Source organism: Pseudarthrobacter xylosi (genome assembly GCF_055412765.1).
The window spans coordinates 1-56,942 of the sequence record NZ_JBVAYT010000011.1; the positions used below are offsets into that span (position 1 = coordinate 1).

53 protein-coding genes (1 of these 53 running past the window's edge) are annotated in these 56,942 nt (G+C 65.5%); 29 read left to right on the top strand and 24 right to left on the bottom strand.

Features of this window, described 5'->3' with window-relative positions; genetic code table 11:
- The first annotated feature begins 260 nt into the window (after positions 1–260).
- From ACZY1F_RS19015 to ACZY1F_RS19075, 13 genes are all read left to right on the top strand, one after another.
- Positions 261–1,736 carry a polysaccharide deacetylase family protein gene (locus ACZY1F_RS19015; RefSeq protein WP_463944134.1) on the top strand — a complete coding sequence of 492 codons (1,476 nt, stop codon included), beginning with the start codon at positions 261–263 and terminating at the stop codon, positions 1,734–1,736.
- A 168-nt stretch (positions 1,737–1,904) separates the two neighbouring features.
- On the top strand, positions 1,905–2,630 hold the full coding sequence (locus ACZY1F_RS19020) for a FadR/GntR family transcriptional regulator (protein WP_463943942.1): 726 nt from the start codon (positions 1,905–1,907) through the stop codon (positions 2,628–2,630).
- Between the two features lie 169 nt (positions 2,631–2,799).
- On the top strand, positions 2,800–4,227 hold the full coding sequence (locus ACZY1F_RS19025; RefSeq protein ID WP_463943944.1) for an aspartate ammonia-lyase: 1,428 nt from the start codon (positions 2,800–2,802) through the stop codon (positions 4,225–4,227).
- A gap of 223 nt (positions 4,228–4,450) precedes the next feature.
- Positions 4,451–5,740, top strand: coding sequence for a dicarboxylate/amino acid:cation symporter (locus tag ACZY1F_RS19030; protein WP_463943946.1), 1,290 nt, complete (start codon positions 4,451–4,453; stop codon positions 5,738–5,740).
- Between the two features lie 26 nt (positions 5,741–5,766).
- Positions 5,767–6,033: a winged helix-turn-helix domain-containing protein gene (locus ACZY1F_RS19035; protein ID WP_463943948.1), complete on the top strand. Its 267-nt coding sequence runs from the start codon at positions 5,767–5,769 to the stop codon at positions 6,031–6,033.
- 132 nt (positions 6,034–6,165) lie between these two features.
- Positions 6,166–6,900, top strand: a complete 735-nt coding sequence (locus ACZY1F_RS19040) for a FadR/GntR family transcriptional regulator (protein ID WP_463943950.1) — start codon at positions 6,166–6,168, stop codon at positions 6,898–6,900.
- 13 nt (positions 6,901–6,913) lie between these two features.
- The gene (locus tag ACZY1F_RS19045; RefSeq protein ID WP_463943951.1) at positions 6,914–8,035 is read left to right on the top strand and encodes an asparaginase; all 1,122 of its coding nucleotides are present in this window, start codon (positions 6,914–6,916) and stop codon (positions 8,033–8,035) included.
- A 10-nt stretch (positions 8,036–8,045) separates the two neighbouring features.
- Positions 8,046–9,560 (top strand): amino acid permease, encoded by a 1,515-nt coding sequence (locus ACZY1F_RS19050; RefSeq protein WP_463943952.1) that lies wholly within the window; start codon positions 8,046–8,048, stop codon positions 9,558–9,560.
- Positions 9,561–9,737: 177 nt separating this feature from the next.
- Positions 9,738–9,986, top strand: a complete 249-nt coding sequence (locus ACZY1F_RS19055) for an SCO4226 family nickel-binding protein (protein ID WP_463943954.1) — start codon at positions 9,738–9,740, stop codon at positions 9,984–9,986.
- Positions 9,987–10,082: 96 nt separating this feature from the next.
- Entirely contained in the window at positions 10,083–10,571 is a 489-nt protein-coding gene (locus ACZY1F_RS19060; protein ID WP_463943956.1) for a universal stress protein, read from the top strand.
- 131 nt (positions 10,572–10,702) lie between these two features.
- Positions 10,703–12,019 (top strand): ATP-binding protein, encoded by a 1,317-nt coding sequence (locus ACZY1F_RS19065; protein ID WP_463918975.1) that lies wholly within the window; start codon positions 10,703–10,705, stop codon positions 12,017–12,019.
- Between the two features lie 184 nt (positions 12,020–12,203).
- Positions 12,204–13,820, top strand: coding sequence for an HNH endonuclease signature motif containing protein (locus ACZY1F_RS19070; protein WP_463943958.1), 1,617 nt, complete (start codon positions 12,204–12,206; stop codon positions 13,818–13,820).
- A 124-nt stretch (positions 13,821–13,944) separates the two neighbouring features.
- The gene (locus ACZY1F_RS19075) at positions 13,945–15,186 is read left to right on the top strand and encodes a low temperature requirement protein A (protein ID WP_463943960.1); all 1,242 of its coding nucleotides are present in this window, start codon (positions 13,945–13,947) and stop codon (positions 15,184–15,186) included.
- On the opposite strand, the gene ACZY1F_RS19080 is transcribed toward ACZY1F_RS19075, so the two are convergent.
- Complete coding sequence (locus ACZY1F_RS19080) at positions 15,183–15,869, bottom strand: HD domain-containing protein (protein ID WP_463943962.1); 687 nt, start codon at positions 15,867–15,869, stop codon at positions 15,183–15,185. The two genes, ACZY1F_RS19075 and ACZY1F_RS19080, sit on opposite strands and share 4 nt — an antisense overlap.
- Positions 15,870–15,914: 45 nt before the next feature.
- Positions 15,915–16,796, bottom strand: coding sequence for a tRNA glutamyl-Q(34) synthetase GluQRS (gene gluQRS / locus ACZY1F_RS19085; protein ID WP_463943964.1), 882 nt, complete (start codon positions 16,794–16,796; stop codon positions 15,915–15,917).
- Positions 16,797–17,121: 325 nt separating this feature from the next.
- Between gluQRS and ACZY1F_RS19090 the strand changes: the two genes are divergently transcribed.
- The 3 genes from ACZY1F_RS19090 to ACZY1F_RS19100 all read left to right on the top strand — a co-directional run bounded on the left by ACZY1F_RS19090 (position 17,122) and on the right by ACZY1F_RS19100 (position 19,819).
- Positions 17,122–17,580 carry an Lrp/AsnC family transcriptional regulator gene (locus ACZY1F_RS19090; protein ID WP_463943966.1) on the top strand — a complete coding sequence of 153 codons (459 nt, stop codon included), beginning with the start codon at positions 17,122–17,124 and terminating at the stop codon, positions 17,578–17,580.
- A 107-nt stretch (positions 17,581–17,687) separates the two neighbouring features.
- On the top strand, positions 17,688–19,175 hold the full coding sequence (locus tag ACZY1F_RS19095; RefSeq protein ID WP_463943967.1) for a WXG100 family type VII secretion target: 1,488 nt from the start codon (positions 17,688–17,690) through the stop codon (positions 19,173–19,175).
- A complete protein-coding gene (locus tag ACZY1F_RS19100; RefSeq protein ID WP_463943969.1) occupies positions 19,172–19,819 on the top strand; it encodes a hypothetical protein in 648 nt (215 codons plus the stop codon). The genes ACZY1F_RS19095 and ACZY1F_RS19100 overlap by 4 nt, the downstream gene beginning before the upstream one ends.
- Positions 19,820–19,860: 41 nt before the next feature.
- On the opposite strand, the gene ACZY1F_RS19105 is transcribed toward ACZY1F_RS19100, so the two are convergent.
- A complete protein-coding gene (locus ACZY1F_RS19105) occupies positions 19,861–20,316 on the bottom strand; it encodes an Lrp/AsnC family transcriptional regulator (protein ID WP_463918986.1) in 456 nt (151 codons plus the stop codon).
- 105 nt (positions 20,317–20,421) lie between these two features.
- On the opposite strand from ACZY1F_RS19105, the gene ACZY1F_RS19110 reads away from it, so the two are divergent.
- Positions 20,422–21,072: a LysE family translocator gene (locus ACZY1F_RS19110; protein WP_463943971.1), complete on the top strand. Its 651-nt coding sequence runs from the start codon at positions 20,422–20,424 to the stop codon at positions 21,070–21,072.
- On the opposite strand, the gene ACZY1F_RS19115 is transcribed toward ACZY1F_RS19110, so the two are convergent.
- From ACZY1F_RS19115 to ACZY1F_RS19140, 6 genes are all read right to left on the bottom strand, one after another.
- Entirely contained in the window at positions 21,069–21,446 is a 378-nt protein-coding gene (locus tag ACZY1F_RS19115; RefSeq protein WP_463943973.1) for a nuclear transport factor 2 family protein, read from the bottom strand. The two genes, ACZY1F_RS19110 and ACZY1F_RS19115, sit on opposite strands and share 4 nt — an antisense overlap.
- Positions 21,447–21,540: 94 nt before the next feature.
- Entirely contained in the window at positions 21,541–22,506 is a 966-nt protein-coding gene (locus ACZY1F_RS19120; RefSeq protein WP_463943975.1) for a hypothetical protein, read from the bottom strand.
- Positions 22,507–22,539: 33 nt separating this feature from the next.
- A complete protein-coding gene (locus ACZY1F_RS19125) occupies positions 22,540–23,040 on the bottom strand; it encodes a DUF456 domain-containing protein (protein WP_463943977.1) in 501 nt (166 codons plus the stop codon).
- 118 nt (positions 23,041–23,158) lie between these two features.
- A complete protein-coding gene (locus ACZY1F_RS19130; protein WP_463943978.1) occupies positions 23,159–24,358 on the bottom strand; it encodes an NAD(P)-dependent malic enzyme in 1,200 nt (399 codons plus the stop codon).
- 288 nt (positions 24,359–24,646) lie between these two features.
- Positions 24,647–25,255, bottom strand: a complete 609-nt coding sequence (locus ACZY1F_RS19135) for a TetR/AcrR family transcriptional regulator (protein WP_463943980.1) — start codon at positions 25,253–25,255, stop codon at positions 24,647–24,649.
- Between the two features lie 102 nt (positions 25,256–25,357).
- Positions 25,358–26,662 (bottom strand): MFS transporter, encoded by a 1,305-nt coding sequence (locus ACZY1F_RS19140; protein WP_463943982.1) that lies wholly within the window; start codon positions 26,660–26,662, stop codon positions 25,358–25,360.
- Between the two features lie 140 nt (positions 26,663–26,802).
- On the opposite strand from ACZY1F_RS19140, the gene rraA reads away from it, so the two are divergent.
- The 3 genes from rraA to ACZY1F_RS19155 all read left to right on the top strand — a co-directional run bounded on the left by rraA (position 26,803) and on the right by ACZY1F_RS19155 (position 30,805).
- Entirely contained in the window at positions 26,803–27,300 is a 498-nt protein-coding gene (gene rraA, locus ACZY1F_RS19145) for a ribonuclease E activity regulator RraA (RefSeq protein ID WP_463943984.1), read from the top strand.
- Between the two features lie 198 nt (positions 27,301–27,498).
- The gene (locus ACZY1F_RS19150; protein WP_463943986.1) at positions 27,499–29,160 is read left to right on the top strand and encodes an MDR family MFS transporter; all 1,662 of its coding nucleotides are present in this window, start codon (positions 27,499–27,501) and stop codon (positions 29,158–29,160) included.
- A 205-nt stretch (positions 29,161–29,365) separates the two neighbouring features.
- Positions 29,366–30,805, top strand: coding sequence for a sugar porter family MFS transporter (locus ACZY1F_RS19155; protein WP_463943988.1), 1,440 nt, complete (start codon positions 29,366–29,368; stop codon positions 30,803–30,805).
- Positions 30,806–30,815: 10 nt separating this feature from the next.
- Here ACZY1F_RS19155 and ACZY1F_RS19160 read toward each other — a convergent pair whose 3' ends face one another.
- The 4 genes from ACZY1F_RS19160 to ACZY1F_RS19175 all read right to left on the bottom strand — a co-directional run bounded on the left by ACZY1F_RS19160 (position 30,816) and on the right by ACZY1F_RS19175 (position 35,469).
- Positions 30,816–31,337, bottom strand: coding sequence for a GNAT family N-acetyltransferase (locus tag ACZY1F_RS19160; RefSeq protein WP_463943990.1), 522 nt, complete (start codon positions 31,335–31,337; stop codon positions 30,816–30,818).
- Between the two features lie 145 nt (positions 31,338–31,482).
- Positions 31,483–32,646, bottom strand: coding sequence for a mannitol-1-phosphate 5-dehydrogenase (locus tag ACZY1F_RS19165; protein WP_463943992.1), 1,164 nt, complete (start codon positions 32,644–32,646; stop codon positions 31,483–31,485).
- Positions 32,646–34,691, bottom strand: a complete 2,046-nt coding sequence (locus tag ACZY1F_RS19170; RefSeq protein WP_463943994.1) for a PTS mannitol transporter subunit IICBA — start codon at positions 34,689–34,691, stop codon at positions 32,646–32,648. The genes ACZY1F_RS19165 and ACZY1F_RS19170 overlap by 1 nt, the downstream gene beginning before the upstream one ends.
- 49 nt (positions 34,692–34,740) lie before the next feature.
- Positions 34,741–35,469, bottom strand: a complete 729-nt coding sequence (locus tag ACZY1F_RS19175; protein WP_463943996.1) for a TetR/AcrR family transcriptional regulator — start codon at positions 35,467–35,469, stop codon at positions 34,741–34,743.
- A gap of 161 nt (positions 35,470–35,630) precedes the next feature.
- On the opposite strand from ACZY1F_RS19175, the gene ptsP reads away from it, so the two are divergent.
- Both ptsP and ACZY1F_RS19185 read left to right on the top strand, forming a co-directional pair.
- On the top strand, positions 35,631–37,316 hold the full coding sequence (gene ptsP, locus ACZY1F_RS19180) for a phosphoenolpyruvate--protein phosphotransferase (protein WP_463943998.1): 1,686 nt from the start codon (positions 35,631–35,633) through the stop codon (positions 37,314–37,316).
- A 67-nt stretch (positions 37,317–37,383) separates the two neighbouring features.
- On the top strand, positions 37,384–37,662 hold the full coding sequence (locus ACZY1F_RS19185; protein WP_463944000.1) for an HPr family phosphocarrier protein: 279 nt from the start codon (positions 37,384–37,386) through the stop codon (positions 37,660–37,662).
- On the opposite strand, the gene ACZY1F_RS19190 is transcribed toward ACZY1F_RS19185, so the two are convergent.
- A complete protein-coding gene (locus tag ACZY1F_RS19190; protein WP_463944002.1) occupies positions 37,628–38,413 on the bottom strand; it encodes an alpha/beta fold hydrolase in 786 nt (261 codons plus the stop codon). The two genes, ACZY1F_RS19185 and ACZY1F_RS19190, sit on opposite strands and share 35 nt — an antisense overlap.
- Before the next feature lie 49 nt (positions 38,414–38,462).
- On the opposite strand from ACZY1F_RS19190, the gene ACZY1F_RS19195 reads away from it, so the two are divergent.
- Complete coding sequence (locus ACZY1F_RS19195) at positions 38,463–38,858, top strand: helix-turn-helix domain-containing protein (RefSeq protein ID WP_463944004.1); 396 nt, start codon at positions 38,463–38,465, stop codon at positions 38,856–38,858.
- Between the two features lie 60 nt (positions 38,859–38,918).
- On the opposite strand, the gene ACZY1F_RS19200 is transcribed toward ACZY1F_RS19195, so the two are convergent.
- On the bottom strand, positions 38,919–40,136 hold the full coding sequence (locus ACZY1F_RS19200; protein ID WP_463944006.1) for a PucR family transcriptional regulator: 1,218 nt from the start codon (positions 40,134–40,136) through the stop codon (positions 38,919–38,921).
- Positions 40,137–40,369: 233 nt separating this feature from the next.
- Between ACZY1F_RS19200 and ald the strand changes: the two genes are divergently transcribed.
- Positions 40,370–41,488, top strand: coding sequence for an alanine dehydrogenase (gene ald, locus ACZY1F_RS19205; protein ID WP_463944008.1), 1,119 nt, complete (start codon positions 40,370–40,372; stop codon positions 41,486–41,488).
- 103 nt (positions 41,489–41,591) lie between these two features.
- Here ald and ACZY1F_RS19210 read toward each other — a convergent pair whose 3' ends face one another.
- From ACZY1F_RS19210 to ACZY1F_RS19235, 6 genes are all read right to left on the bottom strand, one after another.
- The gene (locus ACZY1F_RS19210) at positions 41,592–42,662 is read right to left on the bottom strand and encodes a Gfo/Idh/MocA family protein (RefSeq protein ID WP_463944010.1); all 1,071 of its coding nucleotides are present in this window, start codon (positions 42,660–42,662) and stop codon (positions 41,592–41,594) included.
- A 140-nt stretch (positions 42,663–42,802) separates the two neighbouring features.
- Entirely contained in the window at positions 42,803–44,521 is a 1,719-nt protein-coding gene (locus tag ACZY1F_RS19215) for an ABC transporter family substrate-binding protein (protein ID WP_463944012.1), read from the bottom strand.
- Between the two features lie 49 nt (positions 44,522–44,570).
- Positions 44,571–46,802, bottom strand: coding sequence for an ABC transporter ATP-binding protein (locus ACZY1F_RS19220; protein ID WP_463944014.1), 2,232 nt, complete (start codon positions 46,800–46,802; stop codon positions 44,571–44,573).
- Positions 46,799–47,773 carry an ABC transporter permease gene (locus tag ACZY1F_RS19225; RefSeq protein WP_463944015.1) on the bottom strand — a complete coding sequence of 325 codons (975 nt, stop codon included), beginning with the start codon at positions 47,771–47,773 and terminating at the stop codon, positions 46,799–46,801. The genes ACZY1F_RS19220 and ACZY1F_RS19225 overlap by 4 nt, the downstream gene beginning before the upstream one ends.
- A gap of 2 nt (positions 47,774–47,775) precedes the next feature.
- Positions 47,776–48,759, bottom strand: coding sequence for an ABC transporter permease (locus ACZY1F_RS19230; protein ID WP_463944017.1), 984 nt, complete (start codon positions 48,757–48,759; stop codon positions 47,776–47,778).
- 361 nt (positions 48,760–49,120) lie between these two features.
- Positions 49,121–49,729 (bottom strand): TetR/AcrR family transcriptional regulator, encoded by a 609-nt coding sequence (locus ACZY1F_RS19235; protein ID WP_463944019.1) that lies wholly within the window; start codon positions 49,727–49,729, stop codon positions 49,121–49,123.
- A gap of 122 nt (positions 49,730–49,851) precedes the next feature.
- Between ACZY1F_RS19235 and ACZY1F_RS19240 the strand changes: the two genes are divergently transcribed.
- From ACZY1F_RS19240 to ACZY1F_RS19260, 5 genes are all read left to right on the top strand, one after another.
- Positions 49,852–50,409: an NAD(P)H-dependent oxidoreductase gene (locus ACZY1F_RS19240; protein ID WP_463944021.1), complete on the top strand. Its 558-nt coding sequence runs from the start codon at positions 49,852–49,854 to the stop codon at positions 50,407–50,409.
- Positions 50,410–50,623: 214 nt separating this feature from the next.
- Entirely contained in the window at positions 50,624–51,445 is an 822-nt protein-coding gene (locus tag ACZY1F_RS19245; RefSeq protein ID WP_463944023.1) for a GerMN domain-containing protein, read from the top strand.
- A gap of 56 nt (positions 51,446–51,501) precedes the next feature.
- Positions 51,502–52,806, top strand: coding sequence for an aminotransferase-like domain-containing protein (locus tag ACZY1F_RS19250; protein ID WP_463944025.1), 1,305 nt, complete (start codon positions 51,502–51,504; stop codon positions 52,804–52,806).
- Between the two features lie 53 nt (positions 52,807–52,859).
- The gene (locus tag ACZY1F_RS19255) at positions 52,860–53,288 is read left to right on the top strand and encodes a universal stress protein (protein WP_463944027.1); all 429 of its coding nucleotides are present in this window, start codon (positions 52,860–52,862) and stop codon (positions 53,286–53,288) included.
- Positions 53,289–53,444: 156 nt separating this feature from the next.
- Positions 53,445–53,792, top strand: a complete 348-nt coding sequence (locus ACZY1F_RS19260) for a hypothetical protein (RefSeq protein ID WP_463944029.1) — start codon at positions 53,445–53,447, stop codon at positions 53,790–53,792.
- A gap of 13 nt (positions 53,793–53,805) precedes the next feature.
- Here the strand turns inward: ACZY1F_RS19260 and ACZY1F_RS19265 are convergent, their stop codons facing one another.
- The 3 genes in view from ACZY1F_RS19265 to ACZY1F_RS19275 are tightly spaced (at most 60 nt apart) and all read right to left on the bottom strand, a layout consistent with a single transcriptional unit that may run on beyond the window.
- Entirely contained in the window at positions 53,806–54,414 is a 609-nt protein-coding gene (locus ACZY1F_RS19265) for a phosphatase PAP2 family protein (protein WP_463944031.1), read from the bottom strand.
- Positions 54,415–54,442: 28 nt separating this feature from the next.
- Positions 54,443–55,936 carry a dihydrolipoamide acetyltransferase family protein gene (locus ACZY1F_RS19270; protein ID WP_463944033.1) on the bottom strand — a complete coding sequence of 498 codons (1,494 nt, stop codon included), beginning with the start codon at positions 55,934–55,936 and terminating at the stop codon, positions 54,443–54,445.
- A gap of 60 nt (positions 55,937–55,996) precedes the next feature.
- Positions 55,997–56,942 carry the 3' portion of an alpha-ketoacid dehydrogenase subunit beta gene (locus tag ACZY1F_RS19275; RefSeq protein ID WP_463944035.1) on the bottom strand. Its footprint extends 35 nt past the window's final position, so only the last 946 of its 981 coding nucleotides appear in the window; its start codon lies off the right edge, out of view; its stop codon occupies positions 55,997–55,999.

Here is a 56,942-nt window from a genome sequence, read left to right on the forward strand (position 1 = left end):
TCACCATCAGCGGCAACCCGCCCGCAACCAGCGCCACCATCACCGGACTCACCAACGGCACCGCCTACACCTTCACCGTCACCGCCACCAACACCGTGGGCACCTCACCCGCCTCAGCAGCATCGGGCCCCGTCACCCCCGCCGCGGCCGCGACGGCACCCGCGGCACCGACCGCAGTCACCGCCACCGCAGGTAACGCCTCCGCAACCGTGAACTGGACCGCACCCAACAACGGCGGCTCACCCATCACCTCCTACACCGTGACCCCACGCACCGGCACCACCAACCTCACCCCCGTCACCATCANGGCGCTTGACGATGGGTGGGCCAGCCAGTACAATAATGCGCTGCCCGTCCTGAACAAGTACGGGGTTCCGGCCACGATGTACATCTACACGGAGGCGATCAATGACGTTCCGCTCTACATGACGCAGGCCCAAATCCAGGCCTTCGCCAACCGTGGCGACGAGATCGCGTCCCACACCATCACCCACACGGACCTGACCACACTCACCGCCACTCAACGCAATAACGAGCTTTCGCAGAGCAAGGCCACGCTGCAGCAGATGTTTGGTCCGTCAGCCGCGATCGATTTCGCTTCGCCCTACGGGGCGTACAACGCGACGACCACAACGGCGGTAAAGAATTACTACGCCACCCAGCGCAACACCGACGGCGGGTTCAACGCCCGGGCCGGCTTCGATCCGTACAACATCCGGGTGCAGAACGTTGTTTCCACCACCTCGAACGCAACGATCCAGGGTTGGATAAATTCCGCGAAGGCCAACAACACCTGGCTGGTGCTGGTCTACCACGAGGTGGGAGCGAATCTCGGCGGGGATATTTATCACACGGACACGGCCGTGTTCGACTCCCACCTGGCCGCGGTGAAAAACAGCGGGCTGGCCATGGTCACCGTCCGCCAGGGCGCCCAGGCGTTTGCCTCGACAACCACCACGGCACCGGCGGCACCGGCCGGGGTCACCGCCACCGCCGGGAACGCCTCCGCGACCCTGTCCTGGACCGCACCGAACAACGGCGGCTCACCCATCACCTCATACACCGTGACCCCACGCACCGGCACCACCAACCTCACCCCAGTCACCGTCACCGGCAACCCGCCCGCAACCAGCACCACCATCACCGGACTCACCAACGGCACCGCCTACACCTTCACCCTCACCGCCACCAACACCGTCGGCACCTCCCCAGCCTCCCCCGCATCCAACACCGTCACCCCCACCGCTACCGCCACAGGGACCTCAATCACCAACGGCGGATTCGAATCAGGCCTCACCGGCTGGACCACCGGCGGCGTCCGAGCCCCCGTAGCCTCCACCACCGCCCGCACCGGAACCGGCTCCGCCCTCCTGGGCCTGACCTCGGGCGCGGAGCCCCTCGGGGATAGCATCCTGTCCCAGACCATCGCCGTCCCGGCCACCGGGACCCCCACCCTGTCCTTCTGGTACAAGCCCCACACCACCGATGAACCCTGCACCGGAACCGCCTGCCGATACGACTGGATGGAAGGACAACTACGCTCCACCACCGGCACCGTCCTGCGAAGCCTCTTCAAGCGCGCCAGCAACTCCGCCACCTGGACCCTCATCACCGCGGACCTCAGCGCCTACCGAGGGCAGACCATCACCCTCTGGCTCAACGTCCACCTCGACGGAGCCGTCCCCGCAGACGACACCTGGATGTACGTCGACGACGCCACCCTCACCATCAATTAGCTTGCAGATGCACCGGCCCGGCGACGGCAGGAGCGGGGGTCAGACGGAGGCCCCTGATTGTGCCGGGAAGCCGCACGTCACGCGTCAACTTCGAATTGCACGGGCTCGAGCCCGTCGCCGGCCTCCGCGTCCTTGACACTGCATGATGACAGGTGCCATAGTCTTCATATGGACCTGTTGGACAGCTGGACAGCTAGACAAGATCGCATCGTCCGGGTGGGCGCCGCTGAAGCCGTCTTCGCCTCACTCCGGGGGGCCATCGAAGGCGGCAAGATTCCCGTCGGTACGCGCCTGGACTCGGAGACATCGCTAGCCAAGCAGTACGGCGTGAGCCGCACAATGGTCCGCGAAGCCCTGCGCTCATGCACCGCGCTCGGGCTCACCGCCACCCATACCGGAAAGGGCACGTTCGTCATCGCTGACCGGGTTGCCTCTGACCTCAAGCTTGGCAAGTACTCCGCGCGTGCCCTGGTAGAGGCGCGGCCGCACATCGAAGTTCCTGCAGCGGGCTTGGCCGCCGAGCGCCGCAGCAACGAAGACGTGGAGGCACTTCGGGAAATTCTCCAGGAGATGTCCCGCGCGGATGACCTGCAGCAGTGGGTGCTCCTGAACACCGAGTTCCACGCCACGATCGCCCGGTGCAGCGGAAACGGCGTCTTTGAGCAGTTTCTGTCCGACATTGTCGATGCAATGGCGAACCAGTCGAACACGCTCAACCTCGTTGCGGACCGGCGTGCCGAGTCCGGTGAAGAACATGCCCGCATCTTCGAAGCCATCGAGAGGGGCTCGGTGGAAGGCGCACGCGAAGCGATGACCCTACACCTCCATGGCGTGGAATGCGCCTTGAGCACCGTTGTCCCCGGAGGAACGACGCCGGCCGGCCTCATCCCATAGTCCACCGGCCCCCTAAGTCCCCCGTCCCGCCCGCCCTACTCAGGAACAGCTGGCGATCCCGCCCAGCGATTCCCCGCCCGCCTACTCTGCGGTGCAGCTACAACGCGCCTCCCGCACACCCTGAACGTATTCCGTCCTAGCCCGTCAACGAAGCCCTGTGAGGACAAAAATGACCAGCAGCCTGACCGCCATTGATGCCGTTCCGGAGACCCGGTCCGAGCATGACCTTTTGGGTGACCGCGACGTCCCCGTGAACGCCTACTGGGGTGTCCACACGCTCCGCGCCGTGGAAAACTTCCCCATCACCGGGCAACCCCTGTCTTCCAACATGCACCTGGTCCGGGGACTCGCCGCCGTGAAGCTAGCCGCCGCCCGCACCAACCGCGAACTGGGACTACTGGATGCCGAACGCGGCCAGGCAATCGAGCAGGCGTGCACCGACATCATGAACGGCCAACTGGCCGACCAGTTCGTGGTGGACGTCATCCAGGGCGGCGCCGGGACGTCGTCGAACATGAACGCGAACGAGGTCATCGCCAACCGGGCGCTGGAAATCCTGGGCCACCCCAAAGGCGACTACGCCCGCCTGCACCCCAACGACCACGTGAACCTCAGCCAATCCACCAACGACGTCTACCCCACAGCCGTGAAACTGGGAACAATCTTCGCCGGCCGGGAACTGCTGGACGCACTGGCCGAACTCGAAGAAGCCTTCGCCGCCAAAGCACTGGAATTCCGCACCGTGGTGAAGATGGGCCGCACTCAGCTGCAGGACGCCGTCCCCATGACACTGGGCCAGGAGTTCGGCACCTACGCCATCACCATCGGCGAAGACCGGCTGCGCCTCGCCGAGGCGGAACTGCTCATCCACGAAATCAACCTCGGGGCCACAGCCATCGGCACCGGCCTGAACGCGCCCGCCGGCTACACCGAAGCAGCCTGCCGGCACCTGGCCGAGGTCACCGGGCTCCCCCTAGTCACCGCCGTCGACCTCATCGAGGCAACCCAGGATGTGGGCGCCTTTGTGCACCTGTCCGGTGTGCTCAAGCGCGTGGCCGTGAAGCTCTCCAAGATCTGCAACGACCTCCGCCTGCTGTCCTCGGGCCCGCGCGCCGGCTTCGGCGAGATCAACCTGCCGGCCGTCCAGTCCGGCTCCTCCATCATGCCCGGCAAGATCAACCCGGTGATCCCGGAAGTGGTCAGCCAGGTGGCCTACGAGGTCATCGGCAACGACGTCACCATCACCATGGCCGCCGAAGCCGGCCAGCTCCAGCTCAACGCCTTCGAACCCATCATTGTCCACAGCCTCCACAAGAGCATCTCCCACCTCGAAGCTGCCTGCCGCACCCTTTCGGCACGCTGCGTCCGGGGCATCACCGCCAACACCGAGCATCTCCGGCTCACCGTGGAACAGTCAATCGGCCTGGTGACGGCCCTGAATCCCCACCTTGGCTACGCCACGGCCACCGCCATCGCCCAGGAAGCTCTCGCCACGGGCAAGGGAGTGGCCGAACTCGTGCTCGAACACGGCCTGCTTACCGCCGCCCAGCTCCAGGAACTCCTCAGTCCCGAGCGCCTGGCGAACCTCAGCAAGTAGTCCCCAACCGCCCCCTAACCTCGCAAGCTCGGTCAGGGAACCCGGCGGTCGTGGGCCCACCAACCGCCCCCTAACAGCAGACGCCGTTCCCCGGTCGCTTCATCCGATCCGGGGTACCCCGTCGTGCCCAAAATCCCCCGCCGGATTCCGAGAATCGGCCCTCAAAGACGAGGACCGCGCCCCAGACCAGGGCTGAATCGCGGCACTAACCGAAGGATTGTCCTTGAAAAACAAATCGACAAAGTGGATTCTGGCGTCACTCCTGATGGGAATCATCAGCGGCCTGGTATTTCACTGGCTCCTTCCCGGTGATATGCGGGATTCCCTTGTAGCCGTCTTCGACACAGTGACGCATATGTTCCTGAACCTGATCAAGATGATCATTGCCCCATTGATCTTCGCTACGTTGGTCTCGGGCATCGCCGGAGCCGCGAAATCAGCCGGGGTGGGAAAGCTATTCGGGCGCGCAATGATCTGGTTCCTCAGCGCCTCGGCACTGGTGGGCGCGTTCGGCTTCATCATGGCCCACCTGCTCAACGTGGGCTCTGGTCTTCACCTCGTACCAACCGGTGATGCGGTCCTGGAGTCGAAGCCCCTCGATTTCCAGGCGTTCATCACCAACATCATTCCCACCAGCGTTTTCTCAGCCCTGACCACGAACAACCCACTGCAGATCCTTGTATTCGGCGCTCTCTTCGGCATCGCCCTGCTGAATCTCCGGAAGAGTGGCCACTCCTCCATTGCTGATGCGATCGACGAGCTGATGAAGGTCATGTTGAAGGTCACCGGCTATGTGATGCTGGCAGCCCCGGTGGGCGTTTTCGCCGGAATCGCCTCGGCATTCACCGCGAAGGGCCTGGACGCGTTTTCCACCTATGCCTCATTCATCGGCGGATTCTACGTTTCCCTCTCGGCCCTGTGGGTCATCATGATCGGCGTCGCCACGGCGTTCCTCGGCCGTGCGGCTTTCGGGTTGGTGCGAATGGTCCGCGAACCCATGGTCATAGCGTTCGCCACGTCCAGCAGCGAAGCGGCCTTGCCCAAACTCATCGAAGGCCTGACCAAGTTCGGCATCGAAAAACGGACCACCGGGTTCGTGCTGCCGCTGGGATACTCGTTCAACGTTGACGGTTCCATGATGTACATGACCTTCTCTTCCGTCTTCCTCATCAACGCCTACGGCATCGACATGGACCTGGGCCAGCAGATCGCAATGACAGCCATGCTCCTGCTCAGCAGTAAAGGCATGGCCGGCGTTCCCCGGGGTTCGCTTGTGGTTCTCGCCGCCGTCGTGCCGGCCTTCGGAGTCCCGGCTGCCGGCATTGCCGTCCTGTTGGTAGTGGACCAGTTGCTGGATATGGGCCGCACGGCCACTAATATTCTCGGAAATGCCATCGCCACCGCCGTCATCGGCAGGAAACACGACCAAGCCACACCCGAAGCAGACGGGATCCCGGCAGCAGCGGACGCGGACCAGAGCCTGGCTCCCGCCTCCGCTCCCGCAATGCACTGATCGTCTGGCCCTGAAAGGAATTAGAAATGGTTTACTCATTCCCCCAGGATGCGGCCGGGCTCACCAACGTGAGGTCAAGGATCATCGGATATCTCGCCAGCAACGGGGCGAGCAAGGTGTCCGACATCAGCAGCGCCGTCGGGTCCTCCAGGAACAACGTCCGCTACCACCTGGCCGTGCTCGAGGCTGATTCGCTGATCCGCTCCAACATTTCCCCCGGCACAAGGACCGGCTGCACGCCCTTTTATGCCCTTGCACGTGTGACTGCCGAGTCCAGGGAGCGGATCCACTGATCCGCGGCTGACGTACGGCGGCGGGTCTCGCCTGAGGAAGACGACGCGTTTACCTCAGGCGAGAGCGCCGCGAATCACCCGCCAGTCACCACCCGGGTTGACACGGCGTGTGACCAGTGCCATATTTTATGTGTGAACCTGTCAGACAGCCGGACAGCAGGACAGCCTGCGGAGTCCACCCACGAGCAGCCTTCCGGAGCGCAGCCCCTGGCCCGCCTCAGTGCTGCCGAGGCGGTGTTCAACGCCATCCGTTCAGACATCGAGTCCGGTCAGGTCCCGGTAGGTGGAAAGCTCAGCTCCGAGGCCACGCTCTCCCAGCAGTACGGGGTCAGCCGCTCGGTCATCCGCGAGGCACTCCGGTCCTGCACAGCCTTGGGCCTGACCGTCACCAAAACAGGCAAAGGCACGTTTGTGGTTGCCAACAAGGTGGCGAATGACCTAACCCTGGGGCAGTACTCCGCGCGGGACCTCACCGAGGCCCGCCCGCACATCGAAGTTCCGGCAGCGGGACTGGCGGCCCGCCGCCGGACGGAGGAGGAACTCGAGACGCTGCGGCACATTGTGGCCGCCATGACCACTGAGGCGGACCCCGAATCCTGGGTTGCCTTGGACTCCAGCTTCCACGCCGCCATCGCCCGCGCCAGCGGCAACAAAGTGTTCGCCAGCGTGGTGGCCGACATCCGGGGAGCCCTCGCCTTCCAGTCGGAAACCCTGAACATGGTGGCCGACCGCCAGCACGCGTCGGACATCGAGCACCAGCAGATCCTGGCCGCCATCGAGGCAGGTTCCGCCGAGGCCGCAAGCCTGGCCATGGCCGAACACCTGCGCGCCGTGGGCGTGGCCCTCGATTCCATCCTTAACAAGTAGCCCCAAGGAACCCATGCCAGCCCCTGCCCTTTCAGCTGCCCGGACTACTGCCACCGGCACTCCCGCACCCGGCATCACCACCAACATCGCCGCCACCGAAGCCGGTGCGCTCCCGCAGCACGCCCCTCTCGTCGTCGCCACCCGCGACGGCCTGGTGGAGAGCATTCACTACGGCTCGGCCATCGCCACAGCAGCGGACGGCTCAATTCTGGCAACGGCTGGCGACCCTTTGGCCCCGTTCTACCCGCGCTCTTCCCTCAAGCCCTTGCAGGCCGTGGCCATGGTCCGCGCCGGCCTGAACCTCCCCGCGGATCTGCTTGCCCTGGCCGCTGCCAGCCACTCCGGCGGAGCCAAGCACCGCGGCGGCACTCAACGAATCCTCGCCATGCACGGGCTGGCCGTGGGCGACCTCGAGAACAGCACCGACCTGCCCTACGGCGCCAGCGACCGCGAGGACTGGCTCCGCACCGGATTCCTCGCCACGCAACTGACCCAGAACTGCTCGGGCAAGCACGCCGCCATGGCCGCCACGTGTGTTATCAACGGCTGGCCGGTCAAGGGCTATCTCGACCCGTCCCACCCCCTGCAGCAGTTGGTCGCGGCCACCGTCACCGAGCTGACCGGCGAGGATCCCTTCGCCCGCAGCACGGATGGCTGCGGCACCCCGCTCTTCGCCCTCACCCTCCGCGGCATGGCCCGCGCGTTCGGCATCATCGCGGCGGCCGCAGCGATTGCCAGCACCTCCGACGACGGCGGGACCGCCCCGCTGCCTGCGGAAGCCGCCGTCGGACTCGCCATGAGACAACACCCTGACATGGTGGCCGGCGAGAGCCGGGACGTCACCGCCCTGATGCGGCTCCTCCCCGGAGCCGTGGCGAAGGACGGTTTCGAAGGCGTGCAGCTGGTGGGCCTGCCGGATGGCCGCGCAGTGGCCGTAAAGATTTCCGACGGCGGCGACCGCGCCCGGATGCCTGCCACCGTCCACCTGCTTGAATCACTCGGCGTGGACACCGGTCCGCTCGCCGGCATCGCCACCGCCCCTGTCCTGGGCGGCGGCCACAAAGTGGGTCTTCTCCACGCCACCGATTTCCTGCCTGCACCAACCCTGTCCAAACCCGTCAACGAAGCCCTGTGAGGACCCCATCATGACGAATTCCCCCATCCCTGACCATCTCATCGACGGCGGCCACGCGCATGCCTCCGAGTCTGCCCTGCACGCGGAGGACAAGGGGTATCACAAGAACCTCAAACCGCGGCAGATCCAGATGATCGCGATCGGCGGTGCGATCGGTACCGGCCTGTTCCTCGGCGCTGGCGGCCGCCTGAACGCCGCCGGCCCGTCGCTGGTCATCGCCTACGCCGTCTGCGGGTTCTTCGCGTTCCTCATCCTGCGGGCCCTGGGCGAACTGGTCCTGCACCGGCCCTCCTCCGGCTCGTTCGTTTCCTACGCCCGGGAATTCTTCGGCGAGAAAGCCGCGTTCGTGTCCGGCTGGTTCTACTGGATCAACTGGGCCACCACCACCATCGTGGACATCACCGCCGCCGCGCTCTACATGAACTTCTTCGGCCACTACATCCCCTGGATGGCCGAGGTCCCGCAATGGGCCTGGGCCCTGATCGCCCTCCTGGTGGTCCTGGCCCTGAACCTCGTCTCCGTTAAGGTCTTCGGCGAACTCGAATTCTGGTTCGCCATCATCAAAGTCGCAGCCCTGGTGGTCTTCCTCGTTGTCGGCACGTACTTTGTCATCTTCGGCACCCCCGTCGACGGCCAACCCGTGGGCCTGAGCCTGCTCTCGGATAACGGCGGGATCTTCCCCAACGGCCTGCTCCCCATGATCATCCTCATGCAGGGCGTCCTCTTCGCCTACGCCTCCATCGAACTCGTCGGCACCGCCGCCGGCGAGACCGAAAACCCGGAAAAGATCATGCCCAAAGCCATCAACTCCGTGGTCTTCCGCATCGCCGTGTTCTACGTCGGCTCCGTCATCCTCCTCGCCCTCCTCCTCCCGTACACCTCCTACGAGAAGGGCGTCAGCCCCTTCGTGACGTTCTTCGGCTCCATCGGCATCCAAGGCGTGGACGTGATCATGAACCTCGTCGTCCTCACCGCCGCACTCTCCTCCCTGAACGCCGGCCTCTACTCCACCGGCCGGATCCTGCGCTCCATGTCCGTGAACGGCTCCGCCCCCAAATTCGCCGGCCGCATGAACAAAGCCGGCGTCCCCTACGGCGGCATCGCCATCACCGCCGGAGTGTCCCTCCTCGGCGTCCCCCTGAACTACCTCGTGCCGGCGCAGGCCTTCGAAATCGTCCTCAACGTCGCCTCTGTCGGCATCGTCATGACCTGGGCCACCATCGTCCTGTGCCAGATCCAACTCCAACGCTGGGCTGACAAAGGCTGGCTCCAACGCCCCTCCTTCCGGATGTTCGGGGCCCCCTACACCGGCTACCTCTCCCTCCTCTTCCTCGCCGGCGTCCTGATCATGGTCTTCATCGACTCACCCCTGACCATGCTCGTCACCGCCATCGCCTCCGTTCTCATGGTCTTCGGCTGGTACGCCTGCCGGGCACGCATCCGCGAAATCGCCGAAACCCGCGACGGCCACACCGGCACCGCCCCCGTCATCGCCAACCCACCCGCGCAAACTTTCAAGAAGTAGCGCCCTGCCGGCCAGCCGCCAGTGACGCCCGACGGCGGCACCTGGGTTCTACAGACACGGAATCAAGGTGCCGCCGTCGTCGCTTCCAGAATCCTCTTGACGGTTCACAGACGCAGGTCTAACGTCGGCCACATCCCGCTGTTTCAACGGTGAAATCAGTTAAGGAGCGTCAAGATCATGCCGGAATTCATGGACGTTCATCGCAACATGGTCGGAATCACGCAGGAAGCCCTGAGAGCAGCCCACGACGCCGATCTTGCCATTCAAAGCGACGAGAGCGTTGACTTCAAATCTGCCTGGGCCGATCCCGAGTCCGGCCTGGTTTACTGCCTGTCCGAGGCCCCCTCTGCGGAAGCTGTACGGCGTATCCACGAGCGCGCGGGCCACCCCGCCGACGAAGTCCACCCGGTTCCGATCAAAGTCTGATCAGCCAGCAGAGTTCGACGGCGGTACGCCGGGTTCCATTCACCCGGAACCCGGCGTACCGCCGTCGTCCGTTTCCATTTTCCAAGGAGGACCGTGATGGACAATACGGAAGCCAAGATTGTTGTCGGGGTGGACGGCTCCGATTCCTCGGTGCAGGCGCTGCGGTTCGCCGCACGACTGGCGCCCGCCCTCGACGCCCGGATCCACGCCGTGGCCTGCTGGGACTTTCCGCAAATCTACGCCGGCTACATTCCGCCGGACTTTGACGCCTTCGAAGGGGCCGCTGCCAAGACCCTGGCCGAGGCGCTCGGCAAAGCATTCGGGCCGGACCTTCCCGTGAACATCAGCCAGGAGCTGGTCCGCGGCCCCGCGCCCGCCAAGCTGGTCGAAGCCGGTGCGGACGCCGCGATGCTGGTGGTCGGCCGCCGCGGGCACGGCGGAGTCACCGGTATGCATCTGGGGTCTGTGAGCTCAGCATGCGTTTCTCACGCTGCCTGCCCGGTCCTGGTAGTGCATACGGACGCAAGCCACCGACCACACCATCTCTGGAAGGGCTCCAAGGGCGAGAAAACGTCGAGGCTGTAGCCCCGGATCCGCCCGTGCGTAATGCAACGCCCCCGCAACCCCCGTGCGGGAGGTGATCGCCTATGCTCAGCAGAGCGAGTCACACGCGACCTCTGTAAAAGTTCAACGACGAACCACCCGGGAGACACGGCATGACCAACTGGCGGATCAGGGATTTCCATTCAGCAGACCTGGACGGGATCCTGCACCTCTGGGAGTCACTCAAGGCCTCTGATGTTGAGCCCGTCTATGCGCTCTCCGAGGTCCTCGCATCCTGCGAGAAGGACCACGCGGTGGTGGCGGTGCAGGGCGACCAGGTGGTGGGCGCCGCCGTCGGACGCGCCGCACACGACCAGGGCTGGATCGTCTTCCTGGCCACGCTGCCGGAATACCGCGGGCGCGGGATCGGCACATCGCTGCTCGCCGCCGTCGAAAACCGCATGGCCCCGCACGGCCTCAACAAACTCTCCGCGCTGATGCCGGAAGCGGAAACCCGGGTGGAGGCGTTCCTCAGCCGCGGCTTCGCGCTCAAGAAGAACCTGCGCTATTTCGAACGGACCATCCCCGTTCAGCGGCAGGAGCTGGGCGCGCTGGGCCAGCTGGGCGGCCGCATTTTGGCCCGCGACCTGTGGGAGAACGTGGCCGGCATGCGCAAGGAAAAGGAACTCCTGGAGCGCCGGCTGGTGCTGCCCCTCGCCGAGGCCGATCTCGCCGATGAATACGGTGTGGTGCCGCCGCGCGCCGTGGTCCTCTTTGGTCCTCCCGGCACCGGCAAAACCACGTTTGCGAAGGCCATCGCATCCCGGCTCGAGTGGCCGTTCGTGGAGGTCTTCCCGTCCCGGCTGGCCTCCGATCCCAAGGGCCTCGCCGGCGCCCTGCGCGAAACGTTCCTCGAGATCGCGGAGCTGGAACACTGCGTGGTGTTCATCGACGAGGTGGAAGAGATCGCCTCACAGCGTTCGGGCGAACCGCCTTCACCGCTGCAGGGCGTCACGAACGAGCTCCTGAAGATCATTCCGGCGTTCCGTGAACAGCCCGGCCGCCTGTTGGTGTGCGCCACCAACTTCATTCGCGCGCTGGACACTGCCTTCCTTCGCCACGGCCGGTTCGACTACGTCATCCCCATCGGCCTCCCGGACCGCCAGGCCCGCGAAGCCATGTGGCAGCGCTTCATCCCGGCCACCGTGGTGGACGACGTGGACGTGGAGCTCCTGGTGGAACGGACCGAGGGGTTCTCCCCCGCGGACATTGAGTACGCCGCCCGCAGCGCCTCCCAGCGGGCGCTGGAAAAGGCAGTGTACGACGACGGCGGCGCGGCTTCCGGCGGCAATGCTTCAGTCCGCGAGGCCGTCCGGAAGGGGCCCTCCACGCAGGACTACCTCGACGCGATCGGGGAAACCAGGACCACCGTCAGCCAGGAAGTCCACGAGCTGTTCCTTGAGGACATCGACGCGCTGGGGCGGGTCTAAGCCTCCGGGCCCAGGGCCCGAACGTATACCAGGGGCCCCTGCCGTTGGCGCGAACGGACACTTGGGGCCCTGGCCTGTGACGCCCGTGGCGGTTGGCTCATTGCAGTTGATCGCCGTCGCAAAGATATGCACATAGCCATCTACCCTCCCGCTCATTGTCAGACCCTCCGGGGATGATTTAGGTATGGATAGCAGAGCAGCTGTGGCGACGGCGGAGGCCCTTTCGGCGTCTTTCGCTGAGCTCGCTGCACGGCTCCGTGGCGGGGCAGACTGCAAGGGTTCCGGTGCTGATCCGCTGCGGCGGGCGGCGGATGGATTCCTGGACGGGCTGGCGGAGATCTCGCGACTGGACGCGAAAAGTGCCGCCCTGAAGGTCTGGCTGGCTGCCGGTTACAGCGCCGCTGCCGAGGCCCTGGCGGGCCCGGCTGAGTCCCCGCAGGACCACAGGGGCCAGGAGATGGCCGTGGTCGCCGAGGTTGCCTGCGCCATGACGGTCAGTGAACGCTCCGCGGGCGCGCTGCTCGGCGAATCGCACGTCCTGACGACGGCTCTGCAGCTGACGTTGTCCGCGTTGCAGGCCGGGACCATTTCGTGGCAGCACGCGAGGATCATGGTCGACGAAACCATGAACCTGGACCATGCGGGCGCTGCGGCGTTGGAGGCGCATTTTCTGGACCCCGAGGCCGTGAATCCGGCACGGGGCCCGGCCGGGGAAATGGTCCCTGGCCGGTTCCGGGCCAAGGCCCGGACCTGGCGGGAACGGCACCACCCGGTCAGCATCGAAAAACGCCACGCACGCGGTGTCCGGGATCGGCGGGTGGAGTATTCCCCGGACCGGGACGGCATGGCCTGGCTTTCCGCGTACCTGCCCGCCGACCAGGCGGCGGGGATCTGGGACCGCACCACCACCGCCGCCCGAGCCCTCCAAGGACCGGACGAGGACCGGAACCTCAGCCAGCTCCGGGCGGACACCATCGCCACCTTGCTGCTTGAGCGGATCGGCGATGCGGCCGGGGACGTGGACGGGAATGGCGGTGTCCCCTCGCCGCGGGCCCAAGTCCTCGTGACCGTGCCGGTGTTCGCGCTGATGGGCCTCACAAAGGAGCCCGCCATGCTCGACGGATACGGACCTATCCCGCCCTCGATGGCCCGTCGTCTCGTCACCGACGGCGCCGAATCGTTCCACCGCGTCCTGATCGACCCGCGTGATGGTGCTCCGTTGGAGATTGGGCGGAGCAGCTACCGGGTCACGAAAGCCCAACGCCAATGGCTCAGGCTGCGGGACGGCAAGTGCCCGTTTCCGGGCTGCAGCAACCACTCCCTCGACAACGAAGCCGACCACCTCCTCGCCTGGGCCCACGGCGGCACCACCGGGATAACGAATCTCGGCCAGCCCTGCCACAAACACCACAGACTCAGACACATCACCGGTTGGAAGCCCACCACCGCCACCAAGAACGAACCACCCGGCTGGATATCACCCACCGGACGCCGCTACACCAGCGAACACCCCGACTGGGAACCACCCCACTGGCCACCCGGGATGCTTGACGTGTTAGGTCACCAAGAACCTGCTTGTCCACCGCCCGAGGACGCTCTGCCCAAAAGCATCCTGCCCTCACACACGCTGTCCTCGCACACGGTGTCCTCAAGCACTCTGCCCGGATGCCAGCTCCCTGCAAACCCCTCGCCGGGGTGGGCCGAGCTGTGGTCAGTCCTTCAAGAACCGCAGCCTTCCTTGTCCGTAGCTGACTTTCTCTGGTTGACTGCGCAGCCACTCCGCAACGGCGCCGCACCTTGACCCCGTCAGGGAGCGTCAGTAAGGCCGCTTTTGACCACGTAGTTAGTCCCTTTCAGGCGGCACCGTGTCACACAGCCGTCACTGCTCTGGAGCTGGCCACGGCCCGGGCGGTAATCTTTGTCCCATGTCCACAAACCCCCTCAGGCATGCCATGGCCCGCATGGGCGGACGGGATCCACATGAGAAGCACCGAGCCGCCACACCGCTGGAGCTGTTCTTCGACCTGACGTTTGTCATTGCCTTCGGTGTGGCCGGGAGCCAGTTCGCACACGAAATCGCCGAAGCCCACTTCGGCGCCGGACTGCTGGGATTCTCCTTCGCGATGTTCGCCGTGATCTGGGCCTGGATCAACTTCACGTGGTTTGCCAGCGCCTATGACACCGACGACTGGGTGTTCCGCGTGGTCACGATGGTCCAGCTTCTCGGGGTCCTGATCCTGGCCATGGGCATTGAGCCGATGTTCCATTCGCTCGTGGAGGGCGACCACGTGGACAACGCCGTGATGGTGGGCGGCTACGTGATCATGCGCCTGGCCTTGGTCTTCCAGTGGCTGCGCGCGGCACGGCAGGATCCAGCACGGCGGCAGACCTGCCTGCGGTACGCCACGTACCTTGGCGTGGTTCAGCTCGGCTGGATCGCGGTTCTCGTCGTCGAGGCGGATATCCTGACGACGTTCCTCGTGGCTGCGCCCCTGTTCATCCTGGAAATGGCCACACCCTACGCCGCGGAGCGCCGCATGCGCACCCCCTGGCACGCCCACCACATCGCCGAGCGCTACGGGCTACTCGCCATCATTGCGCTTGGCGAATGCCTGATCGGGGCGATCGAAACCCTCCGCGCCATTGTGGCCCACCATGGCTGGAGCGTCGACGCGGCGCTGGTGGGTTTGGGCGGAACGGCCCTCGCGTTCAGCATGTGGTGGATCTACTTCATCCTGCCCGCCGGCCCGGCCCTACATCTCCAGCGCCACCGCTCATTCTTATTCGGCTACGGGCACATGCTCATCTTTGCTGCCATCGCCGCAACTGGCGCCGGGTTGCACGTGGCGGCCTACTATGTCGACCATGAGGCCCACATCAGCGCCGCCGTGGCCGTGGCCAGCATTGCGGTACCGGTAGCGCTGTTCAAAATCTCGCTGACCTGGCTCTTCAGCGTCATGATTTGCGTGGACCGGATCGTCCTAGCCGTGGCGGCCGGCGTCGTTGTCGCGCTGGCGGGCAGCGTAGGACTTGCCGCCGCCGGGGTCTCGGTGCCGGTCTGCCTGCTGGTGATTGTGCTGGCGCTGGGCGTCTCGATTGTCATTGATGAGAGGCGCGGCACCGAACGGATGAACGCAGCCCTGGAGCAGATGAAAGCAGGAGCCTAGGAAGCTCCGGCTGGCCGGCTGTCCGCCGATTCCGGGGTCTGGACCGGCTCGACCACCGGGGCCGGCTCCGCGGCTGGAGCGTCGTCATACGTCAGGTTCTCGTAGTCGGTGTCGTCTTCGTCGTCGAGCCTGTCGTCCAGCTCCTTCAGGAGCCAGGGATTCACCCGGGCAAGGATCTTGCGGACTTCCTCGACGTCGACGGCGGCATACAGCACCGGACGGGCATCCCGGTACTTGGTGACGGGCGGCTTGTCCGGCCACTTCGCGGCCAGAGCCCTGACGCGTTCGGGCAGCGAATTGTGGGCGTTGTCCGCGATCTTCACCAGGGCCGCGTCGTGGTCCTCGGCGATGAAGTGCATCCCGGCCTGGTAGTCATTGGGGTTATCGTGCAGCCGGTTGGTGACCCGCTCGATGATGTCCGCTGCCCGCTCGGAAACGCCCATGTCCAGCAGTGCCTGCCGCGTGATGGGGGTGTCCTCGGCGATGTCATGAAGGTAACCGGCAATCCGGATGTCGTCGTCGAAATCCGCCAGGGCATCACCTACGGCAATCACATGGTCACGGTAAGGGCGCTTGAGCTTGTCCTTCTGCCGGTTGTGGGCCACCTCGGCCAGGACCTTCGCGGTCTCGACAGTGAATCCCGGTTGAGGGACGTGGGCTTCAATGAATTCGGGTTCCGACATGGCTTAAGCCTACGCGCAGGGCCGCAAGTGGCCGTTCGCGGGCCGCTAGGGGCCGCGCCACACCCACGGTTCCCGCGGGAGGTTCGCAGGGCGGAACGCTGCGAGTGCATGTTCCAGCGTCCCGGCCGGCAACCCCAGGGACTGCAGTATGTGGTTCCGTACGTCAGCTGCGGAAGCGCCCGCGCGGGAGAGGTCTGTCAGGGTCACGGCGCCGTCGCGCTTGGCCAGCCGGGCGCCGTCAGAATTCACCACCAGCGGCACATGCGCATATTCCGGAATGGGAATATTCAACAGCGACGCAAGATACGCCTGCCTGGGCGTGGACAGCAGCAGGTCATCGCCCCGCACTACCTGGTCGATGCCCTGTGCCGCGTCATCCACCACGACGGCCAGGTTGTAGGCGGTGACGCCGTCGTTGCGGCGGAGGACAAAATCGTCCACCACGCCGGTGAAATCGCCGTGCAGCAGATCCCGTACGGCGTACTCCGTTGCCTCGGCACGAAGCCGGATGGCGGCAGGCCGGGTGGAGCGTTTGAACTCCAGCTCAGCAGGGTCGAGGTCCCGGCAGGTGCCCGGGTAGGCGCCCTGCGGGGCGTGCGGCGCTGACGGCGCCTCCTGGATTTCGCGTCGCGTGCAGAAGCATTCGTAGGTGAGGCCTGCCGCAGTCAGCTGCCCGATCGCTTCGGTGTAGACGGCAGCCCGGTCCGTCTGGCGCACGACGGCGCCGTCCCACGTCACGCCCACGGCTTCCAGGTCGCGGAGCTGCTCCGCCTCAGCGCCCGCCCGCGCCCGGTCAAGGTCCTCGACGCGCAGCAGGAAGTCGCGTCCCGTGGACCGGGCAAACAGCCAGGCGAGCATCGCGGTGCGGAGATTGCCTACATGGAGTTCGCCGGAGGGGCTGGGGGCAAAGCGTCCGGCTGGGTTCATGGATCAACCCTAGTCCGGACAGCACAAGAGCCCCTCAGCTACCGATGACTTCGGGGATCCGACGTCGGTGGCTCAGGGGCTCTTGCCGTGTGTGCAGAATGACCGTGGTGTGAACAAGTGTCAATCAGCGGCGTCCTCCTTGCGGGAGGCGGTGTCCAGTTGCCGGGTGGTGTGCCGGTGTTCCTGTAGCCTGCGGGATTCGGCGGTAGCCTTAGCCCTTGTTGCCACAATTTGAGCAGACACTCTACAGTTGGCACAACCGGCATGTATTTCGCTGGTCAGTCTGACCAATAACAGCCACACACTCCGACAGGAACTGATCAGATTGCAGCAATTGGACCCCACGGATAAACGCATCCTCAACGCCCTGGACGAGGACCCCCGCGTCCCCATCATGGTGCTGGCGCAACGGCTGGGCCTTGCGCGCGGGACCGTCCAGTCGCGCCTGGAGCGGATGTCGGCGTCGGGCGCCCTTCGTCCCAACAGCAGCCGGGTGCTCCCCTCCGCCTTGGGCCGGGGTGTGGCGGCGGCCGTCAGCGCCGAACTGGACCAGAGCCACCTCAACGAAGCGATCGCGGCGCTCCGCATGATCCCCGAGGTCCTGGAATGCCACGCCCCTGCCGGCGACACCGACCTGCTGATCCGGGTGGTGGCCACCAGCCCGGACGACCTCTACCGCGTGTCCGAGGAGATCCGGCTTTGCCCTGGAATCGTCCGCACCTCCACCAGCATGTTCCTGCGCGAGGTCATCCCGTACCGCACCACCGGACTGCTGCAGGACTGAGTTCGTCTCTCTGGGCCGCGCACTCCAACCCGTACGGGGAGCTCTCCCCATCGCCTGCTCGGGCGCATCGCAGCTAGGCTGGCACGGGAATCCATTCAGGGGGAAACATGGCGGGGAACTTTTACGGCGGCGACGTTGCCCAGTTGCGGCAGCTCGCCAAGGACCTGGCAGGCGGCGCCACCAGGCTGAACCTGCTCGGCCAGCAGCTCACCAGCGTCATCGGCACAGGCACCTGGAAAGGGCACGACGCCGGGCGCTTCCGGAGCGATTGGACCTCGTCGCACCTAAAGCTGCTGAAGTCGGCAACAGCCGGGCTTGAGTCGGCCTCCAAGTCGCTGCTAGCCAATGCGGACGAGCAGGAAAAGGCCAGCAATAGCGGCGGTGGCGGTTCTGGCGGCAGCGGCCCCGGGGGCAGCGGTTCGGGTCAAGGCGCCGCCCAGGATCTGACTGACCGCTTGAACGGCATGACACCTGAAGAACGCCAGGAATATCTCAGCAGCGACGAATTCAGGCAATGGGCCCTGGACAACCCTGAGGGTGCCAAGGCCGCCATGGACGCCGCCGCCGACTCCGGCCTGATCGACAAAAACTCCGAAGAATACGCGGATTTCCTCAACTCCTATTGGAACAACCAAGCCATGCTGGACATGGGGATCGACCCTTCCAGCTGGGACACATCCAAGGGCACGGAACACAACTGGGAAACCATCAAGAAGGTTTACGACTTTTACGGCCAGGCCTATCTTTCCAACCCGGACCTACAGTGGGCCGGCATGGCCAACATGATCGGCCCGTCCTTCGCTGGCGGGTTCAAGGACATGGCCATGCTGCGGGACCTTGCACAGCAGATCGCGGACAATCCGGCCTCGGACGTCCCTCTTCCCATCCTTGACCAGATCGAACAGCTCGCCGGGATGACCGACGCGGAGATCCGTTACTACGAAACCAGCATGCTGGACATGAACAAGGAGATCTTCCTCGACCAGGCCCGCCAGCACCAGGCCTACATGAACGGCGGAATCGACGAGATCAACCGGCTGCAGGACTCTGGCGCCATTGATTCCAAAACTGCGGAGGCCTGGGCCAACATCGATTCGGGCAACCCGGCCCTCATCCAGGAGGGAAACACCTCCCTGCTGTACCGCGAACAGAACGAGATCATCGCGGACGACTACGACAACATGCGCAACCACCCTGGCGGGGAAGCCGTGACGTACCTGGTCACGCTGGCCGGCGAGCCGTCCATTCCCGGGGCGAAGAGCTACCCGGAGGTCTTCCCTTACAGCTTCAGCGTGGAGAGCCCCGGGCCGGAAAACGTGCCGTTCACCAACTGGGACAACCCCACCCAATTCCGCACGGACTTCACCACCGGCTTCCCGGACGGGAACATCTCCAACGCCGACCAGCGCTGGGAACTCATCAGGCAGGACACCCTTCCGGCCTACCAGGACCTGCTTGCGACGGATCCCGCACGGGCTGAGCAGATCATCGCCTCCGACTTCAATGACCGCGTGGACCAGTACAGGCCAATCAACAACATCCCTGGCATCATGGACCGCTTTGTGGATGGCTTCGGCGCGGAGGTGCACCAGTGACGTCCGCAACCGCGTCCTCGCTCCTGAGGCGGCAGGCCGCCGTCGTACTTCTTGCACTGTCCGCTTGCCTCGCCCTGCCCGGCTGCCAGATCAGCGGCACCGCCACCGAACCGACCTCTCAAGGGAGCACCATGAGCACCTCGGAATTCTCCACCCTCGACGCCGCCGGAGTGGCCGCCATCCGGGAGTCCAAGACCGCACGGCTGGACATGAGCTCGGGACGGCTGGAAAAGGCTGCTGTACGGGTCACCGAAGACAGCTATGGGCCCGAGATCAACACCCGGGACTCGGGAAAGATCAAATTCACCATCGTTGCCCCGAGCGGCGAGATCAGTGGAGAAACGGACCGGATCCGATTCAACACCACTGACAAACGGCCGGACTTCAGCGAGGTCACCTACTTCCTCACCGCCAACTCCCCAGACGAGTATTTTGAGCTCATCCGGGACGGCGTGGAACGGTACGGGGTCAACGCCGACTCCGCCGAACGCTGGATCGCCGGCGCCCAGCGGGACCCCGAACGAAAGAGCGACTTTTCCATCACCTCAGGGACGGACACGGGGCTGGAAGTGAACTACGACCTCCGCTACGACGGCACCAAGGACACCCAGGTGATCATCGTCCATGTCAGCCCGGCAGCCTAGGCAACGTGGCGTGCGGACCGTCGGCGCGATGAAGACCCGCGCTACACCGGCGGGCCGGCGTTGGACTTCAGGTTCTTCATCACCAGGGTGGACGTCAGCCGCTCAACACCCGGCAATGAGGTGAGCTCGGCGTCGTAAAAGCGCTGGTAGGCAGGCAGGTCCTCGGCGATGACCTTCAACAGGTAGTCCGGGGATCCGAACAGCCGCTGGGCCTCCACGATGTTGGGATTGTCCGCCACCCGGTTTTCGAAGATCTCCATCGTGGAGCGGTCCACCTGACGCAAAGTGACGAACACAATGGCCTCGAAACCCAGCCCGACGGCGGCCGGATCAATGTCCGCCTTGTAGCCGCGGATCACGCCCGACGTCTCCAGGTCCCGGAGCCTCCGGTGGCATGGCGCCACCGTGAGCCCGACCTTCGCAGCCAGCGCCGTGGCAGTCATCCGGCCATCCTCTTTCAGGTGGCGCAAGATATTCCTATCAATATGGTCAATCACGCAAAAATCTTACCAAAACCAGGCCACGGGCAGCGAAAATGGTAAGCACTTATGGCCGGATACTTCATAAGGTTTGTCCTGTACCTAATCGGACAGGAGCCCGCCATGAATCCCCAGTTGTTTGTCGCCTTTGTGCTGGTGGCCGTCGCCCTCGCCTGCACCCCCGGCGTGGACTGGGCGTATTCCATCACGGCCGGCCTGCGGCAGCGCAGCTTTGTCCCGGCCGTGGCCGGACTTTGCGGCGGCTATGTCCTACATACGCTGCTGATGGTGGCAGGCCTGGCGGCCCTGCTGTCCGGCCTGCCGGGCGTCCTAGGCTGGCTCACGGTGGTCGGCGCAGGCTACCTGCTGTGGCTGGGCGTCAGCACCCTCCGCTCCTGGCGCGGCGCCTCCTTCAGTGCGGCAGGCGCCGTCGGGAAGCCCGCCAACCAGCTCCGCACCTTCCTGCAGGGCATGGGCACCAGCGGCATCAACCCCAAGGGGCTGCTGTTCTTTGTGGCGCTGGTGCCGCAGTTCGTCAGCCCGGAGGCCTCACTCCCGGTCCCCGTGCAGTCCGGCCTGCTGGGCCTGACGTTTGTCCTGCTGGCCGGGACCGTCTATACGTGTGTGGCGCTGCTGGCGCGCAAGCTCCTGCAGTCCCGGCCCGGCGCCGCGCGGACAGTCACACTGGCCAGCGGCATCATCATGGTTGCCCTGGGCGTTGCGCTCCTCGCAGAGCAGCTGGTTCCGCTGGTTGCCGGGCTCACGCAAGCCTAGGTTTTGCGCTCCATAAACCATTCCGTGAACTCCGAGGCCCGCCCGTCCGGTTCAAGGCGGATGACCCACAGGTTGTCGTAGCTGGGACTGTCACCGAGGTAGTCCGTGAAACCCTGCACAAAGGCCAGCCCGCCGTCGGTCCCCAGCCCACTGTCCGCCCTCAACAGTGTCCAGTCGAAGGTCCAATTCCCCGGTTGGTCCGCCGCCGCTAGCCAGCGGTCCACGATCTGCTCGCGCCCCCGCCATGCATCGGCATCGTGCGGCCGGGTGGCGTACACGGCTTCCTCGGTGAACAGCGCTCGGATGTGGTCCGGGTTGTTGGTGGTCCACGCGGCGATGTACTTTTCCATCCAGGACCGGAGTGCGTCGCTCATGCCTCCGTTGTACTACGGGGCGGCTTGGTCCACAAGGCAGGTTCACAAGGCCAGTCCGCGAGGCAGTTCCATCAGGCCACCCGCAACCCGACGCCTATTTCCCGTCCAGGTTTTCCCACTCCTGCTCCCAGAGCCGGCGCTCGCCAACGTCCTTGCGAATGACTTCGAACGTCTCCAGCTCCGCCGGCCGGCCGCGGAGCCAGTCCCGCGGGTTGAGGGACTTGCGGCCGTTGTCCAGCACCAGCAGGGCACGGTCGGTGAGGGCATCGTTGCGGAGCACCACGTCTGTCTTCCGGCGGCGGAGGACCTCCTTCAGCGCGTCGTGCGCTTGTGCGTGGGCGCCGAGCCGCCGCAGCGCCCGCCCCCGGAGCAGCAGCAACGCCGCCGAGAGGTCATCGGAGTTCAGCAGCCCCTCCGTCCAGATCACCACTTCCTTGTCGCGTCCCAGCGCGAACGCCAGCGCGCAGCGCGCCAGTGCTGACGGCAACGACGGCGGCAGCCCGGCCGCCGTCTGCAGCGCGGCTTCCAGCTGGCCCGTCTCCCGCAAGGAGTGCGACAGGGCCAGGAAGACCGACTCCTGACTGAAGAGCACGGGGACTTCGATGCGCTCGGCCACCTCCACCCGCGTGACCACACGCGTGAGGTACGTGGCCGCATACTGGTTGGCGTCGTCGCCGTTCCTGATGGACAACCCCCGCTGGAGGAGTTCTGACGCACGCAGGTAGCCGCCGTGCTGGTACGACAGGAGGCCCGCCATAACGGAGCAGAGCCCGGCCCAGCCCGGGTAGGCCCGGCCCGCGGCGATGAGCCGCTCCGGTTCCTTGCCGGTGAAGATGGCATCGTGCACGGCCTTGGCCGCTTTGCCGGGCATCCGCCTGAGCCTGGGGACCTCGCCGTCCACGGCGATCAACGCGGCGTCCCGGCCGCCCAGCACACCATGGATCAGCCCGCCCACGCTGCCCGCGAGTTCCCGGACGGGCGTTTGGAACTGGACGTTCCCGAACGGCGTTAGGTCCCGGGTGTCCCGGTAAATCGGTCCTCTGGCATCCCCCGCGGTCATTTCTCCATGCTACGTGGCGGGCCTGCGCGAGCCCTACGTGGCGGCGGCGACCCAGAGCCCGATCACCCAGGTGCTGGCCGCCAGGCACGCCAGCCCGAACTCCACCAGCATGCCCAGGCCGGTGGCCTTCAGGGCAGCCCAGCTGGTGGACGTTGCCGTGGCAAAGTTCCGGGTACGGAGGAATTCGCTGAGCAGCAGGCCCACGGCGAACCCCACAAAGAGCCCCACCACCGGGATGATGAACATGCCGGCCACACCCGCCGCCAGGCCGATCACCACGCTGCGGTTGGGGATGCTGTGCTGCCTGAGCTTCCGTCCGGTCAGCACCGCACTGGCAGCCATGCCGGCGAGCACAAACACCATTCCCACCGCGAAGACCACCCAGCCAGCGGTTCCGGCACCGCCCCAGATGGCCCACGCCAGCAGGCTGAGCCCGATCAGGAAGCTGCCGGGCAGGACGGGGATGATGGTGCCCGCCACCCCCACCAGGATCGCCAGGCCGCACAGGACACTCACCACGGTTTCGGAGTTCATGAGCCCCAGTTTAGGGCGGCGCAGCGGTCAGCTTCGCCGCTTAACGCCCGACGGCGGTGCGTCCCCTGGGCGGGGAGGCACCGCCGTCGGGCGTTGTGTCAGGGTGTGGCTGCGGAGGCTACTCGGCTTCCACGGCGGCGGCGACGGCGGCCGTCACGGCCGGGGCGACGCGCGGATCCAGCGGGCTGGGCACGATATAGTCCGCCGAAAGGTCAGCTTCCGCGAGTTCGGCAATGGCTCGTGCTGCGGCAAGCTTCATGGCCGGCGTGATCCGGCGGGCACCGGCGTCCAGTGCGCCGCGGAAGATTCCGGGGAACGCCAGGACGTTGTTGATCTGGTTGGGGAAATCGCTGCGGCCGGTGGCCACCACGGCGGCGTACTTGGCAGCCACCTCGGGCAGGACTTCGGGGTCCGGGTTGGAGAGGGCGAACACGATCGAGTCGGCGTTCATCAACTTCAGGTGCGTCTCGTCCAGCTTCGAGGAGGAAACCCCGATGAACACGTCGGCGCCAAGCAGCGCTTCGCCCGGCCCGCCCGTGACGCCGCGGGGGTTGCTGCGCTGCGCCATCTGGGACTTCTTGCTCTGCGTGTCAGCGGCGATGTCGGCCCGCTCCCGGTTGATGACGCCCTTGGAGTCGAGCAGGACAACATCCGTGATGCCGGCGGCGAGCAGGATTTCGGCGACGGCGATGCCTGCAGCTCCGGCGCCGGAAACTACCACGCGGAGGTCTGCGAGTTCGCGGCCGGTTACCTTGGCGGCGTTCGTCAGGGCGGCGAGGGCCACCACGGCCGTGCCGTGCTGGTCATCGTGCATGACCGGGCAGTCCAGCGCCTCGATCAGCTTCTCTTCCAGCTCAAAGCAACGGGGAGCCGAGATGTCCTCAAGGTTGACCGCGCCGAAGCTGGGGCGGAGACGGACCAGGGTTTCCACAATCTCATCAACTTCCGTGGTGTTCAGGACCAGGGGAATGGAATCCAGCTCGCCAAAGGTCTTGAACAGGGCAGACTTGCCCTCCATTACGGGCAGTGAGGCGGCGGCCCCGATGTTGCCCAGACCCAGCACCGCGGTGCCGTCGCTGACCACAACCACCAGGCGCTGCGCCCACGTGAGGGTCTTGGCGAGTTCCGGGTTGTTGTGGATGGCGCGGCTGACCTCGGCGACTCCGGGGGTGTAGGCGATGGACAGGTCGCGCTTGTTGGACAGCGGGACCGTGCTGGTCACCGAAAGTTTCCCGCCCTGGTGGGCATCGAAGATCTCGGCCTCGGTCAGGGCAGTAGCTGCTGAATTGTCGGTCGGTGCGATTGCGTCAATGGACACGTCGTTGTCTCCTGGGGCTAGCCGTGGGCGCACGGCGCAGAAAGGCTCAAGCACAGGGAGGCTCAAGGTGGAATTCGTTGCTTCTTGGGCCCAGAGGTGGCGGGCCCGGTGTGAAGCCCTTGCAGATGCGGGTTGCCAGCCACTCCGGTCCTGCAATACTAAGCACCGCTGGCGGGCAGAAAAGTGCAGCCGTGGCGTAAAAATGCATGCTAAATCGTTTAATCGGGCATATTTGTGACCCACGTCACGGCATAAAAACGTCTTTATTGGCCCTCTGGTCTAGACCGGTTACGCCGATCGGTGGGCGGCCCGGGCCCCGGAAGCCACCGGAGCGAGCAGTGTGCAGGCCTTTTTGAGGTCCTCTTCGGCCTCAAACAGCGAAAGCCGGCGGTTGCGGACGGACTGGACCAGACCAGTGACGGTCAGCAGGAGCACCCGGGCCGCTACGGCGTCGTCGGAGGCGGTGGCCACCGCCGTTTCGCTCAGCGCATCGATTTCATGCAGGAGTGCGGTGGTGTCCCTGTCCTTGAGGTAGACGCAGCGGCTCAGGCACTGCTCGACCGCCGGCTGCATCACCCGCATATGGAAGATCTCCATGACCACACCGGTGAGGGCCTTGCCGCCGAAGCTGGCCGCTGACGTGCGGGCGCGGCCCTGAAGCTCGTCCAGCTGCTGGCGGTAGAGGGAGAGCATCAGGTGGTTGGCGGTGGGGAAATAGCGGTAGACGGTTCCCAGCGGCACGCCGGACTTTTCTGAAATGCCCGCGAGGTCCACGGACTCCAGCCCCTTGCGGGCAAACCCTGCGGCAGATTCAAGGACGCGAGTGTAGCGCAGCCGCTGGCGCGGGGTGGAGGGCCGGGCGGCCATGGACGGATGGGCTGAAAGTGTCTCGGGCATCAGGGTTCCGGGGTTGTGTTTTTATGGTGCAGCGGCAGGGAGAGTCCTCATCCCGTGGGCCTGCAGTCCGCCTCAACTATACGGCACGGGCAAATGCCGGAGTCAGTCGACCCCCTTGATTTTGACCACGAACACGGCACCCAGCAGGCCGATGACGGCCGCCGTGGTGAACAACGTGACGTACCCGCCGAAGTACGTCACGGCGAGGAATGCGAGGACGGGCGCGAACACCTGAGGCAGCGAGTTGGCTACGTTGATGACGCCCATATCCTTGCCACGATCGGCAGCCTGCGGCAGCACCTGCGTCAGCAGCGCGAAGTCGACGGCAAGGTAGGCGCCAAACCCCACGCCCAGGATGCCGGCTCCAATAAGGGCGCCGGTCCACACAGGGAAGAAAGCCATTGTCAGTCCCGCCGCGGCAATGATGGCGGAGGACCCGATCACAAACGGCTTCCGCCGGCCCAGCCGGTCGCTCCACGGCCCCGCTATCACCGCGGTAATCATCACCATCACCGCGTAAATGCCGGTCAAGGTCAGGACCCCCAGGGCCGGGTCCTCGTGCTTGAGGACGTCCCGGAGGAAAAAGAGCAGGTAGACGATGGTCATCTGGTTGCAGACGTTGACCAGGAATCGGGTGAGCCAGGCCCAGGCGAAGTCCGGGTGGCGGGCAGGGCTGATCCAGAAGCCGCGCAGGAAGCTGCCCCACGCGAACGGCGGGCGGTCTTCACGCGCCAGCGGCGGGTCATTCCGGTGGAACAGGTACGGCAGCACGGAGAACAGCAGGGCGGCCGCACACATGGTGTAACCCACCATGAAGTTTCCCGAGACCACCGCCCCGAAGACCGCGCCGAGGAGGATGCCCACCGTCTGGCCCATCGCCGCCAGTCCGCCCACGCCGCCGCGCTGCAGGACAGGCACCCTGTCCGGGACGGCGGCGGTAATGGCGGCGTACGCGGCGTTGGCGCCCAGCTGGACCAGACACCAGAACAGGACCATCAGGGCAACAGCAGTAGCACCGGACATCGCCAGCAAGGCAGCGGTGGCCAGGATGGCGCCGGCCAGGACCCAGGGCGCACGCCGGCCGAAACCTGAGACCGTCCGGTCGGAAAGTGCACCGAACAGCGGATTGGCCACCAGCGACACAGCGGCGCCACACCCTGTCACGAGGGACAGGATGGCTTCCTTATTGGCCTCGTCGATGCCGATGGCCTGCTGGCCGATAAAAACGTTGATGGGACCAAAGAAGGCCGCGTTAATGCCGACGTTGACCAGCACCAGCCCGGTCACCCAGCGCGCGGTGACCTTCTGCGTCGGCTCGGCGAGCGCCGCCGTCGAACTTTCCCGGCCCGCTCCGGGAACCGCCGCAGCGCTGGGATCCGGGGCTGCGGGTGTGTCGGACAGGCTCATGCTGGTTCCCCCTGGAACGGTTGGTGATTCTGAAAATCAGACTATCGTGGGCTGCAACGCCCCGCTTGTCATACGGCGCTTGCCTCGTGTGGCTATGCACAGCGCCCCGCCCACCACGACACCGAACACCTGGAGATCCAATGACCGCATCTGCTGCAGGCAACACCACCAGCCCCGTCAACACCGCCGATCTGTACGACGAGCGCGGCGAGGAACTGGCGTCCGTATCACTCCAGTTCCAGTCCCTCGGCGGCCGTTCACACTTCAGTGGCCCGGTCCGGACCATCCGTTGCTTCCAGGACAACGCCCTGGTCAAGTCCACGCTGGCCACCCCCGGCAACGGCGCCGTGCTGGTGGTGGACGGCGGCGGTTCGCTGGGCACCGCCCTGATGGGGGACATGATCGCCGAGAGCGCCGTGGCGAACGGCTGGGCCGGCGTCGTGATCAACGGCGCCATCCGCGACCGCGAGGCTATCGCCCAATTGGATCTCGGCGTCAAGGCACTGGGCAGCAACCCGCGCAAGAGCGCCAAAGCCGGCGCCGGTGAGGTTGATGTGGATGTAGTGCTCGACGGCGTGACCTTCCGTCCCGGCGTCACGGTCTGGTGCGATCCGGACGGCATTCTCGTGGAGCGCTGATCGAGGTCCCCCGGCTGTGGGGGTGGGGCGGAGTCGGGTCGGGGCTGCGGCTGCGGCTGCGGCTGCGGCTGCGGCTGCGGCTGCGGCTGCGGCTGCGGCTGCGGAAGAAATATCTGGCAGCGGGAATGAAACGGGAACTAACATAGTTACTGAAAGCAACTATCGAGCGTGATCCCTTAAATCTTTCCTGGAGAAGCCATGTCCAAAACAACCGCTGTGCGTGCCGCCGGCGAAACCCTGACACAGCGTCAGATCGTCACCGTGATGGTGGGGCTGATGCTGGGCATGTTCCTGGCATCGCTGGACCAGACCATCGTGTCCACCTCCATCTACACCATCGCCAACGACCTCGACGGGCTGTCCCTGCAGGCGTGGGCCACCACCGCCTACCTCATCACCTCAACCGTCAGCACTCCGCTGTACGGCAAGCTGAGCGACATTTTCGGCCGCCGCCCGCTGTACCTGATCGCCATCGTCATTTTCCTGGCTGGCTCGCTCTACGCCGGGTCAGTGCACTCCATGACGGAACTGGCCATCGCCCGCGGCGTGCAGGGCCTGGGCGCCGGCGGCCTGCTGGCTCTCGCGCTGACCATCATCGGCGACATCGTATCCCTCAAGGACCGGGCCAAGTACCAGGGCTACTTTATGTCGGTATTCGGCATCTCCTCCGTGCTCGGCCCGGTAGTGGGCGGCGCGTTCGCAGGGTCCGCCAACATCCTGGGCTTTGACGGCTGGCGCTGGGTCTTCTTCATCAACCTGCCCATCGGCCTGGCGGCCCTGGCCGTGGTGTTTATGTTCCTGCACCTGCCTGCCAAGCACGTGAAGCAGAAAATCGACTACTTCGGCGCGGCCGCCATCACGCTCGCCATCGTCCCGCTGCTGTTGGTGGCGGAACAGGGCCGCAGCTGGGGCTTTACATCGCTGAACTCCTTCCTCTGCTACGGCCTGGGCGCGGTGGGCATCATCTGGTTCCTGCTGGCCGAAAAGCGCGCCGGGGACTACGCCCTGATCCCGCTCCGGCTCTTCCGGAACGCTACTTTTGGCCTGTCCTCGCTGCTGAACTTCATCATCGGCATCGGCATGTTCGGCGCCATCGCCATGCTGCCCATGTACCTGCAGCTGGTCAAGGGGCTCACACCCACCGAAGCCGGCCTGATGATGATCACCTTCACGCTGGGCATCCTGACCGGCTCCATCACCGCGGGCCGCACCATTTCGGCGTCGGGCACGTACCGGATCTTCCCCATCGTGGGCACCGGCATCCTCACCGCTGCCGCCGTGACCATGGGCCTGTCCCTGGGCGTGGATACGGATCTGTGGGTTCCCGGCGTAATCGCCGTGTTCTTCGGCATGGGCCTGGGTTTCTGCATGCAGCCGCTCACGCTGGCCATGCAGGTCTCCGTGCCTCCGAAGGACATGGGCGTGGGGACGTCCTCCGCCGCGTTCTTCCGCTCCATGGGCGGCGCCGTGGGCACGGCCGTGTTCATCTCCATGCTGTTCAGCCTGGCCGCGAGCAGGATCGCCGACACGATGAAGTCCGCTATGTCCAGTGCCGACTACCAGGCCGTGCTGCGCGACCCGGCCGTGGCGGCGGACCCCGCGAACGCCAAGCTCTACGAGTTCTTCCAGAACGGGGCGTCGAACGAATCGCTCAATGACACCAGCTGGCTCCACTCCGCCAACAGCGTGCTCACCCGGCCCATCACCGAGGGCTTCGCGTACGCGATCGACACTGTGATGATCACCGCGGCCGTCCTCACCGGGATCGCGTTCCTGATCAGCTTCGCGCTGCCGAACAAGAAGCTGACGGACCCGAAAGTAGCCCCGCGGGGAGATGCAGCTGCGGTGCCGGCCCACTAAGCCGCCTCCCCTGAAACAGGCAGACGACGACGGCGGCGCACCCCGCCGTCGTCGTCTTTCTGTTTCGTAGGGCAAGAGTTCCTGAGTGGAACGACGGGCGGTGGCGTGCCACACTGTTTAGCGCGTGTGCGCCGGCCTCTGAGCCGGTACCGCAGCCGACGACGTCCGCACCGCATCCACCCGACCCCCAAACCCAGGGAGCAGCATGCCCACCGCCACGGAGCAGACAACCGCCAAGATCCCGCAGCGGGTGATCTGGCTGGCACTGGCAGGCGCGGTAGGCGGCTTCCTGTTCGGCTTCGACTCGTCCGTGGTGAACGGTGCAGTGGATGCCATCAAGGATGAGTTCGCGCTGTCCGAGGCCGTGACCGGCTTCGCCGTGGCCGTCGCACTGTTGGGCTGCGCCGCCGGTGCGTTCCTCGCCGGCAAGGTGGCCGACCGCTACGGCCGCATTCCCGCCATGAAGCTCGGCGCGCTGCTGTTCCTGGTCAGCGCCGTCGGAACCGGCTTCGCCTTCGGCGTCTGGGACCTGATCTTCTGGCGCCTGGTGGGCGGCCTGGGCATCGGCCTGGCTTCGGTGATCGCGCCGGCCTACATTTCCGAGATTTCGCCGCGGCAGGTCCGTGGCCGGCTGGCCTCGCTGCAGCAACTGGCCATCACCACCGGTATTTTCGCCGCACTCCTGTCCGACGCGCTCTTCGCCACCACCGCCGGCGGCGCGGACCAAGCGTTCTGGCTGGGCCTGGAAGCCTGGCGCTGGATGTTCCTCGCCGCAGCGGTTCCCGCCGTGGTGTACGGCTGGATCGCCTACACGCTCCCGGAATCCCCGCGGTTCCTGGTGTTCCAGGGCAAGGAAGACGAAGCCCGGAAGGTCTTCGACTCCATCGCCCCGGCCGAGGACACCGACCGGCACATCCGCGAGATCCAGGACGCCATCGAAGAGGACAAGCTGTCCGGCCAGAAGGGCTCGCTCCGCGGCAAGACCTTCGGCCTGCAGGCAGTGGTCTGGGTGGGCATCGTCCTCTCCGTCCTGCAGCAGTTCGTTGGCATCAACGTGATCTTCTACTACTCCACCACGCTGTGGAAGGCCGTCGGTTTCCAGGAGAAGGACTCGCTCACCATCTCGGTGGCAACCTCCATCACCAACATCCTGGTCACGCTGGTGGCCATCGCGCTGGTGGACCGGATCGGCCGCCGGCCCATTCTCCTGGCCGGTTCCATCGGCATGGCGGTTTCACTGGGCACCATGGCGCTGGCATTCTCCGCGGCCGTCGGCTCCGGCGAAGAGATTTCCCTGCCCGGCGCCTGGGGTCCCGTGGCCCTCGTGGCGGCCAACGTGTTTGTGATCAGCTTCGGCGCGTCCTGGGGCCCGCTGGTCTGGGTCCTCCTTGGCGAAATCTTCCCGTCCCGGATCCGGGCCCGCGCCCTGGGCCTGGCCGCAGCCGCGCAGTGGGTGGCCAACTTTGCCATCACACTCAGCTTCCCCGTGATGGCGGCGGCTTCCTTGCCCCTGACCTACGCCATGTACGCGCTGTTCGCGGCGGCGTCGTTCTTCTTCGTTATGTTCAAGGTGCCTGAGACCAACGGCATGTCCCTGGAACAAGCCGAGACGCTGTTTGTGCCCAAGGGCTCCAAGAAGGCATAACGCCCCGGGGTCAGAGCGTGAGCTTCATGCCCTCATGGCTGGCGTCGAAGCCGAGCCGCTCGTAGAACCGGTGGGCGGCCGCCCGCGACTTGTGCGTGGTCAGCTGCATCAGCGTGCAGCCGCGGCGCCTGGATTCGTCGATGGCCCACCCCACCATCAGGTTTCCCAGGCCATTGCCGCGAAGGCTGCCCGCCACGCGGACCGCCTCAATCTGCGAGCGCCAGGCGCCCTGCCGCGAGATGCCAGGCAGGAAACTCAGCTGGAAAGTGGCCACGACGGGGCCGGATTCTGCGCCGGGCGGCACCTGCTCCCCCACCACGAGCACATGGGACGGGTCGGCGTCGATCGCTTCGAAAGCCTTCTCGTACGGCGTCATGTCGTGGCCAAGTTCGCGGGCGGCGCCCAGGGCATCGTCGGCCAGCAGTGCCACGATGGCGGGCACATCCGCGGACACGGCGTGCCGGAGACGGAAGGTTCCGCCGTCGACGTCGGCAGTCAGCAAGGGGGTCAGTGCGCCCGGGTTCGTGGTCATCTCCCCAGCATTCCACAGCCGCCGCCAGCCCATCCCCGACGCTCTCTCACTTTTGGTGCCTTAAACGCCGACGCTCTCTCACCGCAGGTGACCAGTTCAAGGTGAGAGAGCGTCGGCGAAAAAGCTGTAGGAAGTGAGAGAGGGTTCAGGCCGGGGCCTTGTCCCCTTCTGCCTGGCGTTCTTCCACCAGCGTGGACACGGCCGCAAACAACGGGTGCTCCGGAGCCAACCCCGTGATCCTGGCCGTGGCGTCGGCAGGCGACGACGAAGCCAGGATCTGCGCGAGCTCGGTGGCCTCGGCGTCGGCGGGGTCGGTGAAGCGCAGGGCCGCCGCGATGGCACCCAGGAGCGCCTCGGGCACGATCCCGCGCTCGGCCAGTTCAGCCGCGGGGCCGATGAACCGTTCGTGCCGGCTGAGCTTGCGCATCGGGGCGCGGCCCACCCGGTTCACGGTGTCCGGCAGGTGCGGGTTGGAGAACCGGACCAGGATCTTCTGGACGTAGGCTTCCTGCTCGTCATTGTTGAAGCCGTGCTTGGCCACGAGTAGCTGCTTGGTCTCCTCCAGGACCGCGCGGACGTCTTCCGCGACGTCCTGGTCGGCCATGGCGTCGGAAAGTTTCTCCAGGCCTGCCTCGAACCCGAAGTACGCCGCGGAGGCGTGCCCGGTATTCACGGTGAAGAGCTTCCGCTCGATGTAGGGCGAGAGCTCGTCCACAAACGTCGCGCCCGGGATGGTCGGAGTAGCATCGCCAAAGGCCGTCCGGTCGATGACCCACTCGTAGAACGTCTCCACGGTCACGTCCAGGCCCTGCCCCGGCTCCTGGTTGGGCACAATCCGGTCCACGGCGGTGTTGGCAAACACCGCCATGGAGTCGAGGGAGCCGGCGGCTTCGTCCCAGAGCGCTGCCACTTCGGCCCGCAGGATATCCGTGGCGTTGATGGCGTTCTCGCAGGCCATGACCTGCAGCGGCGCCAGCCCGGCAGCCCGTGCGGCGATGCCCTTGGTGATGGCGGGTGCCACGAACTTCAGGATGTGCGGTCCCACGGCGGTGGTGACGATGTCCGCCGTCGCGATTTCCCGAACGAGCTCCGCTTCCTGCGTGCCGGAGTTCAGCGCACGGAAGTTGTCCACCGTCCGGACGGTGGGGTTATCCCCCACCTCGTGGACGTTGTAGCTGTCCGCTGCCGCCAGCTGGTCGATGAGCGCGTCCGCGACATCCGCGAACACCACCTCATAGCCCGCCTGGTGCAGCAGCAGCCCCACAAAGCCGCGGCCGATGTTCCCGGCTCCAAAATGTACTGCCTTCACTATGCGTTCACCTTTCCGAACAATTCCAGGACTTCCTCAACGGACGTGGCGGCTTCCAGCTGCGCCACCTGGGCCTTGCTGGTGAAGACCTTCGCGATGGAGGACAGGATGTGGAGGTGCTCGTTGTTGATGCCTGCCACGCCCACCACGAACTTGACCTGCTTGCCGTTCCAGTCGATGCCGTCCGGGTAGCGGATCACGGACACCGCGGACTTCAGGATGTGGTCCTTGGCGGCGTTGGTGCCGTGCGGGATGGCCAGGAAGCTGCCCATGTAGGTGGACACGGATTCCTCGCGCTCGTGCATGGCCGCGAGGTAGCCCTCGTCCACGGCGCCGCGGGCCAGGAGGAGCTGGCCGGCTTCGTCGATGGCGGCATCGCGGGTGGTGGCGGTGCCGTTGAGGATGACGCTGTCGGCCACGAGGATGTCTGACGGCGCCGCCGGCTCCGCAGCCTCGGCTGGTGCGGTACCCCTGCCGGCGGCAGGTGCCGCATCCACCGGGGCACTGGCCACGTGCGCGCCGTGGGCCGCGGCAGCACCGGCGTCGGGCGTTGCGCCTTCGGTGTTGTGCTCCTTGACCAGCTCCACGATCTCGTCGTACCGCGGGCTGTTCATGAAGTTATCCACGGAGTAATGCGCGGCGCTGGAGGTGACGGGCTTGGCGCGTTCGGTCAGGTCCTGGTGGGTGATCACCACGTCGTAGGTGTCGCTGAGGTTGGCGATCGCGGCATTGGTGACCTTGACGTCCGGGAAGCCGGCTGCCTTGATCTTGTTCCGCAGCACCGAGGCGCCCATGGCACTGGAGCCCATGCCGGCGTCGCAGGCGAACACGATGTTCTTGATGGGGCCGGCCAGGACAGCCGTGCCCACGCCTGCACCGCCGCCGATCAGCGCCGAGGACACTGAGCTCTTTTTGCCCTTCATGGCCTCCATCTTGGAGGTGGCGTCAGTCAGGTCCGTTTCGTCGCTGTGCTTGGTGGTTTTCAGGATCACCGAGGCCACCAGGAACGAAACCGTGGTGGCGAGCACAACCGCGAGGATCACTCCGACATAGCTGTCACGGGAGGTCTGGGCGAGCACGGCGATGATCGAGCCAGGCGCCGCCGGCGCGACAAGTCCGGAGCCGGTGACGGCCATGGTGGCGATGCCCGTCATGCCGCCGGCGATCGCGGCCAGGATCAGCAGCGGGCGCATCAGCACGTACGGGAAGTAGATTTCGTGGATGCCGCCGAGGAAATGGATGATCGCTGCGCCGGAGGCCGAACCCTTGGCAAGGCCCTTCCCGAAGAACATGTACGCCAGCAGAATGCCCAGACCGGGGCCTGGATTGGCTTCGAGCAGGAACAGGATGGACTTGCCCTGCTCCAGCGACTGCTGGATGCCAAGCGGGGTCAGCACGCCGTGGTTGATGGCGTTGTTCAGGAACAGCACCTTGGCGGGCTCGATGAAAATGCTGGTAAGCGGCAGCAGGCCGTTGTTGACCAGGAACTGGACCACGTTGCCGGCGCCGGTGCTGAAGGCCTGAACCAGCGGCGAGATGCCGTAGAAGCCCAGCATCGCCAGCAGTGCGCCCCAGATACCGGCCGAGAAGTTGTTGACCAGCATCTCGAAGCCGGGGCGGATCTTCCCCTCCCACAGGAGGTCGATCTTTTTCATGGTCCAGCCGCCGAGGGGGCCCATGATCATGGCGCCGATGAACATCGGGATGCCGGCGCCCACAATGACGCCCATGGTGCCGATGGCTCCCACCACGCCGCCGCGGACGTCGTAGACCATCCGGCCGCCAGTGTAGGCGATCAGGAGCGGCAGCAGGTAGGTGATCATGGGGCCAACCAGGCCCACATTGGGTACTCCCTCGGCGTTGGTGCCGAAGCCACCCAAGGCCGGGACCGGGATCCAGCCCTTCTCAATGAAGAGGGCCGTGATCAGCCCCCACGCGATGAACGCGCCGATGTTGGGCATGATCATGCCGGACAGGAACGTCCCGAACTTCTGGACGCCGACCCGCACGCTGGTGCGGGGTTTCGCAACTGTCTCTGTTGCCATGTGCTTTCCTAACCGTCATTCCTGCTGCAGCGCAGGATGGGTCCGATACTTACGACGACGTGCTGGTGGAGATCCGGTGAAGCCATTCGAGGAACAGTTTGAGTTCCGAGCTTGAGAGCTGGTCTGAATGCGATGCCTGAAGCGCGGCGTTCAGGGCAATCGCTGCCACCACCACCGAGGACTTGCCGGAGTCTTCCGGGGCGGCCCCTTCGGCTTGTGCCGCAGACACCGCAAAGATCATGGCGTCCCGGGTCATGATGGACAGGTCAAGATTCCGTTCGGCTGCGGGTTCCGCAATCAGCATCAGGGTCACACCCACGTTGGCTGCCAGGATGGACCTGGCTGCTTCGCGCGGCTGGACGTTCAGCTGGCCCGCTGCCGCTGCCTTGTTCAGCATCTCCTCCATCAGCGCCTCGGCATCGGCGACGATGGCGGGGCGGCTCTCCGGGCGGATATTGCCGAACATCACCAAGTACAGTTCCGGCTGCTTGAGCCCGAACTGGACGTGGTTATCCCACATCCGCCGGATGTCTTCCAGCGGATGCCCGGACGGGGCGAAGTCCCTCTCGCCCGCAACATACTCTTCAAAACCTGCGGCGACGACGGCGTCGAAAAGTCCTTCCTTGTCACCGAAGTGGTGGTACAGCGTGGGCGCCGTAACCCCTGCCAGCTGCGTGATCTGGCGGGTGGAGACCGCTGCTCCCGCGGACTTTGCCAGCAATTCGGCTGCTGCACGCAACAGACGCATTTTGGGGGGAAGCTGGCCATCCAAACTCATAGCCGCTACCCTATCACCTATAGCATTGCTATATGAACTGAATCACATACAATTTTTTCAGGCACGTTTCCGCCCTCGCACATAGTGGTCGCGGCGGCCCCGGCACGGCGCCGGGATCAACCTAGGCGGGCCTGGCTACCGGCAGAGAATGAGGACCTTCAGTGCAGACCTTCCCAGGAGTTGGCGTCAGCCCCGGCCGCATCATCGGAACCGTCCGGCAGATGCCCAAACCGATCAGCGAACCCCCCGCAGGCGAGCAACTGCCCCCCGGAATCACGGCCGAGGATGCGACCGCCGCCCTCAAGGCAGCCTCCCAGGCCGTCCACGACGAACTGAAGTCCCGTGCCGCCCACGCCACCGGAGACGGCAAAGCAGTCCTGGAAGCCACGGCCCTGATGGCCAAGGACACCATGCTGATCAAGGGTGCGGCCAAGCTCGTTGCCCGCGGTGCCTCGAGCGAGCGCGCCATCTGGGAATCCGGTTCCTCCGTTGCTGAAATGCTTCACAACCTGGGCGGCTACATGGCCGAACGCGCCACCGACGTCCTGGACGTCCGCGCCCGGATTGTGGCTGCACTCCGCGGCGTTCCTGCGCCCGGCATCCCCTCCTCCAGCACGCCGTTTGTGCTGGTGGCGGAGGACCTGGCACCGGCCGACACCGCAACCCTGGACCCGAACAAGGTCCTGGCTCTCGTTACCGCTGGCGGCGGCCCGCAGTCCCACACCGCCATCATCGCCCGTTCCCTGGGCCTGCCGGCCGTTGTGGCTGCCGTTGGCGTGGACGAACTCGCCGACGGCACGGAAGTCTATGTTGACGGCGCGGCAGGCAGCATCAGCGCCGATCCCGACGACTCGCTGCGTGCCGCGGCGGAAGCGTGGGCGGCCACAGCTTCCCTGCTGGCCGAGTTCAGCGGCACGGGCACGACGGCGGACGGGCACCTGGTGCCGCTGCTCGCCAACGTTGGCGGCGGCAAGGACGCCGAGGCGGCCGCCAAGCTGGGCGCCCAGGGCGTGGGCCTCTTCCGCACCGAATTCTGCTTCCTCGAACGGGACTCCGAGCCCAGCGTGGAGGAACAGGCCGCGGCCTACAAGAGCGTTTTTGATGCGTTCCCGGGAAAGAAAGTGGTTCTCCGGACGCTGGACGCTGGCGCCGACAAGCCGCTTCCGTTCCTGACCGACTCCACGGAGCCCAACCCGGCGCTGGGCGTCCGTGGCTACCGTACGGACTTCACCACACCGGGCGTGCTGGACCGCCAGCTGGAAGCCATTGCCCTGGCCGAGAAGCAGTCCGAAGCGGATGTGTGGGTCATGGCTCCGATGATCTCGACGGCGGAAGAAGCCGCCCGCTTCGCCTCGATGTGCGCCGACGCCGGCATCAAGACGCCCGGCGTGATGGTGGAAGTCCCCTCCGCCGCACTTACCGCCGAGGCCATCCTGCGCGAGGTGGGCTTCGCGAGCCTGGGCACCAACGACCTCACCCAGTACGCCATGGCCGCGGACCGCCAACTCGGCCCGCTCGCCGGGCTGAACACCCCGTGGCAGCCTGCCGTGCTGCGCCTGGTGGGGCTCACGGTGGAAGGGTCGCGCGCGGAGGGCCACAACAAACCCGTGGGCGTCTGCGGTGAGGCGGCCGCCGACCCGGCCCTCGCCGTCGTACTTACCGGGCTTGGCGTCAACACCCTGTCCATGACCGCTCGGTCCCTGGCCGCCGTGGCAGCCGTGCTGAAAACCGTCACGCTGGCCGAAGCGCAGCAACTGGCCAAGCTGGCCCTGTCAGCGCCCAGCGCCACCGAAGCCAAGGCCTGGGTACGGGAAAAACTGCCCGTCCTTGAAGAGCTTGGGCTCTGACCACGCCCCGGTGACCAACCGCCCGCCGATCTAGCCAGACACCACGAAACACCCATCAGGAGGAACAATGCCCGAACGCATCGCCACCATCGCCAGCCGCTCCGGCCTGCACGCCCGCCCCGCCGCGCTGTTTGCCGAAGCCGCGGGGAACGTGGGCGTGGAGGTCACCATCGCCATGCAGGGCGAACCTGACGATGAGGCACTGGACGCGTCAAGCATCCTGTCGCTGATGACGCTGGGTGCCGCCAAGGGCGACGTTGTGGTGCTCCGGGCCGAAGGCGACGGCGCCGACGCGGCATTGGATTCGCTGGTCAAGCTCCTGGAAACGGACCTCGACGCCGAATAGCCGCCCAGCTGGTGATCGCGGCGGCCGCCGGCCCCGAGGCGGTGTGCTGGAAAACGTGGCCATGGCCCGGAATTTCCGACATGCTGCCCTGCGGGACCTGGGAAGCCAGCCGACGGCACCAGTCGCGCCCGGCCACCGGGTCCTGGCTGCCCCGCAGCACCAGCAGCGGCTGGCTGATTCCACGGATCCTGGCCTCAATGGGATACTGCATCATCACCGGCAGCTCAGTGAGGTACCAGCGCGGGCCCGCCCGGAGATAGTCCGCGAAGACGATGGCATTCGCCGACGGGCTCTCGCTGAACATGGCGTCGCGGGTCAACGCCAGCGCCTGCCGCGCCACCGACCTGCGGCGGGGGTCCACCACCGGACCCATCAGCACCACGGCATCCACGAGCTCCGGCTCCTGCAGGGCGAGTTCAACGGCATGCTGGGTACCCATGGAATGCCCGATCACCACGCAGGACGTCACACCGGCCGCATTTAGCGCTGCCCGCACGAACGCCGCGTACTCCCCCACCGGAACCTGACGCCGCGGCCTGGGCGCGTCGCCAAACCCTGGGAGGTCAAAGGAGTAGACGTCGGCCGTGAGGGCCAGCTCCCGGTGCAGCCGCGCGAAGTAGCGGTGGGAAACGCCGATCCCGTGGAGCAGGACATAGGTCAGCCGCCGCACATCGCTTGCCGGCGCCACGGAGCGGTACAGCCTGCCGGCCAGCCCGCCGGACTCAAGGTCCTCGCCATCACTGAGTTTCATCCCGCGAGCTTACCGCCGCCGCCCGGAGGTACAGGGTTAGGCTGATGGCATGGCACTGATAGCTCCCCGGATGACTGCCGGCCTACCGGCCGATGACGCAGGAAAACTGCAGCGGGCTCTTGAGGGCGGCAACGACATTACCGTTTTTGTGGACGGCACAGTCCACCGGCTGACGCCCGAGGCAAGGGACGCCGTCGTAGATCTCCTCAGCCGGTTCAGCCGCGGCGAATCGGTGACCGTCAGCAGCGTGGAGGAAATGCTCACCACCTCCCAGGCGGCCGAACTCGCCGGGATTTCCCACACGTATCTGCGCAACATGACCGATCGCGGCGAGATCCCCGTGGAATACCGCGGCACGCACCGCCGGATCAGGCTGGCGGCCGTTATGGCGTGGCTGGACCGGCAGAAGAAGCTGGATCAGCAAGAAAAGCCAGCGCAGGCCTAGCTCGGGGGTGCGCTGGATCCGGGGGTGGAGTGCTGCCGGGGTGGGGTGCCTCCGGGCGCGTTAGATCCGTGGGCGCGACGCCCAGCGCCGCATCTTCAGTGCCGCGTGGAGTTCCAGCCGGGGCATCCCCTTCAGCGGGTCCACCCCCAGGAGCTGCCGGATGCGGCCCAGCCGGTTGTAGATGCTGCTGCGATGCAGATGGAGTTTGGTGGCCACGTCCTGGACCGAACCGTCGTTGTCATAGATGAGCTCGAGAACCGGGAGAAGCTCATCGTTGCGATCGTGGTCCTCCAGCATCCGCACATAAACGGACCCGGAGTCAGCCCAGGCGCCGGCTCCCCCACCTGCCGAAGCCAGCAGCTGGTACACCCCGGCGGCACGGCAGTCCACCAGTTCGCCCAGTTGGGGGTCCACAGCCGCCGCCTGCGCCGCCATCCGGGACTGCCGGTACGCCTCGGCAAGCTCGCGTGGCTTGGCAAAACCCTCGCTGATGCCCAGGATGATGCGGTGCACCGGGCGGCCCGAACGTTTGGCCAGCTCCAGCTGGTAATGGACAAGCACCTGGGCATGGTTGGCCCGGCCCACCGACTCACGGAACAGCACCACAGAATGGGTTTCCGTGCCTGCGCTGAAGAGCGCCGCGTCCACTCCCACCGTGGCCTGCAGAGCCGCTGACCGGTGGATCAGCATGGATGCAATGGGGTCCGGGCCGCCGGCCCAGCCATCGGCGTCGAGCACTGTGACCATCTGCCACGGCCCCTTGCCCTGGATTTCCTTCCAGCCTGCGACGGCGGCTACCGCGTTGGCCTCGCCGGTACAGGCGGCCAGGAACTCACGTTCGCGGCCCCGCCGGAACTCCGACTCGGCGGTGTTGGAGTCCAGCAGCAGGGCGGAAAGGAGCTCGATCTCCGGGGCCACGTCCGGCAACTGGGAGAGGATCGCGGCCGGATTTTCCTCTGCCGAGTCCTGCTGCACCCAGAGATAGCCGACTCGAAAACCGCGCACCATCAACGGAACACAAACCCGGCCCAGCATGCCCAGGTCCTGGTTCGCGGGAATCGCGACGGGGCGGACTGCCGTGGCGATGCCGTGCGAAAGCTGCCAGGCGCTGACATCGGCCGGGACCCGTTTGCTTAACAGGAAGTTCACCCGGACCCGGTCCGCATGGGACTGGTTGGAGCTGTAGGCGAGCAGCAGGCCGTCCAGGTCCTCCAGCGACAGTCCCCGCCCAAGCTTTTGCGCCACCTGCTCCACGAGTTGCTCCACGTCCTGCTGCATGGGGCAACACTACTGCCCCGGCAAGCATCCGGGCGAACGAACAGCAGGCGACACCTGACGCTCTCACGCTGAACAATTGTCGACCCATGAAACCAAAAGTTCCCGTCCTGACGCGGATTTCGCATGCCCCGGAGGCCCCTTTCCTGTCAGTTGGGTCACAACCGGATTTATTCTGGAATCACAACTTCCCCCGCAATTTCGGGCCCACCCGGCCTGAGAATATGGAGCCACAAATGATCATCGGTGTCCCCAAAGAGATCAAGAACAACGAATTCCGCGTCGCCATCACCGCTGCTGGCGTCCACGAGTTCCGCACCCACGGCCACACGGTCCTGGTGGAGCGCGGCGCAGGCCTCGGCTCAGGGATCACGGACGAGGAATACGCGATCGCCGGCGCCGAAATCGTTGCCGAGGCCGATGACGTCTGGGCCCGGGCCGACATGGTCATGAAGGTCAAGGAACCCATCAAGGCCGAGTACCACCGCTTCCGCAAGGGCATGATCCTCTTCACCTACCTTCACCTCGCCGCCGAGCCCGAGCTCACGCAGGAACTCATCAACTCCGGCGTCACCGCCATCGCCTACGAGACCGTGCAGGAAGGCCGCACCCTGCCGCTGCTGGCCCCCATGTCCGAGGTCGCAGGCCGCCTGTCCGTGCAGGTAGGCGCCACCTCCCTGATGGCACCCGCCGGCGGCAAAGGCGTCCTCCTGGGCGGCGTACCGGGTGTCCGCCCGGCAAAGGTGGTTGTCCTCGGCGCCGGCGTCGCTGGCACCAACGCCGCCGCAATGGCACTGGGCCTCGGCGCCGACGTCACCATCCTGGACATCAACATCAACCGTCTCCGCGAACTCGACGCCCAGTACCAGGGCCGGCTCAAGACCGTGGCCTCCAACAAATACGAGATCGAAAAGTCAGTGGTGGACGCCGACCTGGTGATCGGCTCCGTCCTGATCCCCGGCGCCAAGGCCCCCAAGCTGGTCAGCAACGAACTCGTGGCCCGCATGAAGCCCGGCTCCGTGCTGGTGGACATCGCCGTGGACCAGGGCGGCTGCTTCGAGGACACGCACCCCACCACGCACCAGGAACCCACGTACAAGGTCCACAACACCATCTTCTACTGCGTGGCCAACATGCCCGGCGCCGTCCCCAATACCTCCACCTACGCGCTGACCAACGTCACCCTGCGCTACGCCGTGGCCCTGGCCAACCTGGGCGTCCGGGCCGCATTCGACCGCGACCCGGCCCTCGCCGCGGGCCTCAACATCGCCGGCGGCCACGTGGCACACCACTCCGTCTCCGAGGCACACAACCTGCCCCTCGTAGCGGACTGGCACGAACTGGTCTCTGCATAGTCCTTAGTTCGTCCCGCTGCGCTGGACGACACACATCCTCTGCGTGCTGCTCCTTCGTCGCTCTGACGCACGCTGCCGGATGTCTGTCGCCCAGCGTTTGTGGTTAATCCCTCGCAGCGGCCAGTTCGCGTGCCTTTTCTATTATTTTTAGGACCTCGACGGCGTCTGCCGGGTCTACTGGGAGGGGCAGCGGCGAGGCGGTGCCGCCGTCGTCGATCTTGGCTGCCAGGAGCCGGTAGAACTCGGGGTAGGCGCCTCGTTCTGTGGGCAGCGGATCGAGGTGGCCGTCGCGGCCTAGGGATCCTGCCCATTCCAGCGCCTCAACCCCGTATTCCGCGTCCAGCGGGCGTCCGCCGGCAACAATGTACGGTTCCTGCGGGTCGATCCCGTGCTTGGTGAACGCTCCAGTGGAACCGAGAATGCGGAACCGCGGGCCCTGCTGGGCGCAGAGCATGTTCATGCTCAGGTGGCTGGTCACCCCTGACTCGTGGTTGAGCACCAGGAAGACGTCATCGTCCACCTTCTCGTGCGGACGCCGCGCCTGCAGTTCCGCGTAGGCCACGGTAGCCGGCCCGAAAAGCAAAAGTGCCTGGTCGATGAGGTGCGTGCCGAGGTCGAACAGCACACCACCGCCATCCGCTGCCGTGGCGTCGGCTTTCCATGCCTTGGAGATGTCCGGGGACCAGCGTTCGAAACTGGTTTCAAAGCGGGTCACGCTGCCCAGCGCTTTGCCGGCCCGCAGCTTCCGGACCGTGAGGAAATCGCCGTCCCAGCGCCGGTTCTGGAAGACCGTGAGCACGCGGCCCAGCCTGTGCGCGAGGGCGATCAGTTCCTGCCCCTCGGCACTGTTGACGGCGAAAGGCTTGTCCACCACAACATCGAGCCCAGCCTCCAGGGCAGCCTTCGCCAGCGGAAAGTGGGTGGCCGGCGGGGTCCCCAGCACCACAAGGTCGAGGTCCCCGGCGAACGCAAAGACAGCATCGCCGTCGGCCACTGTTTTGACCCCCGGGTACCGCTCCACGGCCGCAGCCTGCCTGCCGGCGTCGGACGTGGCGATGACGTCCAGCGAGTAGCGGAGATCCGCTGCGATGAGCGGCGCGTGGAAAACGCGCCCCGAGAGTCCATAGCCGACGACGGCGGTGCGGATAGTGCGTTCAACTTCAGTCCCGGTCATAGGCAAAACCGTACCCCCACGCTCTCGCAGTTAACGTGCATTAAAGCCAAACGCTCTCTCACTTCCCGCGGATGACCTGCCGGAAGTGAGAGAGCGTTGGCGAAAACCCCGCATTAAGTGAGAGAGCGTTACAGGGGGTGTTACTTCTTGATCCAGCCCAGGGTGGACCAGTCCGGAACCTGGGAGAGGCTCTGGAAGAGGGACGGGCCGTAGTTGGCCAGGCCGGTGCGGACGAAGGAGATCTGCGGGCCGTTCATCACAACACCCATGGAGAAGTACTTGGCCATGTGCTCCTTTTCAACGTCCATGGCTGCTTTGTTGCGCTCGGCGTTGTCCTCGATGGATGCAAGATCGGCGATCTTCTTGTCCAGCTCGGCGTCGCCCAGGCCGTTTTCGTTGGTCTTGGAGTCGTAGTACTGCTTGACGGCGTCGGTGGCATCCGGGCCAACGGTGTAGCCGGAGACGCTCATGTCGAAGTCGCGGCCGCCAATGACCTTGCCGAAGTCGGCAGAGGCGCGCTGGTCAATGCCAACATCCATGCCGCCGGCCTGGAGCTGCTTCTGCAGCGTCTGGGTGAAGGCAAGTGTGGTGGGGTCGTCACCGAAGTTGCTGATCTTGAAGGCGGCGGGCTTGCCGTCCTTCTCCATGATCCCGGCGGCGTTGGGCGCGTAGCCGGCGTCGGTCAGGACCTTCTTGGCAACATCCGCGCCGGTTTCCTTCACCGGGTAGTTGTCCTGGTAGTAGTCCGAGAACGGCAGGACCATCATGGAGCCGGAGCTGGGCTCTTCCCAGTTCAGGCCATTGAAGCGGACCTTGCGGAGGGCTTCGCGGTCAACTGCCGCGAAGATGGCCTCGCGGACGGCGACGTCGGTGATCTTCTGGGCGTTGATGTTCATGCCACCGGCGAAGAGTCGCTGGCCACGGCGGACCTCGGAGTCCTTGGTGCCTTCAAGCTGCTTGTACAGCGCGATGGTGTTGGCGGACATGGCGTCGATCTCGCCGTTCTTGAAGGCAGCGATCTGTGCGCTGGTTTCAAGCTGACGGAAGACGACGTTTGCCAGGACCGGCTTAGTGCCCCACCACTTGTCGTTGGGAACCAGCGTCACCGTCTTGGCTGCGGTGTCGTACTGGTCCAGCTTGAACGGTCCGGCCATCCACTCGGGGTGCATTTCGCCGTTGAAGCCTTCGTTGAAGATTTCCGGCGTGTTTACGGCGGGGTGGATCAGGCCGAAGAAGAGCGCATCCAGCGGGTAGACCGGCTGGGTGGTCTTGACGATGACTTCTTTGTCGCTGCTGCCCGCCTCAACCGACTCAACGAACTCGTAGGCTCCGGAGCTGACGATGTCGTAGCCGGCATCCGGGCTCTTGAGGATGTTCCAGGTGTTCTGGAAGGCCTTGACATCAATCGGCGTGCCGTCGTTGTAGGTGGCTTTGGGGTTGATCTTGATGGTGACGGTCTGCTTGCCGTCCGCCACCTTGCTCTCCACGGACTCGCAGAAGTCCTTATTCGGTGTTACCTTGCCGACGAAGTCGACCTTCCAGCAGCCGCCGATGCCGCCGCTGTTCACGGCCACCGGGTTCATGGGGATCTGCAGGGCGGAGTTGTCCGCGCTGTTGCCGTTGTTGGAGAACCCGTTGAAGTCCGGACCGATGTTGCCAAGCGGCAGGGTGACCTTGCCGCCGGGCTCAAGATCAGCGGCCGGCTTCTCGTTGATGCTGATGAGCTTGGCCAGGTCGCTTCCGGTCCCTTGCCCCTGAGCGGTCTCCGGTCCGGTGGGTGTTCCTCCACCGCCGCAGGCCGTCAGCGTCAAGGCTGCGGCAATGGCCGCTGCGCCGCCGATCTTGGTCAGATTCCTCATGGTTTTCCCTTCATAGGTGCGGGTGATGCTTGTGATGGGTCGAAAAAATCTAGGGTGCATGGGGTTCCGCCGTCTCGTGGACCACCAGCATGTGCTCGTCCAGTTCGCCGTCCGGGAAGAAGCAGGCGAACTGCTGGTCCGGTGTGGGCGCCGGGCCGGCTTCCAAAATCTCCACGGCAGCTGAAGGCTGCACGGCTTCCAGCGGCGGCTCCAGGGCCAGGCACTTCTCCTGCTTCGCGGCCGGAAGCGCCGCGAAGACGGGGCAGCGCGTGGCGAAGTTGCAGCCCTTCGGGGCATCCAACGGGGACGGCAGGTCCCCTTGCAGGATGATCCGCTCGCGGGTGCGCTCGAACTGCGGGTCCGGGACGGGGATCGCGGACAGCAGTGCCCGCGTATACGGGTGGCGGGGGTTGTCGAACACCCGGTCAACCTCACCGATCTCAACGATCTTGCCCAGGTACATCACCGCCACCCGGTTGGAGATGTGGCGGACCACGGAGAGATCGTGGGCCACCATGAGGTAGCTGAGGCCCAACTCGGCGCGGAGCTTGTCCAGGAGGTTGATGACGCCGGCCTGGACCGAGACGTCCAGCGCCGACACCGGCTCGTCCAGGACCACCAGCTTGGGGTTCACGGCCAGGGCCCGGGCGATGCCGACGCGCTGCCGCTGGCCGCCGGAGAACTGGTTGGGGAACCGGTTGACGTGGTCCGGCTGCAGGCCCACCAGTTTCATCAGTTCCATGATGCGTTTTTTGATGTCCGGCTTGCTAAGTCCGGCGTTCTGGAGCGGTTCTGCCAGGACTTCGTAGACGGTAAAGCGCGGGTCAAGGGCGCCCGTGGGATCCTGGAAAACCATCTGCATTTCCCTGCGCATGGCGCTTTTGGTCTTGGTGTCGGCAGCTTGCTTATTGCTGATGCCGCCGATGATCACCTCGCCGTCCTGGTCCTTATGGAACTCCATGATTTCCAGCAAGGTGGTGGTTTTGCCCGAACCCGACTCGCCCACGATGGAGAAGCATTCGCCTTCGCGGATGTCGAAGCTCAGGCCGTCCACGGCCTTCACGGTGCCGATTCGCCTCTTGAGCAGGGCACCCTTGGTCAGCGGAAAGTGCTTACGGACATCCTTGAGTTCCAGCACGGTTGCGCGCTCCCCGCGGGGGATGAGGTCGAAGCTCGAGACCGGGACTGGCGGGGCGGAAAAGATCTCGTGGACATCCACGTCCGCGCCGAGGGAGCCGGATTTGATGCACGCCGCCTGGTGGTAGCCGCTGCCCGGAACAGGGTTCAAGGACGGCTCGCCGTCCAGGCAGGCGTCGGTCACCAATGGGCACCGCGGCGCGAAGGAGCAGCCGGTGGGGGTGTGGAGGAGGTTCGGCGGGATGCCGTCGATGGGGACCAACGAGGATTTCTCCGCGACGTCCACACGGGGCACGGCCCCGAGCAGGCCCATCGTGTAGGGCATCCGGGGATCGTAGTAGATGTCATCCACGCTGCCGGTTTCCACCGGCTTCCCGGCGTACATCACCATGATGTCGTCGGCGATGCCCGCCACCACGCCCAGATCGTGCGTGATCATCACGACGGCGGCGCCCGTTTCCTCCTGCGCCGTGTGCAGCACCTCAAGCACCTGGGCCTGGATGGTGACGTCCAGGGCCGTCGTCGGCTCATCCGCGATCAGGACGCGCGGGTTGTTGGCGATGGCGATGGCGATCATTACGCGTTGGCGCATGCCGCCTGAGAACTCGTGCGGGAAGGCCCTGAGCCTGTTCCTGGGGCTGGGAATGCCCACCATCGCCAGGAGTTCGACGGCGCGGGTTTCCTTCGCCGCTTTGCTCATGCCCGGGTTGTGGATGTTGAGTGCCTCGGTGATTTGGGTTCCCACCGTGTACACCGGCGTGAGGGAGGACAGCGGGTCCTGGAACACCATGGCGATGTCATTGCCGCGATAGGCACACATGGCTTTGTCGCTCAGGCCCAGCAACTCCTTGCCCTTGAGCCTGACCGAGCCGGAGATCTCCGCGGTGGAGGGCAGCAGGCCCATGATGGCCAGCGATGTCACGGACTTGCCGGACCCGGACTCCCCCACAATTCCCAGGGTTTTGCCGGGCATCAGGTCGAAGTTGACGCCCCGAACGGCATGCACAGCCCCGTTTTCGGAGTTGAAGCTGACGTTCAGGTCCCTGACGGACAGGACAGCGTCCGACGGCGAGTGGAGACCGGCAATGTGGAGCCGCTCGGCCGCTGCGGGGGCCGGGTCAGCTGGCTCAAGGAAAGTGCTCATTTGCCCTTCTTCTTTGCGCTGTTCTTTTTGGCCCGGCCAACAGAGCTGGAGCTCGGGTCAAAGGCGTCCCGGAGGCCATCGTTCATCATGGCCAGGGAACCCGTGAGCAGGAACATCACGGTGAGCGGGACCCAGAACATCCAAGGAAAGGTCTGGACCTGGGACGTGGCGCCGCCAATCAGCACGCCGAGGCTCACATCCGGCACCTTGATGCCGATGCCGATGAACGAGAAAGCCACTTCGGCCAGGATGGCCCCGGTGACGCCGCGGGTGATGTCCAGAACCAGCAGCGAGCCGATGTTGGGGACCAGGTGCCGCCACACGATGCGCCGCGGCGGGACGCCCATGTACTGGGCCGCCTTGACGAAGTCCCGCTGCATCAGCGACATGGACATCGAGCGGATCAGCCGTGCGGTCCCCATCCAGCTGAACACCAGAAGCACGATGATCAGCAGGAGCCAGCTGGGGAGGTTCTTCTTCAGGCCGTCCCCTCCGCCGCTGGTGGCCACCGCCACCACCAGCAGGGCGGGCATCATGATGAGCGCCTCCAGGACGAAGAGCATCACCTTGTCCACTTTTCCGCCGAAATAGGCCATGGTGCACCCGTAGACCGCGGCGACCAGGACGGACACGAGGCCAACCACCAGGCCGATCATGATAGAGATCCTGGTGCCTTCGACGGTCATGGCGTAAAGGTCGATGCCGGCCTGCGACGTGCCCAGGAAGTGATCAGCGGACGGTGGCATGCCGATGTTGAAGGGGTCGAGGGTCTCCTTGTCCCAAGGAGTAAAGAACCCGCCGACGAAGGAGAAGAGGGTCAGGCCCAGGAAGATCGCCAGCCCTGCGACGGCCGTCTTGTTCCGCATAAAACGGCGGAAAATGATGGTGGACTTGGCGATCACAACATCGGCGCTTTCGAGGTGCGCGTCCTGCGCGACCGCTGCCGGATCAATGGCGTTGAGGTTGGTCATGGCTACTGCACCCTCACTCTCGGGTCCACAAGCGTGGTGGCGAAGTCGGCCAGAATGGCGCCCAGGGCGAAGATGACCGAGCCGTAGGCGAGGGTGGCTGTGGCCGCATTGACGTCCTGCAGAGAGATGGCGTCAATGCTCCAGGAGCCCACTCCGGGCCAGGCGAAGATCTTCTCGGCGAAGAAGCCGCCGGCGAAGATGGCCGGGATAGTGAACGCAATGCTTTGGGCCACCGGGATGAAGGACACCCGGAGGGCGTGCCGGGTAATGGCCTGGTTCCGCGTTAGCCCCTTGGCGCGTGCCGTCCGGACGAAGTCCGCATTGACGTTGTCCAGCAGGTACTGGCGCTGCGCGATCTGGTACGAACCCCAGCCGACGAGGGTGATGGCGATCGTCGGAACCGCATAGTGGCCCACCATGTCCACAAACTGCGACCACCCGGGCTGCATGCCCGGCGTGGAGATGCCCGTCACGAAGAAGATGCGCTCCCCAACGGTCTCGTTGATGTTGATGGCACCGAGCTGCACCAGGAAGTAGGCAATGGGGGCGGGCACGATATACGCGAGGTAGCTGTATGAGGTGATCACCCGGTCCTGGAACTTGTACTGCCGGGCCGCCGAGTACACCCCGAGGGCGACACCGATGACAAGGGTCAGGACGATGGATGCCAGGAAGAGCCGGGTGGAGATCCAGACGCGGTCACCGAATTCGGCGTTGATGAACGCGCCGTTGGGGCTGCGTCCCCAGTCCCAACGGGTCACGATCCCGGTGAGCCACTCAACGTAGCGTTGCCACGGGCTGAGGTCCGGGTCCAGGCCTTTCAGGCGCATGGAATTGGCCACCTGCTCGGGTGTGGGGCGGGGAATCCGTTCCTGTTCGAGGAGCGCCGGCTTGAGCGAACTGACCGCCAGGAAATAGCCGGCAGACGTGGTCAGGAAAATCATAAAGACATAGGTGATGCCGCGCTTGGCGAGGTACCTGATCATATGGCAGCTACTTCAGGATCTTTGCCGCCTGGACTATGGACGGACACTCCAAGGGGTCGCCTTGGGCTGGCAACGGATTTCCTGCCTTCACTGCATCCACGTTCCAGATCCTTCCGATTTCCCCGGCCAGCAACGGGTCTCGCTGCCACCGGGTTTCCACCAGCGTGTAGCCGGTCTCCCGCGACCAGCTCAGATGAAGTCCGGGTGGACTATGTTGCGGGTCACATTCCAGAGGAAACTACCACAGAGTAGCGCCGAAAATACGGGCACCTGAGCGGAATCCGCGGCCGCCGTATCAGATCGTTATGAATAATTCAGAGGAATCGATTTGACTGGACGATTTGCCAGATTTAGGCGTACTCTACCGCCCGCGGACCACTCGGGTGACAAGGTCCCGCCAGGAATCGGTCAACCGCTCGGGCGCCAGGCCTTGGACGCGGACGGCGTGCAGGAGCCGGTCCGGATCGAGCGTGGCGGCCAAGGACATGGCCATCAGCAGCGGATCCGCATCCATGCCTGCCTCGCGCAGGAGATACTCGATATGGCGCTGCCACAGTATGACGGCCGGGACCTCGTAGCGGCCGTGGTGTGAAGACTCAGCAGCCCTCGCCAGGTCCCCGTGCTCCATCACATACGCGATCCGCTCCGCACCGAAGGCGATCAGCCGCTCCAGCCCCGGAGCGCCCGGTCCCAAGGGCGGCGGCCCGAACATAAAGCGGGCCTGGAAGGCCGCCTCGGAATCGCTCAGCAGCGTCATCATCAGCCCCGCACGGCTGCCGAACCGGCGGAAGACGGTGCCCTTGCCCACGCCGGCCCGCTCGGCCAGCTTGTCCATGGTCAGGGCGTCCGGTCCGCACTCGGCAATCAGCTCCCGTGCCGCGCCCAGCAAACGCTCACGGTTCTGCGCAGCGTCACGGCGCTCAGCGGGCGGGCCGGAGAGCGAACCGGGCAGCAGCGGGACAAAGCTCACAGTCCATATCCTAGCCCCGGGAATAATAATCGGACTACGGTCCGTTTAGACCATGAAGGCACCAAGCCTCCACCCTTCCACCGGCCAGCGGTCCCGTCCGCAGCCCGACCCTAGGAGTCCATATGTCGAAGAGCACCGTCCTTACCCTTGTTGGCAGCCTCCGCGCCGAATCCACCAACCAGAAGCTGGCCGAAGCCATCCAGCTGAACGCTCCCGATCAGGTTGACGTGGTCATCCACGAAAGCCTGGGCAACATCCCGTTCTACAACGAGGACATCGACGTCGAAGGCCAGGTTCCCGCCGCGGCCGCCGCCCTCCGCGCCGCCGCCAACGAAGCCGACACCCTTCTCCTGGTGACCCCGGAACACAACGGCACCGTGCCCGCATCACTGAAGAACGCCATCGACTGGCTGTCCCGCCCCTTCGGTGCCGGCGCCCTCTCCGGCAAGCCCACCGCCGTCGTCGGTACCGCATTTGGCCAGTTCGGTGGCGTGTGGGCCCAGGACGAAGCCCGCAAGGCCGTGGGCATTGCCGGCGCCCAGGTGCTTGAGGACGTCAAGCTCGCCGTGCCGGGCTCCATGGTCCGCTTCGCCGAGCTGCACCCGAAGGACGACGCCGAGGTAGTGGAGCAGATCAAGGGCGTCTTCGACGCCCTCGCCGCTGCCCAGCCGGCAGCGTAAGGCAGCCGCACGCAGCAGCGCCAAGCAACCAAATGCCCCGGGCACCGAAAGGTGTCCGGGGCATTTGTTACCGCACCGTGAGCAGGTTGGCGGCCGAGCCCGCTCGCGTGACCAAGTCTTGTTCGAACCGGTACCGCGCGGGCATTTTCAGGGCTGAGGGACCGCCGTAACGTTAAGGGCACGGAAAGCATAAGCACGGGAACGCGGTGCGGACATGACAAGCAGGCGGAGCGCCGGAAAGCTGATGGCGACGGCGGCAGCAGTCACGCTTCCGCTGTGGCTGGGATGCTGCGCCCCCAGTGCGAATCCACCTGCCGGCAGCAGCGTCCCGGCAGGTGCCACCACCCTCGAACGCCCTGACCTCTCCCAGCCGCCCCTGATTCCAGCTCCGCAGCCGCAGGCGCCCGCGGAGGCCACCGGCTCGCCGCCCGGGCCTTCAAACGACTCGTCCGGCGGGGTGCCCGTAACGGCAGGGCGGAGCCCGGGAACCGCTCCAGCGTCCGTGCCGGCTTCTCCCGGGATCGCCACGCCCATCGGCGGTGCGACACCCGGTACAAGTGTGGCCGCAAGCCCATCGCCGGCTCCCGAGCCCTCGGCGCCGCCCCCGGCCGTGCCCGCTCCTGGCCAGTCCACCGGATTCCAGACGGTGACCGCCTACTACGTACTTCTCGACGACGGCGGGGCCGGGGGTGTTCGCTTTGGCTGTAACGACAGCCTGGCCGGCGTCCGCCATACCGTGGCCGGATCCGCGGAACCTTTGGCCAACGCCATTCGCGCCCTGCTGGACGGAGCCGCAGAACCGACGCCCGGACTGTACAACTCCCTGGCCGGCTCAACCCTGACGTTCCTGTCCGGCACCTTCGACGGCACCTCGGTGACGGTGTACTTGTCCGGCTCAATCCGTCCAGCGGGGGTGTGCGACATCCCGCGCATCGAGGCCCAGCTCACGCAGACTGCCGTCGCTTCCGTGGGCGCCATCCGCGCCGAGGTCTACATCAACGGTGTGGGGCTCGCCGAAGCATTGAGCCTCAAATAAGGCCGTTGATCAACAACTGTTGCCTGATCGGCAACTACTGGCTGTATCCTGAGGATGTGAGCCACGAAACACTTGATGCCGGCGCATTGCAGCTGCCGGCCGAAGCCATTGATGCCATCGAGCGCGCGGCCACGTCCGCCCACCGCGCCGCCCATCCCCACGAGGCGCTGTTTTCAGAACGCGCAGCCAACATTAAGCAATCAGCGGTCCGGGACGTTTTTGACATCTCGATGCGCCCGGGGCTGGTGTCCCTTGCCGGGGGCAGCCCTTACCTGCAATCCCTTCCGCTGGAGCGGCTGGCCGCAACGGCTGCCAGCATCATCGCCGACGAGGGGCTCACCGCCCTGCAATACGGCGGCGGTCAAGGCACCGAGGAACTGCGCACCCAGATCTGCGATGTGATGGCGGCCGAAGGAATTCTGGACGCGATCCCGCAGAACGTGGTGATCACCGCAGGCTCGCAGGCGGCCCAGGATGTGGCCACCAAGGTCTTCTGCAACCCGGGGGACGTGGTGCTGGTGGAGAATCCCACCTACGTGGGCGCCCTCAACACGTTTGAGGCCTACCAGGTGGAGGTGGCCACCGTGGAGATGGACGACGACGGCCTGGTGCCTGAACTGCTGGAGGCCAGGATCGCCGCGCTCCAGACAGCCGGGAAAAAAATCAAGTTCCTCTACACGATCCCCAACTTCAACAATCCATCTGGCATTACCCTGGCGGAGGAACGGCGCCAGCGGGTTGTTGATATATGCCGGAACGCGAATATTCTGGTGCTGGAAGACAACCCCTATGGGCTCCTCCGGTACGACGGAAAACCACTGGAGCCGCTCCGCGCGGCCAACCCCGCCGATGTCATCTACATGGGATCGTTCTCCAAGATTTTTGCTCCTGGCCTGCGCATCGGCTGGGCATTAGTCCCGGAGCACCTTCAGCGGCGCTACTACCTGGCCTCCGAATCTGTGACGCTGTGCCCGCCCACCCTGAACCAGATGCTGGTGTCCGCCTACCTCAGGGACTACGACTGGAAGGGGCAGATCGAGACCTACCGGGAACTGTATGCCGAACGATGCACTGCCATGCTTGCGGCCCTGGACGAACACATGCCCGCAGGCACCAGCTGGACCAGCCCGGAAGGCGGCTTCTTCGTCTGGGTCACACTGCCCGAAGGCGTGGACACCTATCCCCTGCTGCAGAAGGCGATCGACGCCGGCGTCGTTTTTATCCCCGGGGCTGCCTTCACCCCGTCTGATGCGCCGTCCAACAAGCTGCGGCTGGCGTTCAGCGCGGTTCCGCCCGACGCCATCAGGGAAGGCGTGCGCCGTTTGGCCCCGGTACTGCGCGAAGCCCTTGCAGCGCTGTAACGTTGGCCGGACTGAGTGTGGCCAAGAGTGAAACCGAAAGAGGAGTACAAAGCATGAGCGGAATTATTGTTGTTGGCGTCGACGGCAGCGGCACCGCCAAGAAGGCCGCCGAATCGGCCCGGGACCTCGCAGCCTCCGTGGGCGCCTCGCTGCACGTCGTCTCAGCCTTCGACAGCGACCGTACCGAGGTCTTCGGCTCTGGCAGCGACCAGTGGATCGTTTCCGATGCCGATGGTGCCGAGCATGTTGCCAAGACAGTGGCCGAGGCCCTGGCCGGCTCCATCAAGGTGACCTACTCGGCCGCCCGCGGCAAGCCTGCCGAAGCGCTCATCAAGGAAGCCGAGCGCCTGGACGCCAAGATGATCGTGGTGGGCAACCGGCGGATGCGCGGCATCGGCCGGGTCCTGGGAAGCGTGGCCAACAGCGTGGCGCACAATGCCACGTGCGATGTCTACATCGCCAACACCTACGACGCTGACTAACTGACAACGGGACACCATGCACCGGCCTCACCGCGGCGGTGCATGGTGTCCGTTCTCACCCCTAAAAGGCCGGTTTCAGCATCGGCCAGGCGATAAAATTGGGAGTGCCCTCAATGGAGCGGACAACCACTCTCCACTCCAGCCTTAGGGGCCCCTTTGATTACTCTTCAGCGCCGCCAACTTGTAGGCCATGACATCCTTCTGGCCCGCCACGGCAACCACATCTGCTCCATGCGGGTGGACCGCGGCAACGGCCGCGTCATCGCCCTGCTGGATGACGGCTCCGTGGACAGCGTGCCCAACCTCATCGCGCCGGGACTGCGCCTGCCTGAGACCGTGGCGAGCGTCCTGCGCGGCGACTGGAAATTCTTCGCGGCCCTCTCAGGCGTTGCCCTGGTTCTGGGCGGCCTGACGTTTGCCACATCTGCTGCCTTGGCTGGCGCCATGGCGGGGAATCCCGAGATGGTCGAGATGATGACGACCTACTCGGCCTACGGTTACTGACCCTGGGCTTCCGCTAGAGGAGCCAGCCGCGCAGGAACCACCACAGGCCCGCCATCACCAAGCCCCCGAAAAGCGAACCGGCCACAACCTGAGCCAGGGTATGTGCGCGGAGCACCACCCGGGACCAGCCGACGGCGGGAACCAACAGGAGCAACGGCAGCCAGGCCGGACCCAGCATCAGGACAGAAATAACCGCCGCCGACGACACCGCCGCTGCGTGGCCGCTGATCTTCCAAAAGGGGCTCACAGCGGCCAGGACAATGATGCCGGCGATGATGGCCAGCACCATGACCATCACGCTTCGCGGGGCATTGGCAGCCTGCAGCACCAGCAGACCGGCGACCACAGACCCCAGCGCCATCAGCAGCACGGGCGCGCGCTGTTTGCGGTTGCTGACGTGGTGGTCCGTGACCTTGCCCAGCCGCACGAGCCCCAGCAGCGCTAGCAGCGGCAGCACGCACACAAATAGCGCAGCCAAGGCTCCATACCCGATGGTGCTCGGGAATCCGGCCTCGACCACGGGGCTGATAAGCAGCTGAAGCGACACCACCACCGGCGGTTGGAACAATTCTGTCAGCCACCTGGCTGCCCGGTTCCTGGACCGAATGCCAGCCTGGTTCACGGTATCGATGCTCGAGGTCCCGGCAGCCCTAGTCCAGCAGGAGCGCCGGCTCCTCAAGGATCGCAGCGACGTCGGCCATAAAGCGGGCGGACAAGTCACCGTCCACCACGCGGTGGTCAAAAGAGCCGCCGAGCGTGGTGATCCAGCGCGGAATGACTTCGCCGTCCAGGACCCAGGGCTTCTGCTTGATGGTTCCGAAAGCCACAATTGCCACTTCACCCGGGTTGATGATCGGCGTTCCCGTATCGATCCCCAGCGCCCCGATGTTGGTGATGGTGAGCGTTCCGCCCTGCATTTCGGCGGGCTGGGTCTTGCCCGCCCGGGCCGTGGTGGCCAGGCTGTTCAGAGCCAGTGCGAGTTCCTTGAGCGACAGGTCCTGGGCGTCCTTGATGTTGGGAACCATCAGGCCGCGCGGGGTGGCTGCCGCGATGCCAAGGTTCAAGTAGTGCTTGACCTGGATCTCGGCGGCGTCGGTGCCGTCCACGTTGTCCACCCAGGTGGCGTTGACGCTGGGGTTCCGCGCGGCGGCCCAGATGACGGCCTTGGCCAGGATCAGCAGCGGGGAAACCTTGATTCCCTCAAAGTCGCGTGAGACCTTCAGCCGCTTGACGAATTCCATGGTGCGGCTGGCATCAACGTCAACAAAAATGCTCACGTGCGGGGCCGAGAACGCCGACTCCACCATCGCCTTAGCCGTCGCCTTGCGGACGCCCTTGACCGGAATTCGTTCAATCCGCTGGTCCTGCGGCTTGCCGGCCTTGCCCCAGAAGCCCTCGGCCTGATCCAGCTCTGCATCGCGCTGGGACTGGTAGCTGACCAGGTCCTCGCGCGTGACTTCGCCGCGGGAGCCGGTGGCCACCACATCGGCGAGATCGATCCCCAGATCCCGGGCAATCTTGCGGACGGGCGGCTTGGCCAGGACGCGGTTCACGAGGCCGGTGATGGTTCCGCCGAGGGTGGGACGGTTATCGACGACGCCGGTTTGGCCAGGAGCCGGGTTGGCAGTTCCTGCCGCAGTCTGTTGCCGCTGTGCGGAGACTTCAGCCAGTGTGTGGGGCTGTACAGGCTCGACCTCCGCGGCGTTGCGCGACACGGCTGCGGCGGGCGCCGCCCTGCGGGGACGGCGCTTGACGGCGTCGGCCTTGGGGCCCGATCCCACCAGTGGACCGCCGGCCAGGGCACTGCCTGAAGTGCCGCCGTCGTCCGCGGGAAGCTTGCCGTACAACGGCTGGACCGGAGTGGCGGGAGCCGGGACATCGGCCGGCGTCGGGTCACCGGAGACGGCGTCCGAGACGCTGATGATAGCGGTTCCGACGTCGATGGTGACGCCTTCGGGAACCAGCAGCTCGGTGACGGTGCCGGCGAAGGGGGACGGCAGCTCAACGAGCGACTTGGCGGTCTCGATCTCGCACAGGACATCGTTGATGGCAACGGTGTCCCCCGGCTTGACCTTCCAGGAGACGATTTCCGCCTCGGTGAGGCCTTCGCCCACGTCGGGCAGGTTGAACTTGTTCAGAGTCATGGTGTCCTCTTTCGCGGCAAGCGTGAGCGGGGAAGCGTGGGCGGGGGAAGGTGCCTGCGCCTAGTAGGCCAGGGCGCGGTCCAGCGCCTCGAGGATGCGGTCGATGTCGGGGAGGTAGTCTTCCTCGACCTTGGCCACCGGGTACGGCATGTGGAAGCCGCCCACACGGATCACGGGCGCCTCCAGTGAGAGGAACGCGCGTTCGCTGATCCTGGCTGCGATCTCGCCCCCGATGCCGCCGAAGGTCGGCGCCTCGTGCGCCACAACAAGCCGGCCGGTCTTCTTGGCGGACGCCGTGACGGTGTCGAAGTCGATCGGCGAAATGGAACGCAGATCGATGACCTCGATGCTGTGGCCGTCCTCGGCAGCGGCGTCGGCAGCGGCAAGGGCCACCGGCACGAGCGGGCCGTAGGCCACCACTGTGGCGTCCGTACCCTCGCGGAGCACATGCGCCTTGAAAGGATCGGCAGAGGCGCCTGGAGATTCCGTGTCCACCTCGCCCTTGAGCCAGTAGCGGCGCTTGGGTTCGAAGACGATCACGGGGTCCTGGCATTCCACTGCCTGCCGGATCATCCAGTAGGCGTCGTGGGCGTTGGACGGTGTGATGATCCGCAAGCCGGCCGTGTGGGCGAACAGCGCCTCCGGTGATTCCGAATGGTGCTCAATGGAACCGATGCCGCCGCCGTAAGGAATCCGCACAACTACGGGAACGGTGAGGTTGCCGTTGCTGCGGGCGTGCATCTTGGCCAGCTGGGTGGTGATCTGGTTGAAACCGGGGAACACAAACCCGTCGAACTGGATCTCGCAGACGGGCAGGTAGCCGCGCAGGGCAAGGCCGATTGCCGTGCCGATGATGCCGGACTCCGCGAGCGGTGTGTCCACCACGCGGTCCGCGCCGAAGTCCGCGAGGAGGCCGTCGGTGACGCGGTAGACGCCGCCCAGTGCTCCGATGTCCTCGCCCATAAGCAGGGTCCGCGGATTGTTGTCCAGGGTGGCTCGCAGGCCT

Excerpts from the sequence above, each read along its gene's own strand:
- ACZY1F_RS19020 (WP_463943942.1), top strand. The coding sequence starts at position 1,905 with ATGGACCTGTTGGACAGCTGGACAGCTAGACAAGATCGCATCGTCCGG.
- ACZY1F_RS19025 (WP_463943944.1), top strand. The coding sequence starts at position 2,800 with ATGACCAGCAGCCTGACCGCCATTGATGCCGTTCCGGAGACCCGGTCC.
- ACZY1F_RS19035 (WP_463943948.1), top strand. The coding sequence starts at position 5,767 with ATGGTTTACTCATTCCCCCAGGATGCGGCCGGGCTCACCAACGTGAGG.
- ACZY1F_RS19045 (WP_463943951.1), top strand. The coding sequence starts at position 6,914 with ATGCCAGCCCCTGCCCTTTCAGCTGCCCGGACTACTGCCACCGGCACT.
- ACZY1F_RS19050 (WP_463943952.1), top strand. The coding sequence starts at position 8,046 with ATGACGAATTCCCCCATCCCTGACCATCTCATCGACGGCGGCCACGCG.
- ACZY1F_RS19055 (WP_463943954.1), top strand. The coding sequence starts at position 9,738 with ATGCCGGAATTCATGGACGTTCATCGCAACATGGTCGGAATCACGCAG.
- ACZY1F_RS19060 (WP_463943956.1), top strand. The coding sequence starts at position 10,083 with ATGGACAATACGGAAGCCAAGATTGTTGTCGGGGTGGACGGCTCCGAT.
- ACZY1F_RS19065 (WP_463918975.1), top strand. The coding sequence starts at position 10,703 with ATGACCAACTGGCGGATCAGGGATTTCCATTCAGCAGACCTGGACGGG.
- ACZY1F_RS19070 (WP_463943958.1), top strand. The coding sequence starts at position 12,204 with ATGGATAGCAGAGCAGCTGTGGCGACGGCGGAGGCCCTTTCGGCGTCT.
- ACZY1F_RS19075 (WP_463943960.1), top strand. The coding sequence starts at position 13,945 with ATGTCCACAAACCCCCTCAGGCATGCCATGGCCCGCATGGGCGGACGG.
- ACZY1F_RS19080 (WP_463943962.1), bottom strand. The coding sequence starts at position 15,869 with ATGTCGGAACCCGAATTCATTGAAGCCCACGTCCCTCAACCGGGATTC.
- gluQRS (WP_463943964.1), bottom strand. The coding sequence starts at position 16,796 with ATGAACCCAGCCGGACGCTTTGCCCCCAGCCCCTCCGGCGAACTCCAT.
- ACZY1F_RS19095 (WP_463943967.1), top strand. The coding sequence starts at position 17,688 with ATGGCGGGGAACTTTTACGGCGGCGACGTTGCCCAGTTGCGGCAGCTC.
- ACZY1F_RS19110 (WP_463943971.1), top strand. The coding sequence starts at position 20,422 with ATGAATCCCCAGTTGTTTGTCGCCTTTGTGCTGGTGGCCGTCGCCCTC.
- ACZY1F_RS19115 (WP_463943973.1), bottom strand. The coding sequence starts at position 21,446 with ATGAGCGACGCACTCCGGTCCTGGATGGAAAAGTACATCGCCGCGTGG.
- ACZY1F_RS19120 (WP_463943975.1), bottom strand. The coding sequence starts at position 22,506 with ATGACCGCGGGGGATGCCAGAGGACCGATTTACCGGGACACCCGGGAC.
- ACZY1F_RS19125 (WP_463943977.1), bottom strand. The coding sequence starts at position 23,040 with ATGAACTCCGAAACCGTGGTGAGTGTCCTGTGCGGCCTGGCGATCCTG.
- ACZY1F_RS19135 (WP_463943980.1), bottom strand. The coding sequence starts at position 25,255 with ATGCCCGAGACACTTTCAGCCCATCCGTCCATGGCCGCCCGGCCCTCC.
- ACZY1F_RS19140 (WP_463943982.1), bottom strand. The coding sequence starts at position 26,662 with ATGAGCCTGTCCGACACACCCGCAGCCCCGGATCCCAGCGCTGCGGCG.
- rraA (WP_463943984.1), top strand. The coding sequence starts at position 26,803 with ATGACCGCATCTGCTGCAGGCAACACCACCAGCCCCGTCAACACCGCC.
- ACZY1F_RS19150 (WP_463943986.1), top strand. The coding sequence starts at position 27,499 with ATGTCCAAAACAACCGCTGTGCGTGCCGCCGGCGAAACCCTGACACAG.
- ACZY1F_RS19155 (WP_463943988.1), top strand. The coding sequence starts at position 29,366 with ATGCCCACCGCCACGGAGCAGACAACCGCCAAGATCCCGCAGCGGGTG.
- ACZY1F_RS19160 (WP_463943990.1), bottom strand. The coding sequence starts at position 31,337 with ATGACCACGAACCCGGGCGCACTGACCCCCTTGCTGACTGCCGACGTC.
- ACZY1F_RS19170 (WP_463943994.1), bottom strand. The coding sequence starts at position 34,691 with ATGGCAACAGAGACAGTTGCGAAACCCCGCACCAGCGTGCGGGTCGGC.
- ACZY1F_RS19175 (WP_463943996.1), bottom strand. The coding sequence starts at position 35,469 with ATGAGTTTGGATGGCCAGCTTCCCCCCAAAATGCGTCTGTTGCGTGCA.
- ACZY1F_RS19185 (WP_463944000.1), top strand. The coding sequence starts at position 37,384 with ATGCCCGAACGCATCGCCACCATCGCCAGCCGCTCCGGCCTGCACGCC.
- ACZY1F_RS19190 (WP_463944002.1), bottom strand. The coding sequence starts at position 38,413 with ATGAAACTCAGTGATGGCGAGGACCTTGAGTCCGGCGGGCTGGCCGGC.
- ACZY1F_RS19195 (WP_463944004.1), top strand. The coding sequence starts at position 38,463 with ATGGCACTGATAGCTCCCCGGATGACTGCCGGCCTACCGGCCGATGAC.
- ACZY1F_RS19200 (WP_463944006.1), bottom strand. The coding sequence starts at position 40,136 with ATGCAGCAGGACGTGGAGCAACTCGTGGAGCAGGTGGCGCAAAAGCTT.
- ald (WP_463944008.1), top strand. The coding sequence starts at position 40,370 with ATGATCATCGGTGTCCCCAAAGAGATCAAGAACAACGAATTCCGCGTC.
- ACZY1F_RS19210 (WP_463944010.1), bottom strand. The coding sequence starts at position 42,662 with ATGACCGGGACTGAAGTTGAACGCACTATCCGCACCGCCGTCGTCGGC.
- ACZY1F_RS19215 (WP_463944012.1), bottom strand. The coding sequence starts at position 44,521 with ATGAGGAATCTGACCAAGATCGGCGGCGCAGCGGCCATTGCCGCAGCC.
- ACZY1F_RS19220 (WP_463944014.1), bottom strand. The coding sequence starts at position 46,802 with ATGAGCACTTTCCTTGAGCCAGCTGACCCGGCCCCCGCAGCGGCCGAG.
- ACZY1F_RS19225 (WP_463944015.1), bottom strand. The coding sequence starts at position 47,773 with ATGACCAACCTCAACGCCATTGATCCGGCAGCGGTCGCGCAGGACGCG.
- ACZY1F_RS19230 (WP_463944017.1), bottom strand. The coding sequence starts at position 48,759 with ATGATCAGGTACCTCGCCAAGCGCGGCATCACCTATGTCTTTATGATT.
- ACZY1F_RS19240 (WP_463944021.1), top strand. The coding sequence starts at position 49,852 with ATGTCGAAGAGCACCGTCCTTACCCTTGTTGGCAGCCTCCGCGCCGAA.
- ACZY1F_RS19245 (WP_463944023.1), top strand. The coding sequence starts at position 50,624 with ATGACAAGCAGGCGGAGCGCCGGAAAGCTGATGGCGACGGCGGCAGCA.
- ACZY1F_RS19255 (WP_463944027.1), top strand. The coding sequence starts at position 52,860 with ATGAGCGGAATTATTGTTGTTGGCGTCGACGGCAGCGGCACCGCCAAG.
- ACZY1F_RS19270 (WP_463944033.1), bottom strand. The coding sequence starts at position 55,936 with ATGACTCTGAACAAGTTCAACCTGCCCGACGTGGGCGAAGGCCTCACC.